The organism is Streptococcus sanguinis, assembly GCF_900635155.1.
Taxonomy (GTDB): Bacteria; Bacillota; Bacilli; order Lactobacillales; family Streptococcaceae; genus Streptococcus; species Streptococcus sanguinis_G.
Genome location: NZ_LR134002.1, coordinates 2,230,001 through 2,286,326, shown reverse-complemented (window position 1 = coordinate 2,286,326; position 56,326 = coordinate 2,230,001). Strand labels below are relative to the sequence as shown.

The 56,326-nt window shown below is 42.3% G+C and carries 64 protein-coding genes, 1 tRNA gene, 1 rRNA gene and 2 pseudogenes (1 of these 68 only partly in view); 62 read left to right on the top strand and 6 right to left on the bottom strand.

Annotated elements, in window-relative coordinates; translation table 11 throughout:
- The 15 genes from ELZ47_RS11465 to ELZ47_RS11395 form a co-directional block, all read left to right on the top strand.
- A protein-coding gene (locus ELZ47_RS11465; RefSeq protein WP_049547787.1) for a type II secretion system protein crosses the window boundary here: on the top strand, positions 1 to 1,056 show its 3' portion. 432 nt of this gene lie to the left of the window's left edge; 1,056 of the gene's 1,488 nt are visible here — the last part of the coding sequence; its start codon lies off the left edge, out of view; its stop codon occupies positions 1,054 to 1,056.
- 44 nt (positions 1,057 to 1,100) lie between these two features.
- Entirely contained in the window at positions 1,101 to 2,513 is a 1,413-nt protein-coding gene (pilM, locus tag ELZ47_RS11460) for a pilus assembly protein PilM (RefSeq protein ID WP_048773764.1), read from the top strand.
- Positions 2,513 to 3,094 carry a PilN domain-containing protein gene (locus tag ELZ47_RS11455; protein WP_002899352.1) on the top strand — a complete coding sequence of 194 codons (582 nt, stop codon included), beginning with the start codon at positions 2,513 to 2,515 and terminating at the stop codon, positions 3,092 to 3,094. Before pilM ends, ELZ47_RS11455 begins: the two co-directional genes overlap by 1 nt.
- Positions 3,078 to 4,664 carry a hypothetical protein gene (locus ELZ47_RS11450; protein WP_126436062.1) on the top strand — a complete coding sequence of 529 codons (1,587 nt, stop codon included), beginning with the start codon at positions 3,078 to 3,080 and terminating at the stop codon, positions 4,662 to 4,664. The genes ELZ47_RS11455 and ELZ47_RS11450 overlap by 17 nt, the downstream gene beginning before the upstream one ends.
- A 288-nt stretch (positions 4,665 to 4,952) precedes the next feature.
- Positions 4,953 to 6,668, top strand: a complete 1,716-nt coding sequence (locus ELZ47_RS11445; protein ID WP_420031186.1) for an SSA_2305 family type IV pilus system protein — start codon at positions 4,953 to 4,955, stop codon at positions 6,666 to 6,668.
- Between the two features lie 55 nt (positions 6,669 to 6,723).
- A complete protein-coding gene (locus tag ELZ47_RS11440; protein WP_126436060.1) occupies positions 6,724 to 7,812 on the top strand; it encodes a hypothetical protein in 1,089 nt (362 codons plus the stop codon).
- Between the two features lie 7 nt (positions 7,813 to 7,819).
- Positions 7,820 to 8,884 carry a VanW family protein gene (locus ELZ47_RS11435; RefSeq protein ID WP_124765700.1) on the top strand — a complete coding sequence of 355 codons (1,065 nt, stop codon included), beginning with the start codon at positions 7,820 to 7,822 and terminating at the stop codon, positions 8,882 to 8,884.
- Complete coding sequence (locus ELZ47_RS11430) at positions 8,881 to 9,693, top strand: prepilin peptidase (RefSeq protein WP_164549617.1); 813 nt, start codon at positions 8,881 to 8,883, stop codon at positions 9,691 to 9,693. Before ELZ47_RS11435 ends, ELZ47_RS11430 begins: the two co-directional genes overlap by 4 nt.
- Before the next feature lie 34 nt (positions 9,694 to 9,727).
- Positions 9,728 to 10,327: a glucosaminidase domain-containing protein gene (locus tag ELZ47_RS11425; RefSeq protein WP_126436058.1), complete on the top strand. Its 600-nt coding sequence runs from the start codon at positions 9,728 to 9,730 to the stop codon at positions 10,325 to 10,327.
- A gap of 167 nt (positions 10,328 to 10,494) precedes the next feature.
- A complete protein-coding gene (locus ELZ47_RS11420; RefSeq protein ID WP_126436057.1) occupies positions 10,495 to 11,409 on the top strand; it encodes a hypothetical protein in 915 nt (304 codons plus the stop codon).
- 48 nt (positions 11,410 to 11,457) lie between these two features.
- Complete coding sequence (locus ELZ47_RS11415) at positions 11,458 to 12,348, top strand: hypothetical protein (RefSeq protein WP_126436056.1); 891 nt, start codon at positions 11,458 to 11,460, stop codon at positions 12,346 to 12,348.
- Positions 12,349 to 12,398: 50 nt separating this feature from the next.
- Entirely contained in the window at positions 12,399 to 13,433 is a 1,035-nt protein-coding gene (locus tag ELZ47_RS11410; protein WP_126436055.1) for a SepM family pheromone-processing serine protease, read from the top strand.
- A 197-nt stretch (positions 13,434 to 13,630) separates the two neighbouring features.
- The gene (locus ELZ47_RS11405; RefSeq protein WP_125434479.1) at positions 13,631 to 14,227 is read left to right on the top strand and encodes a DUF3796 domain-containing protein; all 597 of its coding nucleotides are present in this window, start codon (positions 13,631 to 13,633) and stop codon (positions 14,225 to 14,227) included.
- 2 nt (positions 14,228 to 14,229) lie between these two features.
- Positions 14,230 to 14,454 (top strand): helix-turn-helix transcriptional regulator, encoded by a 225-nt coding sequence (locus ELZ47_RS11400; protein WP_002894155.1) that lies wholly within the window; start codon positions 14,230 to 14,232, stop codon positions 14,452 to 14,454.
- 149 nt (positions 14,455 to 14,603) lie between these two features.
- Entirely contained in the window at positions 14,604 to 15,122 is a 519-nt protein-coding gene (locus ELZ47_RS11395) for an AAA family ATPase (protein WP_173306647.1), read from the top strand.
- Between the two features lie 311 nt (positions 15,123 to 15,433).
- Here the strand turns inward: ELZ47_RS11395 and cadX are convergent, their stop codons facing one another.
- Positions 15,434 to 15,772: a Cd(II)/Zn(II)-sensing metalloregulatory transcriptional regulator CadX gene (cadX, locus tag ELZ47_RS11390; RefSeq protein WP_032916123.1), complete on the bottom strand. Its 339-nt coding sequence runs from the start codon at positions 15,770 to 15,772 to the stop codon at positions 15,434 to 15,436.
- 11 nt (positions 15,773 to 15,783) lie between these two features.
- The gene (locus ELZ47_RS11385) at positions 15,784 to 16,398 is read right to left on the bottom strand and encodes a CadD family cadmium resistance transporter (protein WP_331852792.1); all 615 of its coding nucleotides are present in this window, start codon (positions 16,396 to 16,398) and stop codon (positions 15,784 to 15,786) included.
- A gap of 28 nt (positions 16,399 to 16,426) precedes the next feature.
- Here ELZ47_RS11385 and ELZ47_RS12035 point away from each other — a divergent pair, with 28 nt between their 5' ends.
- Positions 16,427 to 16,600, top strand: a complete 174-nt coding sequence (locus ELZ47_RS12035) for a hypothetical protein (RefSeq protein ID WP_002894150.1) — start codon at positions 16,427 to 16,429, stop codon at positions 16,598 to 16,600.
- A gap of 90 nt (positions 16,601 to 16,690) precedes the next feature.
- Here the strand turns inward: ELZ47_RS12035 and rpmG are convergent, their stop codons facing one another.
- Positions 16,691 to 16,840: a 50S ribosomal protein L33 gene (gene rpmG / locus ELZ47_RS11375; RefSeq protein ID WP_001265622.1), complete on the bottom strand. Its 150-nt coding sequence runs from the start codon at positions 16,838 to 16,840 to the stop codon at positions 16,691 to 16,693.
- A 15-nt stretch (positions 16,841 to 16,855) separates the two neighbouring features.
- Complete coding sequence (gene rpmF, locus ELZ47_RS11370) at positions 16,856 to 17,038, bottom strand: 50S ribosomal protein L32 (protein WP_002894148.1); 183 nt, start codon at positions 17,036 to 17,038, stop codon at positions 16,856 to 16,858.
- A 289-nt stretch (positions 17,039 to 17,327) separates the two neighbouring features.
- On the opposite strand from rpmF, the gene ilvD reads away from it, so the two are divergent.
- Entirely contained in the window at positions 17,328 to 19,031 is a 1,704-nt protein-coding gene (gene ilvD / locus ELZ47_RS11365; RefSeq protein WP_126436053.1) for a dihydroxy-acid dehydratase, read from the top strand.
- An 82-nt stretch (positions 19,032 to 19,113) separates the two neighbouring features.
- Here ilvD and ELZ47_RS11360 read toward each other — a convergent pair whose 3' ends face one another.
- Entirely contained in the window at positions 19,114 to 19,455 is a 342-nt protein-coding gene (locus ELZ47_RS11360; protein ID WP_002899327.1) for a metal-sulfur cluster assembly factor, read from the bottom strand.
- Positions 19,456 to 19,635: 180 nt separating this feature from the next.
- On the opposite strand from ELZ47_RS11360, the pseudogene hisS reads away from it, so the two are divergent.
- The 11 genes and pseudogenes from hisS to ELZ47_RS11305 all read left to right on the top strand — a co-directional run bounded on the left by hisS (position 19,636) and on the right by ELZ47_RS11305 (position 34,995).
- Positions 19,636 to 20,917 (top strand): annotated as a pseudogene (hisS, locus tag ELZ47_RS11355) (histidine--tRNA ligase).
- A gap of 125 nt (positions 20,918 to 21,042) precedes the next feature.
- Positions 21,043 to 21,912, top strand: coding sequence for a hypothetical protein (locus tag ELZ47_RS11350; RefSeq protein ID WP_125332151.1), 870 nt, complete (start codon positions 21,043 to 21,045; stop codon positions 21,910 to 21,912).
- Between the two features lie 345 nt (positions 21,913 to 22,257).
- Positions 22,258 to 22,470, top strand: a complete 213-nt coding sequence (locus tag ELZ47_RS11345) for a hypothetical protein (protein WP_125332153.1) — start codon at positions 22,258 to 22,260, stop codon at positions 22,468 to 22,470.
- A 169-nt stretch (positions 22,471 to 22,639) separates the two neighbouring features.
- Positions 22,640 to 24,394, top strand: a complete 1,755-nt coding sequence (gene aspS, locus ELZ47_RS11340) for an aspartate--tRNA ligase (RefSeq protein WP_126436051.1) — start codon at positions 22,640 to 22,642, stop codon at positions 24,392 to 24,394.
- The gene (locus ELZ47_RS11335) at positions 24,381 to 25,316 is read left to right on the top strand and encodes a YitT family protein (protein ID WP_126436050.1); all 936 of its coding nucleotides are present in this window, start codon (positions 24,381 to 24,383) and stop codon (positions 25,314 to 25,316) included. Before aspS ends, ELZ47_RS11335 begins: the two co-directional genes overlap by 14 nt.
- Positions 25,317 to 25,498: 182 nt before the next feature.
- Entirely contained in the window at positions 25,499 to 26,776 is a 1,278-nt protein-coding gene (locus ELZ47_RS11330; protein ID WP_126436049.1) for an MATE family efflux transporter, read from the top strand.
- The gene (locus tag ELZ47_RS11325) at positions 26,773 to 27,387 is read left to right on the top strand and encodes an HAD-IA family hydrolase (RefSeq protein ID WP_125332162.1); all 615 of its coding nucleotides are present in this window, start codon (positions 26,773 to 26,775) and stop codon (positions 27,385 to 27,387) included. Before ELZ47_RS11330 ends, ELZ47_RS11325 begins: the two co-directional genes overlap by 4 nt.
- 228 nt (positions 27,388 to 27,615) lie before the next feature.
- A pseudogene (locus tag ELZ47_RS11320) lies at positions 27,616 to 31,190 on the top strand (ATP-binding protein).
- Positions 31,191 to 31,251: 61 nt separating this feature from the next.
- Positions 31,252 to 33,894 carry a DNA polymerase I gene (gene polA / locus ELZ47_RS11315; RefSeq protein WP_125332167.1) on the top strand — a complete coding sequence of 881 codons (2,643 nt, stop codon included), beginning with the start codon at positions 31,252 to 31,254 and terminating at the stop codon, positions 33,892 to 33,894.
- A 164-nt stretch (positions 33,895 to 34,058) separates the two neighbouring features.
- Positions 34,059 to 34,496, top strand: a complete 438-nt coding sequence (locus tag ELZ47_RS11310; protein WP_032916117.1) for a CoA-binding protein — start codon at positions 34,059 to 34,061, stop codon at positions 34,494 to 34,496.
- Between the two features lies 1 nt (position 34,497).
- On the top strand, positions 34,498 to 34,995 hold the full coding sequence (locus ELZ47_RS11305; protein ID WP_126436048.1) for a kinase: 498 nt from the start codon (positions 34,498 to 34,500) through the stop codon (positions 34,993 to 34,995).
- A gap of 31 nt (positions 34,996 to 35,026) precedes the next feature.
- Here the strand turns inward: ELZ47_RS11305 and ELZ47_RS11300 are convergent, their stop codons facing one another.
- Positions 35,027 to 35,902, bottom strand: coding sequence for a DUF975 family protein (locus tag ELZ47_RS11300; RefSeq protein WP_126436047.1), 876 nt, complete (start codon positions 35,900 to 35,902; stop codon positions 35,027 to 35,029).
- Positions 35,903 to 36,054: 152 nt separating this feature from the next.
- On the opposite strand from ELZ47_RS11300, the gene tgt reads away from it, so the two are divergent.
- The 34 genes from tgt to ELZ47_RS11130 all read left to right on the top strand — a co-directional run bounded on the left by tgt (position 36,055) and on the right by ELZ47_RS11130 (position 56,266).
- The gene (gene tgt / locus ELZ47_RS11295) at positions 36,055 to 37,197 is read left to right on the top strand and encodes a tRNA guanosine(34) transglycosylase Tgt (RefSeq protein WP_002898736.1); all 1,143 of its coding nucleotides are present in this window, start codon (positions 36,055 to 36,057) and stop codon (positions 37,195 to 37,197) included.
- Positions 37,198 to 37,222: 25 nt separating this feature from the next.
- On the top strand, positions 37,223 to 37,861 hold the full coding sequence (locus ELZ47_RS11290) for a uridine kinase family protein (RefSeq protein ID WP_126436046.1): 639 nt from the start codon (positions 37,223 to 37,225) through the stop codon (positions 37,859 to 37,861).
- Between the two features lie 373 nt (positions 37,862 to 38,234).
- The gene (gene rpsJ, locus ELZ47_RS11285; protein WP_002894478.1) at positions 38,235 to 38,543 is read left to right on the top strand and encodes a 30S ribosomal protein S10; all 309 of its coding nucleotides are present in this window, start codon (positions 38,235 to 38,237) and stop codon (positions 38,541 to 38,543) included.
- Between the two features lie 83 nt (positions 38,544 to 38,626).
- Positions 38,627 to 39,253: a 50S ribosomal protein L3 gene (gene rplC / locus ELZ47_RS11280; RefSeq protein ID WP_002894479.1), complete on the top strand. Its 627-nt coding sequence runs from the start codon at positions 38,627 to 38,629 to the stop codon at positions 39,251 to 39,253.
- Positions 39,254 to 39,277: 24 nt separating this feature from the next.
- The gene (rplD, locus tag ELZ47_RS11275) at positions 39,278 to 39,901 is read left to right on the top strand and encodes a 50S ribosomal protein L4 (protein WP_002894480.1); all 624 of its coding nucleotides are present in this window, start codon (positions 39,278 to 39,280) and stop codon (positions 39,899 to 39,901) included.
- Positions 39,901 to 40,197 carry a 50S ribosomal protein L23 gene (locus ELZ47_RS11270; RefSeq protein ID WP_126436045.1) on the top strand — a complete coding sequence of 99 codons (297 nt, stop codon included), beginning with the start codon at positions 39,901 to 39,903 and terminating at the stop codon, positions 40,195 to 40,197. Before rplD ends, ELZ47_RS11270 begins: the two co-directional genes overlap by 1 nt.
- A 17-nt stretch (positions 40,198 to 40,214) precedes the next feature.
- Positions 40,215 to 41,048: a 50S ribosomal protein L2 gene (gene rplB, locus ELZ47_RS11265; RefSeq protein ID WP_126436044.1), complete on the top strand. Its 834-nt coding sequence runs from the start codon at positions 40,215 to 40,217 to the stop codon at positions 41,046 to 41,048.
- Between the two features lie 85 nt (positions 41,049 to 41,133).
- Positions 41,134 to 41,415, top strand: coding sequence for a 30S ribosomal protein S19 (rpsS, locus tag ELZ47_RS11260; protein ID WP_000533766.1), 282 nt, complete (start codon positions 41,134 to 41,136; stop codon positions 41,413 to 41,415).
- An 11-nt stretch (positions 41,416 to 41,426) separates the two neighbouring features.
- On the top strand, positions 41,427 to 41,771 hold the full coding sequence (gene rplV / locus ELZ47_RS11255; RefSeq protein WP_002894484.1) for a 50S ribosomal protein L22: 345 nt from the start codon (positions 41,427 to 41,429) through the stop codon (positions 41,769 to 41,771).
- Positions 41,772 to 41,783: 12 nt separating this feature from the next.
- Positions 41,784 to 42,437 carry a 30S ribosomal protein S3 gene (gene rpsC / locus ELZ47_RS11250; RefSeq protein ID WP_002894486.1) on the top strand — a complete coding sequence of 218 codons (654 nt, stop codon included), beginning with the start codon at positions 41,784 to 41,786 and terminating at the stop codon, positions 42,435 to 42,437.
- Between the two features lie 3 nt (positions 42,438 to 42,440).
- Complete coding sequence (rplP, locus tag ELZ47_RS11245; protein ID WP_000960948.1) at positions 42,441 to 42,854, top strand: 50S ribosomal protein L16; 414 nt, start codon at positions 42,441 to 42,443, stop codon at positions 42,852 to 42,854.
- Between the two features lie 9 nt (positions 42,855 to 42,863).
- The gene (gene rpmC, locus ELZ47_RS11240; protein ID WP_002894488.1) at positions 42,864 to 43,070 is read left to right on the top strand and encodes a 50S ribosomal protein L29; all 207 of its coding nucleotides are present in this window, start codon (positions 42,864 to 42,866) and stop codon (positions 43,068 to 43,070) included.
- 23 nt (positions 43,071 to 43,093) lie between these two features.
- Positions 43,094 to 43,354: a 30S ribosomal protein S17 gene (gene rpsQ, locus ELZ47_RS11235; RefSeq protein ID WP_000440801.1), complete on the top strand. Its 261-nt coding sequence runs from the start codon at positions 43,094 to 43,096 to the stop codon at positions 43,352 to 43,354.
- A 25-nt stretch (positions 43,355 to 43,379) separates the two neighbouring features.
- Positions 43,380 to 43,748, top strand: a complete 369-nt coding sequence (gene rplN, locus ELZ47_RS11230) for a 50S ribosomal protein L14 (protein WP_002894494.1) — start codon at positions 43,380 to 43,382, stop codon at positions 43,746 to 43,748.
- 74 nt (positions 43,749 to 43,822) lie between these two features.
- Entirely contained in the window at positions 43,823 to 44,128 is a 306-nt protein-coding gene (gene rplX / locus ELZ47_RS11225; protein ID WP_002894497.1) for a 50S ribosomal protein L24, read from the top strand.
- A 23-nt stretch (positions 44,129 to 44,151) separates the two neighbouring features.
- Positions 44,152 to 44,694, top strand: coding sequence for a 50S ribosomal protein L5 (gene rplE / locus ELZ47_RS11220; protein WP_002894499.1), 543 nt, complete (start codon positions 44,152 to 44,154; stop codon positions 44,692 to 44,694).
- Positions 44,695 to 44,711: 17 nt separating this feature from the next.
- Positions 44,712 to 44,981 (top strand): 30S ribosomal protein S14, encoded by a 270-nt coding sequence (gene rpsN, locus ELZ47_RS11215; RefSeq protein ID WP_072073237.1) that lies wholly within the window; start codon positions 44,712 to 44,714, stop codon positions 44,979 to 44,981.
- A gap of 213 nt (positions 44,982 to 45,194) precedes the next feature.
- On the top strand, positions 45,195 to 45,593 hold the full coding sequence (rpsH, locus tag ELZ47_RS11210; protein ID WP_002899666.1) for a 30S ribosomal protein S8: 399 nt from the start codon (positions 45,195 to 45,197) through the stop codon (positions 45,591 to 45,593).
- Positions 45,594 to 45,782: 189 nt separating this feature from the next.
- Entirely contained in the window at positions 45,783 to 46,319 is a 537-nt protein-coding gene (rplF, locus tag ELZ47_RS11205; RefSeq protein WP_004189537.1) for a 50S ribosomal protein L6, read from the top strand.
- Positions 46,320 to 46,405: 86 nt separating this feature from the next.
- Positions 46,406 to 46,762, top strand: coding sequence for a 50S ribosomal protein L18 (rplR, locus tag ELZ47_RS11200; protein ID WP_009659213.1), 357 nt, complete (start codon positions 46,406 to 46,408; stop codon positions 46,760 to 46,762).
- A gap of 17 nt (positions 46,763 to 46,779) precedes the next feature.
- Complete coding sequence (gene rpsE, locus ELZ47_RS11195) at positions 46,780 to 47,274, top strand: 30S ribosomal protein S5 (protein WP_002894506.1); 495 nt, start codon at positions 46,780 to 46,782, stop codon at positions 47,272 to 47,274.
- 13 nt (positions 47,275 to 47,287) lie between these two features.
- Complete coding sequence (rpmD, locus tag ELZ47_RS11190) at positions 47,288 to 47,470, top strand: 50S ribosomal protein L30 (protein WP_002894509.1); 183 nt, start codon at positions 47,288 to 47,290, stop codon at positions 47,468 to 47,470.
- A 155-nt stretch (positions 47,471 to 47,625) separates the two neighbouring features.
- The gene (gene rplO, locus ELZ47_RS11185; RefSeq protein ID WP_002901833.1) at positions 47,626 to 48,066 is read left to right on the top strand and encodes a 50S ribosomal protein L15; all 441 of its coding nucleotides are present in this window, start codon (positions 47,626 to 47,628) and stop codon (positions 48,064 to 48,066) included.
- 12 nt (positions 48,067 to 48,078) lie between these two features.
- Complete coding sequence (gene secY, locus ELZ47_RS11180; RefSeq protein WP_002908227.1) at positions 48,079 to 49,386, top strand: preprotein translocase subunit SecY; 1,308 nt, start codon at positions 48,079 to 48,081, stop codon at positions 49,384 to 49,386.
- A gap of 173 nt (positions 49,387 to 49,559) precedes the next feature.
- Positions 49,560 to 50,198: an adenylate kinase gene (locus ELZ47_RS11175; protein ID WP_002908226.1), complete on the top strand. Its 639-nt coding sequence runs from the start codon at positions 49,560 to 49,562 to the stop codon at positions 50,196 to 50,198.
- A gap of 117 nt (positions 50,199 to 50,315) precedes the next feature.
- Positions 50,316 to 50,534 carry a translation initiation factor IF-1 gene (gene infA, locus ELZ47_RS11170; protein ID WP_001029883.1) on the top strand — a complete coding sequence of 73 codons (219 nt, stop codon included), beginning with the start codon at positions 50,316 to 50,318 and terminating at the stop codon, positions 50,532 to 50,534.
- Positions 50,535 to 50,556: 22 nt separating this feature from the next.
- Positions 50,557 to 50,673, top strand: coding sequence for a 50S ribosomal protein L36 (gene rpmJ / locus ELZ47_RS11165; protein WP_001808836.1), 117 nt, complete (start codon positions 50,557 to 50,559; stop codon positions 50,671 to 50,673).
- 17 nt (positions 50,674 to 50,690) lie between these two features.
- A complete protein-coding gene (rpsM, locus tag ELZ47_RS11160; protein WP_002894516.1) occupies positions 50,691 to 51,056 on the top strand; it encodes a 30S ribosomal protein S13 in 366 nt (121 codons plus the stop codon).
- Between the two features lie 19 nt (positions 51,057 to 51,075).
- Complete coding sequence (rpsK, locus tag ELZ47_RS11155) at positions 51,076 to 51,459, top strand: 30S ribosomal protein S11 (RefSeq protein ID WP_001118385.1); 384 nt, start codon at positions 51,076 to 51,078, stop codon at positions 51,457 to 51,459.
- A 45-nt stretch (positions 51,460 to 51,504) separates the two neighbouring features.
- Positions 51,505 to 52,443, top strand: coding sequence for a DNA-directed RNA polymerase subunit alpha (locus ELZ47_RS11150; protein ID WP_002894519.1), 939 nt, complete (start codon positions 51,505 to 51,507; stop codon positions 52,441 to 52,443).
- Positions 52,444 to 52,454: 11 nt separating this feature from the next.
- Complete coding sequence (rplQ, locus tag ELZ47_RS11145) at positions 52,455 to 52,841, top strand: 50S ribosomal protein L17 (protein ID WP_002894521.1); 387 nt, start codon at positions 52,455 to 52,457, stop codon at positions 52,839 to 52,841.
- Between the two features lie 247 nt (positions 52,842 to 53,088).
- A complete protein-coding gene (locus ELZ47_RS11140) occupies positions 53,089 to 54,348 on the top strand; it encodes a glutamate-cysteine ligase family protein (RefSeq protein ID WP_126436043.1) in 1,260 nt (419 codons plus the stop codon).
- 233 nt (positions 54,349 to 54,581) lie between these two features.
- Positions 54,582 to 56,129: ribosomal RNA gene (locus ELZ47_RS11135) — 16S ribosomal RNA — on the top strand.
- Between the two features lie 64 nt (positions 56,130 to 56,193).
- A tRNA-Ala gene (locus tag ELZ47_RS11130) sits at positions 56,194 to 56,266 on the top strand.
- The last annotated feature ends 60 nt before the right edge of the window (positions 56,267 to 56,326 follow it).

Here is a 56,326-nt window from a genome sequence, read left to right as displayed (position 1 = left end):
ACAGGTCAAGCAGGCTTCAAAGATAACAAACAGTCTACAAAGGCCAAGATTCATACCAGTTCTGCTTGGTTTCTCAGCGAGTCCAGTATTAATTATAATAATAGTAAGATTGTTCCGGTAGGAACGTTGGGGCCTAATATAGAGAATACTGGTTTTGGTATAGTATTACCTAAGCTACCAGATGATTTTCAACAAATAAGCAGTAACGAGAAACCAATCGCTATCACGGATGAGATGCGCGGACGTTATCTAACCTTTGCAGCACGGGGAATTAACTCATTTGGACGTGTTGGAAAATACCAAGAAGGTCCACAGCGAATTTGGGTTATGGGTCTTCCTAATCGTGGGATGAGACCTAATCTATTAATTCATACGGATGCTGATTTAGCCCTGATGAGGAACTCTGATAAAACAATTTCAGCGATACCAGCTGATGGGGTAGCGCACACTAATACTGTTGTGGCAAACTATGCGGAGACTAAAAAGAATGGAGTCTATGGAGTTGTTATTCCTGTTATCAACTATAAGGAACCAGCTATCAATCAGACCAGACAGCTAATCGCTCTTAACGACTCCAAAATTCAGTTTAGTAATCACGATTTCAATAAGGGTTATACGACCTCGATTTTAATTGGGAATCGTCAGCAGACAGGCTCGCTGTTAACTTATAAGTTAGATAATTCCTTAAACTGGACAGTTAGCTTGGAAGCTAATGGTAAAATTGCTATCGAGACAGTTGATAACACTAATGCTAATAATGGTGGTCGACAATATGCAAATGTTGTACTAGATTATACAAAGGATAATTCCATTCAGGTTCGCGCCTCTGTGACAAACAAGATTTTAAAACTTGAAGTCTTCGTCAATGGTGCTTTAGCCCACACACACGAACTCTTCATGGAGCGTAATGGTGTGACTCATGATATTAGGAGAAGTCAGATTATATTTGGCGGAAAAACTTTTATAAATGAGTTTGCTGTCTATAACAAGAAGTTGACAGACAGCGAGATTAATATTCTTGCTGAGTATTTCAGCGACAAATACAGAGCGAAATAATTAGGGAAATAGTTTTTAGGAAAAATAAGGGAGATTAGGAGATTATGGCAAAAAATATGTTTTCGTCCAAGGGGCGCAGAAGAGCTCTGGACGAAGAAGATAATGAGAAAAAAGGCTCATTTTTAGGAAAATTAAATAAACCGCTCTTCTCATCAAAAGGGAAACATAAAGAACACTTATCTATTCAAGGAGTTCAAATCAAGTCAGATCGTCAAGAAGACTTTGACGATGAGGAAAAGTCAACAGCAAAAGGGAGCTTCTTAACCAAGCTCAACAAGCCGCTCTTTTCTAAGAATAGTGGCAGTGATGACATGCCTGCTAAGTCTGGCAATCGTTCACTCTTTGCTAAGAAAGGCAGTGGTGCGGCGAGCCAGCCGGTCACTAGAATGCATGCACCTTACACTATGTTTGGTAAACCAATCAAGGGTAATCTGATGGCCATTGACTTCACTGACGAATCAGTCTATCTGGTTGTTGCTAGACAGAAGCGCAATGAGCTGGAGATTATCAAAATGGCATCTGCCAATCTGCCAGAAGGTGTTGTACTGAATAGTGAGATTATCGACCCGATTACTCTCAAAAACATTATCAGTGACCTGATGGAGCAGCATGCTATCACTGCTAAGTATGCATTCTTTGCTCTGGGCAATACCAATATCATCGCTCGTTCGGTTGATGTGGCAGCTAGTGTGCAGAATGATGAGGATATTGAGGGCTTGGTATCTTACGAGCTCCAGCAATATCTGGATATTGATCCGACTTCCTATGTTATTCAATTCCAAGAGCAAGAGTCTAATTCAGCTTTTCCGCTTGATGAAGATACCCGCTCACTCATGGTCTATGCTGTGCCAAAAGGCGTGGTAGAGCAATATCTGGGCTTGGCTGAGAATTTGAAGCTGACACCTTATGTCTTTGACCTTCAGTCTAATACCTTTGAAAAATGGCTGGAACGCGTTCAGGCGGTTAACAATCGCGCTAAGAAGCTGACCAAGGAAAATGTCGGCATGGTACATCTGAGCAAGAGCTTCATTGGTGTCTATCTCTACTCAGAAGGAAAGTTTGTGACTAGTAACTATCTCAACCGTGGCTACAAGGACATCCTAAGCTATGCAGACGACGCTAGTCTGCTGCAGAAGCTTCCAGCAGTGGCTTCAGATGATCTGGATACAGGTCTTTTGAAGAGGGCCTTGGATGAGTGGGTGGCTGATGCTAAGAACCACATTCTCAATACTGAAAACTTCTTCAGCGGATCAACCGGTCTCAACATTGACAGTTTCTATGTCTTTGGGGACCAGGACATCTGTTGGCAGTTGGCATCTATTTTGAAGCAGAACATGAATCGGGAATTCATCTCAATTGATAATGTAGATTATGAGAATGTACTGTGGGAAGGTTCTGCGGAGTTTAATGCGGAGTTCATTCCGGCTACAGCCATGTTGATTAGGAGAGCAAACTAATGCGGAGAGATTTAAACTACTTTTCAAAATATCATGTGGCACCGGCTAAAACCAGTCCACTGAAACTTGCTGCTATTTCCGCTTTTGCTGGGATTGCAGCGATTATGATTGTGCTGATTGGCTTCTTCCAGTTTAGCGCTATGCACCTCCAAGGTGAGATTGACCGAGCGGAGCAGACGCTCAAGAGCCCAGAGATGGCTCAAGAGCTGAAGGCAGTTTCTGAGACTGAAGATAAGATTGTTACGGTCAAGAATGACGAACTTCTCTTTACCAGCCTGGAAGGCGACTTCCGCCGCTTGCACCGAGTAAACAAAGCCTTTATGGACTTCCTCAATAAAAACGTGACACGGAACCTGGTTTTTGACGATATCAAGATTAATAACGACAATGTAGAAATCAATGGTTCGTCTCAAGAGCATCTTTCCATCGCTAAGTTTGAGGAAGAGCTTCGTAAGTCAGAGAAGTTTAACCATATTTTTGTGGATAACATTACTCGCGAGGAAAAGGATAACAATACAGTGTACAAGTTTAACATTAAAATTTTGACGAAGGATGTAGATTTCAATGAAGAGCAAAAATGAGAAAGAAAAGAAAAAAATCCTGAGTAATTTAAATGAGCGTGACAAGAAATTGTTGGCCTGTGTCGGAGGAGTAGCGGTCCTTGCTGGTGGAGGGTATCTGGTAACAAATTCTTATACACGGATGGCGCAGTTAGCTGAAGAGCATGCAACTATCTCGACAGAGTTGGAAGGTAAGAATGCCAAGATTAGTCAGAGGAAGTCTCTTACCAAGCAGCTCCAAACTTTGAATGCTAAGACTCTGGATCAGGCTAAGAAATACTATGGTACGACCAATCAAGGGGAGTTCATCTTCTTGATTGACAAGTTGGTCAACGAAAGCGGTATTAAATTCAAGTCTGTCAACTACACTGAGAGCACAGAGTTGGAACTCCAGCAGGAGGGATTGGCTGCGACTTCGTCCAAGGGGCAAAACTCCAACTCTTCTGGTACGACTGGCAGTTCAAGCTCGAGTGAGACGTCTTCTTCATCCAGTACGACCTCTAGCTCGTCTGGTACATCGTCCTCATCGTCAACAAGCAGCAGCTCTTCATCAGATGCGAATACTGCAACAACAACTGCAGCTAACACAGCGACACCAGGGAACGGAACGACCAATAATACGAACATCACGCAGATGACAGCGGACATTGAGTTCGAAGGAACTTATACACAGGTTCTGAAATTGTTGGAATTGATTGATGGCAATCAACAAAAAATCGTTTCCAGCGAGCTGGAATTGGGCGGAAAGAAAAGCCTGTCTAGCACGGAGGAAAACAAAAACCCTGATCTGACCAGCGGTAAAATCAAGCTGCGTTTCTATCAGGTTAAAGACGTTGAGCGCTATGTGACTCTGGAGAGCAATGTCGATAAGACACCGATTCAGTTTGCTAACTGGCAGTCTCCATTTGCCATTCCGACTTGGCAGGCAGGCTCTATATCTGTAACGACAGCAGGTGGCGGCACAGATGCAACTGGCAATAAGGGCAGTTTGGGGGCTGCAACGACCAATACAACTAGCAGCGCAAATGCTAACAGCAGTACCAATCTGGCTCCGTCTTATCTGGAGCAGCTTAGCACTCAGTCTAGTCGGAATGATGGTCTGTCAGCTTATTACAATTCATCAACTATCTACCGCTTCGAATCACCTCTGAAGCTGATTCAGTCAGGCGGCAGCAATCAGTATGATGTGACAGTTGACAATACGGACTTCCTAGAGGGTTCAGGTTCCAATGTGGTTAAGATTCCAGCAACAAAATCATCTACTATGTATGAAATGGAATTTGCAGCACCGTATGTATCCTTGAACAATAAGCCGGATGCTATCAGCTTCTCTCTATCTTTGTCTAATCAATGGCAGGGCAAGATTGGCTTGATTGTCAAGAATGCCAGCGGTCAGAAGATTTATCTTCACGTCATTCGTCCTAACAGCTGGACTGGTTGGCGCGAAGTTAGCTTCGATCCTGAAAACATTCCAGGATTCAGCTATCCAATGACTATTGTGGGCTACTACTTCGAAACTCCTAGCGAAGGAAGCCCTGAGACGACTATGAAGCTGGATAACCTATCTGTGAATAACTTGGTAGTTAGCTAAAACACTTTGAAAAAATACCAAATAAGTCTATGGTTTAAAATTTCAAGAGCATGAGTAAATTTTTCTTAAAAAAATGCTAAAAACCAAGTTATTAGACTAGTATTCACGGTGCATTTATAGTAAACTAAAACATAGAGATATTTGAAGTATAATACAAGCAAACTCAGAATAGACGCCCGAGTCTATTTTGGGTTTTAATGGAGTTTATGGAAAAACAAAATCAAGACTGGTTTTGCATTGAAAAAGTTTAATATCATTTAGAAAGTGGGGGGTGTCGAAAATATTCAAATGGCATATTTTTTACCTTTTGGAGCAGGGCTTATAGCGCTGCATACGATTAGCATTTTATTTGTTTCTAGGATTTCTTTAATAAAGCGCCTTTTTCTCGTAGTATGGGTCATGCTATTTGCGATTGGTGCTCCATTCCTCTTTCAACAAGTTCCCGGCATAGCCTTTGTTGGACTCTGTGCCTTGGCCTTGGCTGTCTATATGGTGCTGCTCTTTTCACAGGAGCTAGCTCCGGTCAAGAAAAAAGCAACTGCTTCTACGCGAAGCAGAAGCCAGAAGCATGCTAAGAGCTCGCGGAAGAAAGTGGAAGCTAAGGAAGCAAGCTTGTCAACCGCTAGAGATTTGAACTTTTCCAATGCTTCAACCGGTGGGATGAGAAAGGAAAGTAAAGAAAGGGTTCAGGCTGAGGAAAGCCCGGTAAGGCAGAGAGTATCTGCTTCTGGTCGCACCCTAGCAGACCGTTCTATCAAAAAGGATATGACAAGATTTGAGAAAGTAAAGCCTCTCTACCCTGTTGATAACTTGGCTACAGCTCCTGCCTTTGGAGAATACGAGCCAAACAGTCAGCTAGCGGCAGCTGAGGTCGGCATGGTGGGTATGGACCACAGCTCACAAAAGGCCAATGATGAATTTTTGCAGTCCCTGCTTCATCACCGCAAGGGTTCTACCAAGATTAAGGTGGCAAACTCTCTGATTCAGCCTACTGAAGCAAATGCAGCCGGCAATCAAGGCTATACAGATATAGATGATCCAGCCTTTGAGACAGCTGTTCTGTCTAAGATTAGACCGATGTCCTATACGGAGTCTAGCTATGGCAACTTCAGACCGCAAGCAGTTGAGGTAACAGGTGTTGTTTCTCCGGATGAGGAAGAATTCTTCACTAATCAGGAACAAGCTCAGCAGCCAGTGGCAGAAGAAGTAGGAGGCAGCAGCCTGGAAGATGTTTTTGCTGCTACGGGAGATATCAAGCCAGTTAGAGCAGAAGAGTCAAAAGCAGCTAACAGCTTAGAATCTCTCTTCTTTGCTGAGGAGAAAGCTGGGCCAGAGGCTCAGATGGACTCAGTCTTCAGTCAAGCTGCTTCAGAGCCAGAGTTTTCTGCTGCAGAAGAGTCCATGGTTAGTCGTGATCGCGCTGATATTCAGGGCTATCAAGACATTCTCAGCCAGATTCAGCATGATTTGCTTGGGTCTGAAGAGGAAGATTTGACTGCTGAAGTGGCAGAGACTTGGGAGGAAGAAAGCAACTTCGAACCTGCAGCAGAAACGTTTGAATTTGAAGAAATTGCTGAACCAGCAGTTGTTCAATCAGTCTCTGAAGACGCTGTTTGGACACAGGCTGGGCCTGTTCAAGAAGAAGTTGCAGATGAAACAGAAGAAGATTTGCTCAAGGGAATTGCTGACATCCTCAAAGCTGAGGAGGCACAAGTCAAGGCTGCTTCAGTCGCTCCAGCTGCAGATGAGACCGAAGAAGATTTGCTTCAGAAAATCACTGACATCCTCAAAGCTGAGGAAGCAGCAGAAGCACAACCAGCTGCAACAACTGCGGGAGATAAAGAAGTCTATTTCCAATTCCTCCTACTGGAAAGTCAGGAATTATTGGCTTCTAATGCAGTTCAAGAAGCTGAGAGCTACCTGAAAGAGATTGTCCAAGGAAGCTCAGATCAGAATCTTCGTCAAGAAGCGTTCAACTTGCTGGACAAAATCGGGAAAAATTAATACTATATAAACATACAATTGATAGTAATCAATTAGAAGGGTTTTAGGGGAAATTATGAAAAGTTGTAAAACAATCACAGGGACCGTTGTCATTGAGATTGAAAAAGGGATGGGACTGGGTGAAGTCCATGAAGTCTTTGTTGACGAGGGGGTCAATCTGACTTTTGTCATTAAGTCAAAGCAGTCTGAACAGCCTTTTGCCTTGCTTTCTAGCAAGAACATCCAAGGTATCGGTGACTTTGCGGTCATGGTAGAAAACAGCTCTGTCTTTCAAGAGCTGCAAGAATCTGATCTGAAGGTCTTGAACGACAAACAGGGCAGTATCTTTGACGAAATCGTCATCACAATTGATGGAAACAAGGTGGGAACCGTTGTTGACTATCATATTGATGAAAAGAATGAAATTGGCTACTTGGTGGTTAATTCTGAAGATGCCAGCGAGGAAATTCAAATTCCTAAATCACGCATCTTGATGATTGGTAAAGAGTATATCATCCTCAATGATGAAAAAAAGACAGCTCCTCATCTTGAAGCAGATGTAGAGATGGGCCGTCTGGCTGCAGCAGATCTGCTCCATGAGACTGAAGCTGCAAAACCTACTGAAAAAATTGATGAAGTAGTTGCTGAAGCACCTGTATTCGAGCTAGTTGTAGATGAAAAAGTAGATGTAAAAGAAGAAGCAGCGACAGATTTGACAGAGGCCTTGGCTGCTGTAGGTCTGGGAGCTGCTGCTTCTGACTTGGAGTTTTCTGAAGCGGTCGTAGAGACAGCAGAAGAACCAGAAGTCCAAGATTTGGTACAAGAAATGACATCTCCAGCTGAAGAAGAAGTTGAAGAAACAGATGCAGCACTGAGTCTGGATGCTGCTTTGGAAGAAGTATTGGCAGCCCCTGCTGAGGAAGTAGAAACAACTATCAGCACAGCGCCAGTTGCTGAGGAAGACTCTGCAGCAAAGAAAGCTGTTAACGACTTTATCGATCAGCAAAAACGTCTTCTGGTAGGCAAAACACTGCAAAAAGATCTTGTTAATGCAGATGGAGGAGTTATCCTGAATGCCGGAGATACTGTTTCTGATGACATCATTGATTTTCTTCGCCGTATCGACCGTAAATTCCTTATCCGCTTAGCTGAATGCGTAGTATAAGGTTGGGATGAGATTCATGTCAAGAAGAAAAAGAAAGGTTTCATCAAAATATCAAAAACTACTTCCAGCAGCGACACTTGCTGCCTTTCTGCTGGGTAGTTTATTTTATGTCATTTTTGTCTTTAATCCAACGATTGACCTGAGTATCAATGGCCGTCCCTCTATGAAGGTTCGCTCTCGGAGCGAAGCTGAGATTGAAGTTTACAGAGAACTGCCCTATAAGGCGACATTTCAGTTGTCTACGGGGCAACACTTCTCTGTAGATATGCGCTTTTTAGGACTGAGCTATTTCACAGAAGAAGAGCTCAAGCGGCTGGATAATATTTCAGCCAAGACAGTCTGGGATAAGTTTACACCGTTTTTCGATACCAAGGAAAATCTACAGATTTCCATCTATCCTAACCGTCTTTTTTGGCTTAGACCTTTAAACGATGTCTTAGCTGCCCACCCTGATGTTCTCAGTCAGCTTCCAACGACCAATCATCTGGTCATGGACGGCGAGTCTAATGTAAAGGTGGGAGACAAGTCTAATGGCTATAAGATTGACCCTGCTGCTTTTATCCAGGCATCTGAGGAGATTGCCAAGACTGGTAAATTTGATGATGTCAAGGTTGAGAGCACGCCTGTCGAAGCAGAAGATCAGAGTGAACTTCTGAGCCAATATACGCACTTTATAGAGCGTAAGGAAGTACCACTGCCGACCAACGCTGCCCAAGCTCAAAACATGAAAACAGCCTTTTACAAGCTGCAGAATGTTTACTTGGCTCCTGGTGAGACCAAGTCTATCTCAGAATTGTTAGGCGCTTTGAATGCAGAGTCTGGCTATCTGCCAGTCAAGGGCAAGGATAATAAAGAAGTTTACGGTCAGGGTGCTGAGCAGATTATAGATGCCATTCAGCAGCTCGCCTTTTCACGGACCAATGTTATTTCCTATCGAGGACAGTATTTCAACGTCGGAACGCCGGCTGAAGGTTTGACCGAATTGACCATTCAAAACAATACAGAAACAGATATGGTGTTTTCATTAAGTTTGGAGGAGGGGCAAGTATCCATCATTTTGGCATCTAAGTGATACTCAAGGAAAGTCGAAGTTTGACATTGTCACCTGAGATTTTCAAAGAGTATAAAAAGGGAAAAATTATGATTGCAAGTTTAGTATTTATATTAGGTGTCGTATTTGGGAGCTTTTTCAATGTCGTCATCTACCGTGTGCCACTGGAAAAGAGCATTGCCAAAGGTCGGTCTATGTGCCCGTCCTGCGGCCATGTCTTGACTTCGGTGGAGCTGATTCCGGTTGTGTCGATTATCATGCAGGGCTTTAAATGCAAGCACTGCAAGGAGCCGATTTCACCGCGCTATCTCATTGTGGAGCTCCTGACGGGTCTGCTCTGGCTGGCCTCTTATCTGATCTTTCAAGATCAGGGGCCGTGGATGGTTGTTTCAGCCTGTCTCTTGGTGTCACTTTGTCTCATTATCGGTTATATCGATTTTGATACTCAGTACATCTCGGACTCGGTTCTGCTGGTTTTCTGGCTGGGCCGCATGTCTGTTACGTTTTTTACCAATGAGTTTAATTGGGAACTGCTCCTTTCACTGCTAGTCGGCGCTGGTCTCTACTCTCTCATTTATTTTGGGGCCAAGGCTTATTACAAGAAAGAGGCTTTCGGGATGGGAGACATCCTTTACTTAGCTGCCCTGAGCAGTTGGTTTAGCCCTTTGAATACGCTGATTTTGGGATATGGTTCTTTCTTTGTGGCTGGAGCTATTCTCTTAATCGCAACCATCTTTAAGAAATTCAAATTTAAGCTGAAAGAAGAAGTCCCTTTTGGTCCTGCTATGAGTATCATGGCGGTCATCCTATATTTCTGGGGAGGAATCTAGGAAACCAAAAGCGACATAGAAATGGATAGAAAAAATGTTTAGGAAGAAAAAAGTTATTATAGCATTAGCGACAGCTACTGTCTTTTCAGGCAGTGTGTTGTCTGTCAGCCGTCTAGCGGCAAATGAAAAGGCCAGTCTGGATCCGTCTTTAGTGCAGGTATCAGATCAGTTTCAGGCCAAGAAAACAGGAGCAGTCGTCTTTTCAGAAGATGTAACAGTGCCAAGCACAGTGTCAGCCGATTTCATTGATAGTCGTTTGGCTGGCACGCCGATGGCTGGATTGGGAAAAGCTTTCAAAAAAGCAGAGAAAGATCATGGAGTTAATGCAATTTTTCTCGTAGGGCTGGCTATTCACGAATCGGATTACGGCCGCAGTCAGATTGCTCAGGCCAAGCACAACCTGTTTGGTTTCATGGCTTATGACTCCAGTCCTTTTTCCAGTGCAGGAAATTTCGCAACATTTGACGATGGTATAGATACCGTTGCCCGCTATCTTAGCGAGCACTATCTCAAGCCTGGCGGTCAGTTCTACAATGGTAAGAGCATGGCTGCTATCAATGTAAGATACGCATCTGACAAAACTTGGTCAAGCAAGATTATGATTCGTATTCGAAATTTTTTGAAAAAAGGTTAAGGCGGCTGGGACAATCATGTCTCAGCTTGCTTTATTATAGAAAGAATTTCTTTTGGTGAGGTGATTGACGGAGTTTTTGCTGCTCTCTGGGACTCTAAAAATTCCTAATCATCCTCTTGGGACTAAAAAATAAAAAACTTGCTTCTGCGACATCTACATCGTCTTTTATGGCGAAAAATGACTTAATTAGGGGATTTATGAAAAGAAAGATTGACGTAAGCGATGTGTTAAAGGAAGCCTGGGGACTGACTGTTGACTACTTTTTTGTATGGACAGCAGGGCTTGCTATCATTCAACTGCCATTTTTTATTCTGGGGCTGTTAATTCTATTTTTTTCTCCATGGACTTCTACATTTCTTCCAAGTATGATTTTCTTTGGATTTCTGTGCTCTTTTATGATTGCTTATATCCATAAGTTTTCCTTGACCATGGTTCGTAATCCGCAGATGGTGCGAAGAAACTTCTGGAGAGCTGTTGGCTACAGTATTTCTGATGGCTTTTTTGGGCGTTTGCTTTCTATGTCTATTTACGTCTTCATCTTTTTCTTGGCTATGTTACTTCTTTTAGTATACTCCTATAATGTCTTGATGTCAGATGCAAATTTTCAAGAAATTATAGGAACTTGGCTTATTTGGGTTGCAAATAATCAAGAGAAGATGGCTAGTATGCTCTTCCTGGTTTTTTTGATAGCACCAATGTTTAACTTGGTATTCCATTTGTTTTACAGCTATTTTATCGTCTCTCACTTCTTCTTATTGCCCTATATTATTCAAGATACCAACTCCTCTGATAACCTATTGCGTCCTCTGTCAGCCTTTGGTAGCTTGGGCAAGTCTTTTTCTCGTATGAATGGTCAGAGGGGGCGTTACTTACTGGTAGAGCTTGTCTTAAAGCTTATTCCTGTAGTATTGGGTCTAATAGAAGTTTTGAGTTTACTTTTTGGCGATGGCGTGTCTAATGTTGTGGGAATGATTGTTAGTATGATAAATGGCTTTTTGCTGATTTATGCCTTGGCAGCCCGTTCGGTTATGGCCGACATCCTGATGTCTTATGATCGGGAAATAGTTAATTTTGGAGATTAATATTTATGAAAAAATTAGAAAGGGTTTTAGGATTTAGGATAATGAACGATGAATGATGTAAAAGTAACAAGGGTTTTCAGAGAAGCTTGGGTTTTTGTTACAGAATATTATTTTGTTTGGCTGAAAGGCCTTTTGCTGGTCGGAATCCCGCTTGCAACACTGGCTTGGTTTCTTTTTCCGCTGGTGTCGAGTTGGTCTTACCGGTCCATTTTAGTCTTGACCTGTTTGGCTTTTATAATTGCCTTCGGTTTTGCTTACGTCAATAAATTTGCCTTGACAGTGATACGAAATCCGCATATGGTCAAGCTCTATTTTGGCTATGCAGTTTGGTACAGTATCTCAGATGGCTTGCTTACTCGCCTCTTTTATTCCTTCATTGTCAGTGCCGTCCAGGTTCTGATTCTATACATGGGTTGGTCGGCAATTGGCATCAATCTTGGGGTGGCTAGTCTCTTTGCCTTTTATCGGAGGGCAGTAAGTCCAGAGGCCATTGTGATTTTCCAGTTTCTTTTTCCTTTCTTGTTCATGGTTTTTTACCTGCTCTTCACTTATCTGGTTGATTCGCACTTCTTTTTGCTGTCTTATATCATTCAGGATACTAGCTCCAGGGACAATCTGGCCAAGCCGCTTTCTTTTTATGGTTGTCTGAGAAAGTCAGTCCTGCTGATGAAGGAGCGCAGGGGTCGTTATGTTCTGCTCAGCTTTTTTCTAGCTTCTTTTGGTGGGCTGATTGGGCTGGGCACTCATCTCCTGATGGATCTGATAAGGCAGTATATTGGTCCCTTGCTGGGGGAACTGGATGATTTACTTGGCCTGATTCAGATGATTCCTGTCCTAGTTTTCAGTAGCTTTTACTGTGTATTTGTTCTGGTTGTTCGGACAGTTTTTGCCGATACTCTGATGGAAAATGATACAGAAGTGGTGGATTTTGGTGATTAAGTCAAAGTCGCAAGTCCAGACAATAACTTTATAGAAACAAGAGGAAGGATATGAAATCAGTAACAAGAATTTTAATAACAGCTTTGGTGTTAACTGGGATTGGCTTTATCCCCCTACCTTATCAAGTGGAGACCTTGAGACCGGCTTTGAATGCCAAAGACTTTGTCCAAGTTCAAGGAGGAACTAATCAAGGAAAAGGTCAAATCTATGTCATGGCTGTCGGCGTTTCCGATGCTCGGGTGTTCAGTCTCTTTTTGACTTTGCTGCCTAATTACAGGCTGGAAACAGAGTATGTCTCTGTACCTGAAAACTATTTTGATAAGGAGAAGGGACGGGAAGAGCGAGAGAACAGCACTATGGGATCTTCCCATCTCAATGCCTTACAGGTAGCTTATCAAGCATCCGGTCATACTGTTGAGATTAGACATAAAGAGATTTTTGTGGATGCTGTCAGCCAAGAGACGCCGTTAGCTCAGGAGCTGCAGAAAGGCGATGTGATTTTAAAGATTGACAATCAGACTTACACTAGTCCATATGATATTGTCGATCAGATGGAACAGCGGACAGTCGGCGATGTGGTATCAATTGAGTACAGCCGTAATGGTGTAATCGGTTTGGCTAGCGGTCCTGTGATTGTGGATGAGACAACTGGTAAGCCTGGTTTGGGGATTGCATTGGGTTCTAAAGCCAGTGTTGCCATGAATCCTCTGACAAAGTTTAAGAGCAACGGTGTGGCAGGCCCCTCTGGTGGACTCATGTTCAGTTTGGAGCTGTACAATCAGCTCGTGTCTGAAGACATTACCAAAGGAAAAGCTATTGCTGGTACTGGAACGATTGACCACAAGGGAAATGTTGGCCGGATTGGCGGGATAGAGATGAAGGTCATGGCTGCAGATAAGGCAGGCGCTGAGATTTTCTTTGTTCCTGATGATACCATTGACGCTGATATTGCCCAGTACAATCCCAAGCTGCGCTCTAACTACCATGAGGCACTTCGCGCTTCTATCAAAATCAAGAGTAAAATGAAAATCGTCCCTGTCAAAACCTTCAACGAAGCTTTGAACTATCTCAGAGAGATGGAATAAGAGACTTTACTACTCTATAAATAGTCAATAGAAACACAAGCTCTTGCTGGTTATTTATCTGGCCAGGGCTTTTATTATAGAATTTTTTCAAATAATTGCCACCTTGGCACATAAATTCTTGCTTTCCAAATTGAAGTGTGATATATTTATAACATAAAGAGTGTTAAATATTTCTAACATAAGGAAAGGAGTCTATCATGAAAAAAAGTCAAAAAACGGGTGGCCTCATTACAATGATTGCCGCAGCTCTCTTTATTGATTTTACTGTTTTATTTGGTTCCAATCTTAGTTGGGGACCCAAGTTGATTATTCTCGGTATTTCAGTGTTAGGTCAGATTGTAGCTATTTGGGGCTGGCTGCACATGAAACCATGGCCTCATAAGAGTCAGAAAGGTAAGGGAAAGACTATTTTTGACTTGTCTGCTAAGCTATACACGATGCTTTTGTTTGCAGCAACCATTTTTTATACAGTAGGAATTTGGGTTGCAACCCCAAGCGAAGGATCCAGTATTAAGGAATGGATTTTGGGAGTTGGCCTCGTTATTGAAGCGATTGTATTTGGTTTTTTCTCTTTGAAAAATGTCAAGGAAACTCCAGACGAACGCTTTTATGCTAATCTAGCTAAGGCAGCTAGCTTGATGTTTGTTTTTATACTAGGCGCACTGATAATCCTAGCAGTTATCATTGGGTACATGGGTTCTCTCACTCTTTACATGGGTCAGTTCTTTATTAGCATAGCTGCCTTGATTTGCATCTTTGCGGTTGTCTATCTTATTTTGGAACGGAGAGGATAACCATGGCCAAAGAAAGCAAGATTATCACTAATCTCAAATCTGTTCGTGAGTCCATGGGCATGACCCAGCAGGAGCTAGCCGACCGCATCGGCATGCGGCGCGAGACAATTCTGCACTTGGAAAATAACCGCTACAACCCTTCGCTGGAAATGGCTCTCAAAATTGCTCAAGTTTTTAACCTTAAAGTGGAAGATCTCTTTGAACTCAGACAGAAAGAGGAGGCATAATTCTTTTCGAGACCTGCTAGTGACATAAACCAGAATACTCTAGGCAGTTTGCTGCTTAGAGTATTCAATTTGTATATGAATCATCGTTTTTATCTTTTTCCAAAAAATGCTATAATATGAGCAAGTATGTAGAGTATAGAGGTATTAGGTTGGAAAATTGTGTTTATATCATTTCGGGTCCTCCAGGTGTTGGAAAAAGCAGTGTCAGTAAAGAATTAGCCTATTCTTTTGACAAGAGTGCTGTGATAGAAGGCGACATGATTTATTTAATGGTTAAAAGCGGCTTAGTAGCACCTTGGGAAGACGATGGCTACTACATGGATTTATTCTGGGACAATATCATTAGTCTTACCAGCAATTTACTTAATAGAAGCATGACTATCATCATAGACTATGTCATATTCGAGGAACAAATCAAAAAAATTACAGATTTTTTAAAGGCCAGACAAACAAGATTAAAATACTGTGTATTGCTGGCAGAAGAAGAAAAGCTTAAAGAAAGGGACCTATCCAGAAATGAAATAGAAAGAACGGGTGACTTATCAATCAAATCTAGAAAAGAGTTTCTAGCTAAAAATATTACTCAGGAGCATTTCCTTTATACGGATCAGTTAGATATCAGAGAAACTGTGAATCTCATAAAAACAGAAGATCGATTTTTTGTTTAAGAACGAATAAAAGAAAAAAAGCCTTTGAAATACTGATTTCAAAGGCTTTTCTTTATCTCAATTATTTCACTTCTATCTACAGTTTCTAAATCTCTAAATATAATAGAGCTGAAGCAGTGGTAAAACAAATCATCAACAAACTTGGTAATATCTTAGAAAATAATTTCTTTATAGTCCAAGTCGGTTTGCTTTAAATTATACTTTTTTCTTAAACATTTGCTACGAGTAGGTCTTTCTTGTGAGTAATTTTCATCAAAAAATTTCATAGATAAGTCCTATATATAATCATGGAAAAGTAGTAAAAATAGTTGTTATCCTAGTTGATTAAAAAAATCTCTGATTTCCTCATCTTTTATAAAATAATATATAATTTTCCCCTCTCTTCTAGTATCCAAGATGTTTTGATTGGCTAGTTTACGAAGATGGTGGGAGGCAGATGCCATACTGAGATTTAATAAACAGGCTATATCGCAGACACAGAGTTCTTCGACGGCAAGGAGATAAAAGATGATATTTATCTGTTTATTATCGGTAAATTTTGATAAAATGCGAAGTGATTTTTGGACTTTTTCCTTTTCAAGGTAGTTCGATGCGGTTGTAACATTTTGTTGATTTATAACATCCACTTGACAGATACTATCTTTTTTCATAATTTTTTCTCCTAGCCTAACACAGCCCATAGCATGTCAAAGCTGTTGTTTTCAATCAGGATATACATCCCCAATCCTAAATAGACAACGGCAATAAACCATCTGCTATATTTTTCCAAAGTTTCTCCAACAGAAGGGACTTGTGCCAATTTTTGGGCAGAAAAAACCAAGAGATAAATCATGACTAGAAAGGTAAGTAAAGCCACTATCAAATTCGCTAAATTTAAGGTAATAAAATATGGGACAAAAACACCAATATTGTCAGCACCACAACTTGCAAAAGTAATCATAGCGACTAGAAAAATCAGGTTTTTATTATCTTTGCGCAAACCATCTTTTGCAATAGCTTCTCCATCAGAATCTCCTAAAAGCAAAACTTTGAGTCCTAGGAAAATTGGAATCAAACCGAGTAAACCTAAAATCTCTTTACTAGGAATATAATTTAAGACAAATGCAAAAAGCAAACTTAGGAATATTAGACTAACAGAGCCTAGAAATTGTCCTAAATAGATGTTAATGATGTCCTTTCTGCTTTTTCTTTTGGCAAAAAATAACATTAGGATAATAAGTAAGTCTACGGCTGTCCCAGAATACAGGATTATCGAAGTAACAATATTTTGAACCATAAAACACCTCATTCAAATATATTTTTGAATGTATTTTAACATTAAACTTTGTAGATGTCAACTTCAGCTCCATCAAAATATAGATAAGAAGGTAGTGTACCAAATATTAAAAAGCCCTGCCATCGAAATTATAGCAGGGCTTAACTTCAATATCCAGATGATATATTTATCTAAAAAAGGTAGAGAAAAAGGTAGAGTTTGAATTGAAATACAGTACAATATATCGCATTTGGCAAAAAGAAAAAACGCTTGAAATCAGCGTTTTTCTTCTGTATTGATTCGTATTGAATGCTTACTTCACTTCTGTAAACACAACGTGCTTGCGAAGTTTTGGTGAGTATTTCTTCAATTGAAGACGGTCTGGTGTGTTGCGTTTGTTTTTAGAAGTAAGGTACAAGCGTTCACCAGATTCTTTGTGTTCAAGTGTAATATTTACGCGCATGGTAGCTCCCTTCTATTATTCTGCTGCAGCAGCTTTGGCGATCTTACGGCCCTTGTAGTATCCTTTAAGGGATACACGGTGAGAGCGTGAGTAGTCACCAGTAGTTTCGTCAAAAGTTACAGTTGGAGCTGTCACTTTGTAGTGAGTGCGGCGTTTGTTTTTCTTCGCTTTGGAAGTGCGACGTGCAGGTACTGCCATTGTTTGTTTCTCCTTTTAGTTTGTGAATTCGATTCAATTTGATTATTTTCATCAACTTTAACAGTATAACAAAACTTTTTTGTAAAGTAAAGTTACTTGACAGATTTTTTTCTTCTTTTTGAAAAACCCCTGAGCTTCTAGTTGTCTTCTTTTTGCTTGATAGGAAAAAGTTTCAAATCCGCCTCTATATTTTCCCAATCTTCTGAAAATTTAAAAATTTTCCTCTGTAAAATGCAGCCTAAGTGTGGTATAATAAAGCACAAAGATTACAGCAATGAAAGGGAAAGATATGACAGATAAGGACATTCGTCACAGAAGTAAGATTTATGACAGTATGGTTAAATCTCCTAACCGTGCCATGCTTCGCGCGACGGGGATGACTGATAAAGATTTTGAAACGCCTATTGTTGGGGTGATTTCCACTTGGGCGGAAAATACACCTTGTAACATCCATTTGCATGATTTGGGCAAGCTAGCCAAGGAAGGTATCAAAGCAGAGGGCGCTTGGCCTGTTCAGTACGGGACTATTACGGTTGCGGACGGAATTGCCATGGGAACGCCAGGTATGCGCTTCTCTCTGACCTCACGCGACATCATCGCAGACTCCATCGAGGCTGCAATGGGTGGGCATAATGTGGATGCCTTTGTAGCTATCGGGGGCTGTGATAAAAATATGCCTGGCTCCATGATTGCCATTGCTAATATGGATATTCCTGCTGTCTTTGCCTACGGCGGAACGATTGCGCCGGGGAATCTGGACGGCAAGGATATTGACTTGGTTTCTGTCTTTGAAGGAATTGGGAAATGGAACCATGGTGACTTGACAGCTGAGGAAGTGCGCCGCATTGAGTGTAATGCATGCCCTGGTCCTGGTGGCTGTGGCGGTATGTATACGGCCAACACTATGGCGACGGCTATTGAAGTTCTGGGCATGAGCTTGCCAGGCTCTTCTTCTCACCCAGCTGAGTCCAAGGATAAGCAAGAGGATATCGAAGCAGCTGGTCGTGCTGTTGTGAAAATGCTGAAAATGGGGCTGAAGCCGTCTGACATCTTGACACGCGAAGCCTTTGAAGATGCAATCACAGTGACCATGGCTCTGGGTGGTTCTACAAATGCTACTCTGCACTTGCTGGCCATGGCGCATGCGGCCAATGTTGAGCTGACTCTTGATGACTTTAATGTCATTCAAGAGAAGGTACCACATTTGGCTGACTTGAAACCATCCGGTCAGTATGTCTTCCAAGACCTTTATGAGGTTGGGGGAGTGCCGGCTGTGATGAAATATCTCTTGGCGAACGGCTTCCTGCATGGCGACCGCATTACTTGTACAGGTAAAACGGTGGCAGAGAATCTGGCAGAATTTGCTGATCTGACACCAGGTCAAAAGGTTATTATGCCGCTTGAAAATCCAAAACGTGCAGACGGTCCGCTTATCATCTTGCATGGGAATCTGGCTCCAGATGGTGCTGTTGCTAAGGTTTCTGGTGTTAAAGTACGCCGTCACGTCGGACCAGCCAAGGTCTTTGACTCAGAAGAAGCAGCTATTGATGCTGTACTGGCTGATGAAGTGGTCGATGGCGATGTGGTCGTGGTTCGCTATGTTGGACCAAAGGGTGGCCCTGGTATGCCAGAAATGCTGTCACTTTCTTCTATCATCGTAGGGAAAGGTCAAGGGGACAAGGTGGCACTTCTAACTGACGGCCGCTTCTCAGGCGGTACTTACGGCTTGGTTGTCGGACACATTGCTCCGGAAGCTCAGGATGGTGGCCCGATTGCCTATCTTCGTACAGGCGATATGGTCACGGTTGACCAAGACACCAAGGAAATTTCTATGGCGATCTCTGACGAAGAGCTGGCGAAACGTAAGGCAGAAACGACTATTCCACCGCTTTATAGCCGCGGGGTATTGGGTAAATATGCCCACATGGTATCTTCTGCTGCTAAAGGTGCTGTTACTGACTTCTGGAAACCAGAAGAAACCGGCAAGAAATAGCCTATATATGACAAAAGAACCCGCTAGTTTTTCTAGCGGGTTTGATATTTTTATTTTAAATACTGATAAGTTAATTATTTTCTTATCTAGGACTGATTCCCAAAGCAATGCGGCCGAAGCGACTGATACGAGTGATTTTCCAAGCAGGAGACCAAGTAACCTCAACAGAGGCACTTTCAATCTCATCAATTTTCTTAAGAGAGTCCATAATGGCGATGGGCAGACTCTCAGCACAGTCGCAGGCTGTATCAGTAAAGGTCATAACAACCTTGCAGTGGCCGTTTTCGTCTAAGTTAATTTCATAAATCAACCCTAAGTTATAAACATCCAACTCTACATCCGGATCGTAAATACGCTCGAGCTTCTCCACCAATTTATCCTGAATGGCAGCTGCTCGGTCATTGATTTTGATATCGTCTCTCATTGCTATCCCCTTCTATCTCAGTTGAATTGTTTTTATTTTCTCACAATTCAGACTTTTTTTCAAGCTATTTTGGAACATGAAAACGGATTTAGTTCTTCCAAACGAAAAATCCCTTTCGGGCTCCTCAAAATGGCGGACTTATGATAGAATATAAGTACTAAAGAAGGCGGAGGTCAGAAGATGAAATTACAAAAACCTAAAGGAACTCAGGACATTCTTCCTCAGGAATCAGCCAAGTGGCAGTATGTAGAAGACTTTGCCCGCAAGACATTTAAAAAATATAATTACGGCGAAATCCGCACGCCGATTTTTGAGCACTATGAAGTCATCAGCCGCTCGGTCGGGGATACGACAGACATCGTGACCAAGGAAATGTATGACTTCTATGACAAGGGCGACCGCCATATCACGCTGCGTCCAGAGGGGACAGCGCCTGTGGTGCGTTCTTATGTAGAGAACAAGCTTTTTGCTCCTGAAGTGCAAAAGCCTGTCAAAGTCTACTATATGGGCTCTATGTTCCGCTATGAGCGACCTCAGGCTGGCCGTCTGCGCGAGTTTCACCAGATTGGAGCAGAGTGTTTTGGATCCAGTAATCCTGCTACAGATGTAGAAATGATTGCCATGGCGGCTCAATTTTTCAAGGATATTGGCATTACCAATGTCAGCTTGGAGCTTAACTCGCTAGGGAATCCTGAGAGCAGAGCTGCTTATCGTCAGGCCTTGATTGATTATCTGACTCCACTGAAGGCTAGCCTCTCAGCCGATAGCCAACGTCGCTTGGAGGAGAATCCGCTGCGCGTGCTGGATTCTAAAGAGCCCGAGGACAAGGCGGCTGTAGAAGGCGCTCCGTCTATTCTGGACTATCTGGATGAGAAGAGCAGTACCTACTTTGCGGCTGTTCGTTCCATGCTGAAGACCCTGCGAATCCCTTATGTCATCAATACCAATATGGTTCGTGGACTAGACTACTATAATCACACAATTTTCGAGTTTACGACAGAGGTAGCTGGCAGTCAACTGACCATTTGTGCTGGCGGCCGTTATGATGGACTGGTGGCTTACTTTGGTGGTCCGGAGACGCCAGGTGTTGGCTTTGGTATGGGCTTAGAACGTCTACTTCTCGTACTTAAAAAGCAAGGAGTAGATCTGCCGATTGAAACCGCTCTGGATGTTTATGTAGCTGTTTTAGGACCTGGTGCCAATGACAGAGCATTGAAGTTAGTGCAGGCTCTCCGCGCACAGGGATTTGCGGCAGAAAGGGATTATCTAGACCGCAAGCTCAAGGCTCAGTTTAAGTCGGCTGACATCTTTAAAGCCAAAACTCTTATCACCTTGGGGGAAAGCGAAGTGGAGAGCGGTCAGGTGACTGTTAAGAACAATCATAATCGTGAGGAGATTACTGTTAGCCTAGACAAAATCCAAAAAAAACTATCAGCTTATTTTTGAGAAGTTGGGGTTTTAAGCAAAGTGCACAATTCCTATTCCATAAAAAATACTACAGTTTTGTTACAAGAATATGATATAAACCAACAAGTGGATGATATTTTGGTATAATGGTCATATTCTATTAATTTAAAAGGAGAAACGATGAAAAAAATCCTTAAATTTGGTGTATTGCCTGCCTGTGTTCTTTTGCTTGGAGCTTGCTCAATGCTACCAAGAACGGAGAAGAAAAAATCAGAAGATGTGAAGACAGAGCAATCATCTTCATCCTCATCTGAGAAAGAAACGAATGAAAAGCGAATTGAGAAAGATGCCGATATTATTCTGCGAGCAGTCTTTACAGATCATTCTTCAGGTTTTACAACCTTGATGGGGACTTCTGTTGACAAATGGAAGAAAGGAATTTCTCAAGCCTACGTAGATGAAAACATATCCAAATATACGCCAGAAGAAGATTATACTATCGATTTAAAGACTGAATCGTTTACTCCATCAAAAACTTTAGAGTTGTTTGATCAGGCTCGTTTTAAAGTTTTGGCAACTATTGGGGATGATTTTGAGATTACTGGTGTTGAGGATGATGAAGATACTGCAACAGTAACGTTTAAGTCTCGTGCTATTGCAACCCGTGATTTGGCGAATGTGATTAATCTTGCTAAAGCGAGTCTCTTTGAAAATGGAATTGAAGATGTAAAAGAGTTGGAAGATTCGACTGATCCGGATCTTGAAAAACGTTTAGCTCTGCTTAATAACTTCCTTTTCTACTATGCTTTTGATCGTATGAATGAGGACTTTGGTTACATTGAACCACGTGAGTTTACAATGGAGTTAACTAAAACCAAGGAAGGTCGCTACATTCTTACTGATGAGAGCTTCCTTGAATTACGGAAATCTATTTTTGTGAATGAGTATTCGTCTAATGATGCTGAAACACGTAAAGGAAACAAAACAACAGATTCTGGATCAAAATCTGACTCAAGTTCATCTTCATCATCTGATAAATCAAAAGTGTAACAACTTTGATTAAAATAATTTTAATTTTTAATCATTTATTGATAAGCGATAAAAATTAACTAAGAGAGATAAATTCTCTCTTTTTTGATGTTTAAATCGAAGAACCTCCTCTTTTTGAAGTTAGGAAAAACTATATCTTAGGTATTTTATTTTTGGATATTCTTGATAAGTGAGTTAATTGTTAAAGCCTTAAGTTTATAAAATTTGGAGTATTGTATTTGAAATTATGTACTAAATCAATTATGATTTAGCTATTTATTATAATATCGTTTTAAATTGTTGTAGAGGAAGTATCAGTTGATACACTGCATATTATGCTATAATAGTCTATAGAAAGTCGAGGGAATGATGAAGAAAATATTATTGGTGGTTGTGGTGCAGGGTTTGGCTATCTTTGTGATTACTGGTCTGCTTTGTTATTTTATGCGGGGTGATTTTTTCTTCCGTGCCTTGGCGCCGATTTTTGGTCTGGCAGCGGGAGTTTTTCGCTTCGTGACGGCCATGGTGACAAAAGCATTTGCGCCTAGTCTCTATGAGGATCGCAAGAAAAAGGAATAATCTATAGAGTAGACAGTGGGTCTGGGGTCTTTGCCTCAGGCCTTTTGTCATAACTGTCAGCATTAGAAATAATGTGCTTTAATATTTTTCAGAAAAAGAACGGACAGAAGGGCTTTCTTAGGCTCTTTGTGGTAAAATAGTAACAGAATTAAAAATTTGGAGAGTAAAGATGAAACGTTCTATGTATGCTGGGCGTGTTCGCAAGGAGCATGTTGGTCAGGAAGTCACTTTGAAGGGCTGGGTTGCCCGCCGTCGGGATTTGGGCGGTCTGATTTTCATTGATTTGCGCGACCGCGAGGGCATTATGCAGCTGGTCATCAATCCTGAGACAGTGTCTGCAGAGGTCATGGCAACCGCAGAAAGCCTGCGCAGTGAGTTTGTGCTGGAGGTGACAGGCAAGGTGGCTGCGCGTGAGCAGGCTAATGACAAGCTGGCAACAGGAAGCGTGGAGCTGCATGTGGAAAGCCTGACTGTCTTAAATACAGCCAAGACAACTCCTTTTGAAATCAAAGACGGCATCGAGGTGAATGACGATACGCGCTTGCGCTACCGTTATCTGGACTTGCGCCGGCCAGAGATGCTGGAGAACTTCAAGCTCCGTGCCAAGGTGACTCACTCTATCCGCAACTATCTAGATGAGCTGGAGTTTCTTGATGTGGAAACACCTTTCCTATCTAAGTCAACGCCAGAAGGAGCGCGTGATTACTTGGTGCCTAGCCGAGTTCATCAGGGGCATTTTTACGCTCTGCCACAGAGTCCGCAGATTACCAAACAGCTCTTGATGAATGCTGGTTTCGACCGTTATTACCAGATTGTAAAATGTTTCCGAGACGAGGACTTGCGTGGTGATCGTCAGCCAGAGTTTACTCAGGTGGACTTGGAGACTTCTTTCTTGTCTGGTCAGGAGATTCAGGACATTACAGAAGGCTTGATTGCTCGTGTTATGAAGGAAACTAAGGGCATTGACGTTGAGCTGCCTTTCCCCCGCATGAAGTATGATGATGCTATGGCTCTTTATGGGGTTGATAAGCCAGATACACGCTTTGAGATGTTGCTGCAGGACTTGACAGAGCTTGTCAAGGGAGTTGACTTCAAGGTCTTTTCAGAGGCTCCAGCTGTCAAGGCTATCGTCGTGAAAAATGCTGCAGATAAATACTCTCGCAAAGATATTGACAAACTGACAGAGCAAGCAAAACAGCATGGTGCTAAGGGGCTTGCTTGGGTGAAAGTGGCTGATGGTGAGCTGGCTGGTCCAGTTGCTAAGTTCTTAACAGACTTGACAAATCCGTTGACAGAAGCTTTACAGCTTGAAAATAATGACCTGGTGCTCTTTGTGGCTGATACTTTGGAAGTGGCAAATGCAGCTTTGGGAGCTCTTCGGGTGCGTTTGGCCAAGGAGTTAGACTTGATAGACCCAGATTCATTTAACTACCTTTGGGTGGTGGACTGGCCAATGTTTGAATGGTCAGAAGAAGAGGGTCGCTACATGAGCGCCCACCATCCTTTCACCTTACCGCAGAAAGATTCTGAGCAAGAACTAGAAGGAGACCTGAGCAAGGTACGGGCTGTGGCCTATGATATCGTCCTCAATGGCTATGAGCTGGGTGGCGGAAGTCTTCGGATCAACCAGAAAGACTTGCAGGAGCGGATGTTCAAGGCGCTTGGATTCTCAAATCAAGAAGCTACTGAGCAGTTTGGCTTCCTTCTGGAGGCTATGGACTATGGTTTTCCACCGCATGGCGGCTTGGCTTTGGGCTTGGACCGCTTTGTGATGCTCTTGGCTGGTGAAGAAAATATTCGTGAAGTCATTGCCTTTCCAAAGAATAACAAGGCTTCTGATCCAATGACACAGGCACCTAGTCCAGTATCGGTCGCTCAATTAGAGGAATTAAGTTTACAAGTGGAAGCACATGAAGAAGACTAATTTTTATAAACTCTTTCGCTATTATGTCCGCAGGTTTGCTTATAATTTTAAGATTTTGCGGTCTTTAAAGAGTATCTCGCGTGAGAAGTACGATGAGAAGATTTCTGCCTCGCTTGTCTATGGCTTTTTGTCGGCTGTCGCAGTCAATTTCTTCTTTCAGCCGGGGCATGTTTATTCCAGCGGGGCGACTGGTCTGGCGCAGGTCATTACTGCCCTCAGTACTCGTTTCTTAGGTTTCACCATTCCGGTTTCTGTGACTTTTTACGCCATCAATATTCCGCTCATGATCCTGGCCTGGTACCAGATTGGGCATAAGTTTACCATTTTTACCTTTATCACGGTTACGATGAGCTCGCTCTTTATCCAGTTTGTGCCGGAAGTGACCTTGACTGATAATCCTATTATCAACGCCCTTTTCGGCGGTGTGGTCATGGGGGCGGGGATTGGCTTTGCCCTTAAGTCCAGTATTTCCAGCGGTGGGACGGATATTGTCAGTCTGACTGTTCGCAAGAAAACAGGTAGGAATGTCGGCCATATTTCCTTTATTGTCAATGGGATTATTATGCTGATTGCGGGTCTGACCTTTGGATGGGAATATGCGCTGTACTCCATGATTACCATTTTTGTATCTAGCCGGGTGACGGATGCTGTCTTTACCAAGCAGAAGCGCATGCAGGCTATGATTATCACCAGCCATCCGGACAGGGTGATTGATAAGATTCACAACAAGCTGCATCGCGGGGCGACAGTGATCCATGGCGCCGAGGGAACTTACAATCATGAGCAAAAAGCCGTTCTGGTGACGGTTATTACCCGAGCTGAGTTTAATGAATTCAAGCAAATCATGAAAAATACGGATCCAACTGCCTTTGTCTCCGTAGCGGACAATGTCCATATCTTAGGACTCTTTGTGGAGGAGTGAAGATATTCGTTGAGTTTGGGAAAGCAAAGCAGTATAGTGTGGGAGTTTGTGCTTAAAATGAGCTTTTATGATAGGAGATTCATATGCGGTAGGACAATAGTCCCACCGCTTTCTATTCTCTATGATGGAGGGTGGAAATCTTAAGTAAGAAAGGATATACAAACGCAGGAGATTTTCAGACAATGACGACTTATAAAAAAATCATGAATATCGCCTTACCGGCTATGGCGGAGAACTTTTTGCAGATGCTCATGGGAATGGTCGACAGCTATTTGGTGGCCAGTCTTGGGCTGATTGCGATCTCTGGTGTCTCGGTGGCCGGCAACATCATTACTATTTATCAGGCAATCTTTATCGCGCTGGGAGCTGCTATTTCCAGTATCATCTCCAAGACTCTGGCTCAAGGAGACAAGGAGCGTTTGGCCTATCATACAGCTGAGGCTATCAAGCTGACGTTGCTTCTGAGCCTTCTGTTGGGGCTGATTTCCCTGCTCTTTGGCAGGCAGATGCTGGATCTTCTGGGGACGGAAAAAGCGGTGGCTGAAGCAGGCGGTCTTTATCTGGCTCTGGTTGGAGGGACTATTGTTCTGCTAGGCTTGATGACTTCTTTTGGGGCTCTGGTGCGGGTTACGCGCAATCCTAGATTCCCCATGTATGTCAGTCTTCTGACCAATGTCCTCAATGCCCTCTTTTCCGGTCTGGGGATTTACGTCTTTCGGCTTGGTATTATTGGTGTAGCGCTGGGAACGGTGCTGGCTCGTTTGGTTGGTGTACTGATTCTATGGCGGGAGCTGGATTTATCCACAATCCGCTGGAGCTGGGGCTTAGATGGAGAGCTATTGCGCCTGTGTCTGCCGGCTGCTGGAGAGCGGCTCATGATGCGGGCCGGTGATGTAGTTATTATTGCCATTGTGGTCGTCTTTGGGACGGACGCAGTAGCGGGGAATGCCATCGGTGAAGTCCTGACTCAGTTTAATTATATGCCTGCCTTTGGGGTTGCGACAGCAACAGTCATGCTAGTCGCCCAAGCGGTTGGTGAGGGAGATATGCAAGAGGTCGGTCTGATTCGTCAGCGGACCTTCTGGTTGTCTTTTGCTTGCATGTTGCCTGTGGCTTTAGGGATTTTCGCCTTTGGACGGCCGCTGACCTTGCTCTATACGGATAATAGCGGAGCTATCACAGCCAGTCTTCTAGTCATCCTCTTTTCCCTATTGGGAACTCCCATGGCAGTGGGAACCGTGATTTACACAGCTGTCTGGCAGGGGCTGGGCAATGCTAGACTGCCCTTTTATGCCACGGCTATTGGTATATGGCTGATTCGCATCGTTACAGGTTATTTGCTGGGTGTGACCTTTGGCTTGGGTCTGCCGGGGGTCTGGGCTGGGACGCTCTTGGACAATGGCTTCCGCTGGTTATTTTTAAAGGTTTTATTTGACAGAAAAATGAGGAAAATCACATGACAAAAGCGTTTATTTGGGATTTGGACGGCACCTTGTTGGACTCCTACGATGCTATTTTGGCGGGGATTGAGGAAACCTATGCTCACTATGGTTTGGACTTCGACAGAACCCGTATCCACAGCTATATCCTAAAGCACTCTGTCCAAAAGCTCTTGGAGGAAGTGGCATCTGAGAAAGGCCTGGATGCTGCCGAGATGAATGCCTTCCGTGGAGCAAGCCTAAAGGAGAAAAATGCTCAGGTCCATTTGATGGAAGGGGCTGCGGAGATTCTGGCCTGGGCTGAGGAGCAGGGCATTGCCCAGTTTGTCTATACCCACAAGGGGCTCAATGCTCATAAAATCTTAAAAGACTTGGGAATTCATGATTATTTTATAGAAATCATCACAACAGCCAACGGCTTTGAGCGCAAGCCCCACCCAGAAGGTGTCGACTATCTGCTCGAGAAATATGGCCTGAACAAGAAGGAAACCTACTATATCGGCGACCGGACCCTGGATGTAGATGTCGCCGTCAACAGTGGTATCCAGAGCATTAACTTCTGTGACTACCGACCAGAAATCAATCAGAAAATAGAGAAGCTGGTGGATATAAAGCAATTATTTACAAGATAAAAAGCAGACCAGAACTGATCTACTGTCAGTCTAGCCTGCTTTTTCTTTTAGAGAAGGCGAGTGATTTTTTAAAGATAGGAAAGTTGGAGATTTTCCCCAACAAAACATTCTTTATGTGAACAAAATATGTGTAGTAAGTATTGAATAAAAAGGTAATTGATAAGTTTATTGTTAGGTCAAGAGATGATATAATCTAATTAATTATAAATATTTAAAAGAGGTAAGACTATGACCTTAATTAATAAACTTGAAAATGCTATAAAAGAGTTAGAAGGAGGAAGATTTCAAAAACTATGTGATTCGTATTTAAGAAAAAAATATGATTTTAAAATTGTTTCGTTAGGTTCGCAAGAAGGAACAGATAAGACAACTAAAGGGATTCCAGATTCTTACGCAGAGGAAGACGATAAATATGTTTATATCATGTATGGTACCCATAAGCCTGTAATACCTAAATTGAAAGAAGACATTCGGTCAGTTAAGAAAAAAATTTTAGAAGAAAGTATTGCTGAAGATAAAGTTGGGAGACTTATTTGTTGTCATACTTCTTCAAATATAACAATTGAACAAAAAGAAGAACTAGAAAAAATATTTGAGCCTTATAGATTAGAATTGATTGGAATTAATGAGTTGGCTTATGACCTGACAAAGTTGAATTTTCAATATTTGGCAAAAGAGTATCTATCAATCAGTGAATCCACAGAGCAAGTTTGGGCTCTTGATGATTTTATAAGAATTCATGATATGAGCAAAACTAATGCACCTATATCAAATGATTATATTGGAGATGTGAAAAAGTATATTAATAACATGGAATCAAGTGAAAACCGGATTTTATTAATATCTTCTAAATCTGGAACAGGAAAAACTAGATTAGCAATTGAAATTTGTTCTTTGCTAGATAGAAATAAATATAACATTCTGTGTGTTAAGAGCAACAATCAAGACATTTATCAAGATGTCAAACGTTATTTAAGCTTAGATAAAGAAAATATTATTTTTATCGATGATGTTAATACTACGCAAAATTATATTTCGACACTTGGGCTATTGAATACGAATAGTAATATTAGGTTTATTCTTACCGTACGAGATTATGCTAAAAAAGATATAATCAATAACATTAAAGATTATGGTTACGATAATTTTGTTCCAACTCTTTTAAAAGATGATAATTTTAAGCATTACTCAATCAATTCTCTAAAAAGAATTTTACCAATAAAGAAATTGAACATATCGAAACGATATCTAAAAGCAATCCACGTATTGCAGTCATTGCAGCGAAGTTATCTAGTTCACAGGATTTGACTAATTTTAATAATGAGATAGATATTTTAAACGATTACTATGAAGAAATTTTAGACAAGAACAATATTATTTATTCAGAGCAACAGAGCTTATTTATCTTATCTTACCTGAAAAAAATTAGATTGGATAATTTAGAAAGCAATCAGGAATTCAATAAATTATTGAAAATAATTGATATAACAAATACTGATTTTAAGAGTGGGGTAGAGAGGCTTCATGAGCGAGAGTTGTGTAACATTTATAACGACAAAATTGTAAAGATAGCGGATCAATCATTAGATGATTATATAGTTATTAAGTTTTTAATAAAAAAGAAAATATCAATCTTAGAAATTTTACATGAGTTATATCCGGTAAGCGATCAAAGAGTTGTTCAAATATTAAATCAATGTTCCAATTTTATTAGGTCAAAGGATGATCTGGAAAGCATTTCAGATGCAGTTAGAACTTATTATGCTGAAAGTAATTTTGAAAATGACGAACTTAAAGAAAAATTTTTAATACAATTTGGAGTATTACTTCCTTTAGAAGCAATTTCACATGTTAAAAATAAAATTGATAATATAGAGTCTGAGGCTTATACAAAGACTAATTTTATTAACCAGAAGGATAAAAAGGAATCTATTGAGGATTCGGTTTTAAATATTATATTTGTAATTACACGGACAAGATATTGTAGTCAAATTCTCCAATTATTATTAAAGTACTTTGATAAAAATCCTAATATGATTTCGGAGGTTTATAGTATTCTTGAAGCAAACTACGGTTTGGTTACAGAAAGAGCATATGATTATGTCTTAGCTGGAAATGTCATTTCTGAACTTACTAATCTTGATTTGACGAAAAATTATAACCAAGAATTAATTGTAACAATTTTGAAACAGTATCTTAAAATTATAGTTGATAGAACAGAATCTAATGAGAAGACATTTACATTTAGCCATTATGTTATTCCTGACAGTGAAAATTTAAGCCAGTATCATAGAAGCATACTAAAACTTTTGGCAAGTCTATATAAAATAGGAGCCTCTGAAATTAGACTTTATATTGATAAAATCCTGTATGATTACAGTAGAACAATTTTGAATCATTCCGAAAGTCACGGCGAGACCATCCTTGGAGATTTGAAAAGCATTAGAGAATTTTTTTTTAGTGATATTAAAAACTTATCTATGGTTGGAGAAAAAATAGTTTATGCTTTACATAAAGCTGAAGTGAAAGAAAACTTACCGAGTTTTTTTGACGATTATATAATTTCTGAAAGACAAGAGATATATAATAATTTAACCAATCCTAACCATGCGTGTTTTTATAAGGATGATGTGAAAATTAAACTACAACAAATTGCAGATAGCTATTCAAGCAATTGGCAAAATATTTTCAAATTTGCAAATCAATTTAAAAATAACTTGTTTATGAATGATATCAATATTGAACTGGTGCTATTTAATATGTTTTTGCTATTAAAAAACGATAACAAGATAAAATTTTTAAATTCTATGTTTAAATCAAACTATCATTTTGGAAACAGGACTCCGATTAGTTTTTTAGAAAATATCGAGAAAAGTTCAATGCAGTCTGTTATTGCTTCCTCTCCGGAATTAGAAAAATATGAATGGCAACTTGCTTATTTAACTCAACTTGAAAACGTAAAAAATAGAGATTTACAGACATTAAAGGGTCTTCTAAAAGCTAATTCTTTACCAGATTATCTTACGATTCTAAATTTTGAGAGATTGATTTTGAAAGATCCAAGTTTGAAAGAGTTATTAATACAAAAAGCAGGGAATGCTAATTTTGTTATTTTTGATTTTATACGAGAAGAGGATGTGAGAAAATTAATAAATCTAATTGGAGAAAACGATTTAAAATCCCAGTATTTAATCGATTTAGGAAACAGAATTGATCACACCTGTAGTCTTTTTCAAAAATTAGGGGAAAATGATGTTAATTTTTCAGTAGAAGTATTGAAGAAAATTGATGAGCTGAAAATGGGAAGCACAAATTTAGGATACATGATATTACATACTATAAATGGATTTAGTGATAAGAATGAAATTTATAAAAAATTTATACACTTTGCAATAAATAAGTCATATTACTACTATAATAGTATGCTCGGTGATATTATAAAAAAGGATAGTCAAATTATAATAGAAATGTTGGAAGAAACAGGTAATGAACAATTTGCAATTAGATTAGTTAATCTAGGTGTAGAAGTTATAGAAGATGGTAATCAAAGATTACTATTATTTAAACTGCTCAAATCAAAAGAATTTGGCAAGAAGTCTTTTCAAGAAATACATTTTAGTCCGTATTCGTATTTTTTTACGGGGAGTCATGTTCCAGTGTTGGAATTAGAAAAAGAACACTTAGAAAATATTAAAGAGATATTTAAAACTGATTTAGATTACATTGATTTACTTCTTCACTTAGATAAACTAATAGATGGCAAGCGTAAGGAGATTGAAAGAGAATTGGAAAAAGAGTTTTAAGTAGATTATTTTCCACGCCGCCTTTTCTGTCTTTGTCCGCCTTTCGTGTTATAATAAACCTATGGAAAATAAGAATAAGTTATTATTAATCGACGGTTCGTCCGTTGCTTTTCGCGCTTTTTTTGCGCTTTATAATCAAATCGACCGTTTCAAGAGTCCATCTGGTCTGCATACCAATGCTATTTATGGCTTCCACCTCATGCTCAATCATCTCTTGGAGCGCGTGCAGCCGACTCATGTCCTAGTAGCTTTTGATGCTGGCAAGACGACCTTCCGGACCGAGATGTACGCTGACTATAAGGCAGGTCGGGCCAAGACACCAGATGAATTTCGTGAGCAACTGCCCTTTATCCGAGAAATGCTGAAGCACCTAGGCATTCACTACTACGACTTGGCTCAGTACGAGGCGGATGACATCATCGGGACCTTGGATAAGATGGCTGAAAAGACGGCTGTGCCTTACGATGTGACCATTATCAGCGGCGATAAAGATTTGATTCAGCTGACGGATGATAATACCGTGGTGGAGATTTCCAAGAAAGGCGTAGCCGAGTTCGAGGAATTTACACCAGCCTACCTCATGGAAAAGATGGGTATCACGCCTAAGCAGTTCATTGATCTTAAGGCGCTGATGGGCGATCAGTCGGATAATATCCCCGGTGTGACCAAGATAGGTGAGAAGACTGGTCTCAAGCTCCTCTTGGAGTATGGTTCTTTGGAAAATCTCTATGAAAATATTGACCAGCTCAAAGCTTCCAAGATGAAGGAAAATCTGATCAATGACAAGGACAAGGCCTTCTTATCTAAAACCCTAGCCACTATCAATACTCAGGCTCCGATTGAAATCGGACTGGATGATTTGGTTTATAAGGGTCCGCAGGTAGAGGCTCTGAGCAAATTCTATGACGAGATGGGCTTCAAGCAGCTCAAGGCTCAGCTAGGAATGGCTCAGGATCCTGTAGAAGTCAAACCAATTGAATTTACCAAAGTGACCGAGGTGACAGCAGATATGCTGGCACCAGAGCAATTTTTCTATTTTGAAATCTTGGGTGACAACTACCACAAGGAAGAGATTGTTGGTCTTGCCTGGGGCGATAGCCGTCAGATTTATGTCGGCACCAGCGATTTACTGCAACAGCCTCTCTTTCAGGAATTTTTGACAAAAACAGCTCTGAAAACCTACGACCTCAAGCGGACCAAGGTACTGCTCAGTCATTATGGTATCGAATTGCCAGCAGCTTCCTTTGATGCGCGTCTAGCCAAGTATCTGCTTTCGACGGTCGAGGACAATGAGCTGGCGACCATTGCTCGCCTCTACGGCCAAACAATTCTGCCGACTGATGACGAGGTGTATGGCAAGGGAGCTAAGCGCGCTCTGCCGGACCAAGCGCAGTTCTTTGAGCATCTGGCTCGAAAAGTCCAAGTATTGTTGGAAACAGAAGAGCCGATGCAAGAGCAGCTTCGTTCCCACGATCAGCTGGATTTGTTGCTTGAAATGGAGCAGCCCCTGGCCTTTGTCTTAGCCAAGATGGAGATTGCGGGGATTAAGGTTGAGCGGGAAACCCTACAGGGCATGCAGGCAGAAAACGAAAAGACGCTGGAAAGTCTAACGCAGGAGATTTATGACCTGGCTGGTCAGGAGTTCAATATCAACTCACCGAAACAGCTGGGAACCATTCTCTTTGAGGATATGGGGCTGCCGCTGGAGTACACCAAAAAGACCAAGACAGGCTACTCTACAGCAGTGGATGTTCTGGAACGTTTAGCACCGATAGCACCGATTGTGTCTAAGATTCTGGAATATCGTCAAATCAGCAAGCTCCAGTCCACTTACATTATTGGATTGCAGGAGGCCATTGCGGCTGACGGTAAGATTCACACTCGCTATGTTCAGGATTTGACTCAGACGGGCCGCCTGTCCTCGGTTGACCCCAACCTGCAGAATATCCCCGTTCGTTTGGAGCAGGGGCGCCTTATTCGCAAGGCTTTTGTGCCAGAGTGGGCAGACAGCGTACTACTCAGCTCGGATTATTCCCAGATTGAGCTGCGGGTGCTGGCTCACATTTCGCAGGACGAGCATCTGATTGCTGCCTTTCAGCATGGAGAAGACATTCACACGGCTACCGCCATGCGGGTCTTTGGTATTGAAAAGGCAGAGGATGTGACGCCTAATGACCGCCGCAATGCCAAGGCTGTCAACTTCGGAGTAGTCTATGGCATTTCCGACTTCGGACTGGCTAATAATCTGGGAATTTCCCGCAAGGCAGCTAAAGACTATATTCAGACTTATTTTGAGCGTTTCCCTGGTATCAAGAATTATATGGAAACCATCGTCCGCGAAGCGCGTGATAAGGGCTATGTAGAGACTATTTACCATCGCCGCCGCTCCTTGCCGGATATCAATTCTCGCAACTTTAACATCCGAAATTTTGCGGAGCGCACAGCTATTAACAGCCCGATCCAAGGCTCCGCCGCAGACATTCTCAAAGTTGCTATGATTAATCTGGATCGAGCTCTGACAGAGAAGAATTTCAAGTCTCGCATGCTCTTGCAGGTGCACGATGAAATCGTGCTGGAAGTGCCAAATGACGAGCTAATTGCCGTCCGCCAGCTGGTCAAAGAAACCATGGAAGCTGCGATTGAGCTAGCCGTTCCGCTAGTAGCTGATGAAAATGCCGGCCAAACTTGGTACGAGGCGAAATAAAACAAGATACAAAGAGCGTCAAAACCGACTGAAAATTAGGAGTCCGGACGAAGGAGCCATGCTCCTAGAACGGATTATCTATTTTCTAAGGTTTTAGCCCAGATTCAGTTAAGACGTAAATACTGCAAAACTATCTAGCTTTATTATGAATGAGGAGGAAGCCTATGACTTATCATTTTCAAAATCCCAGTGATGCCATCGTCAAGCATTATCTGAACAACAGCAAGGTGATTGCTGTTGTTGGCTTGTCTGACCGCGAAGAAACGACCAGCAACCGTGTGTCCAAAGAGATGCAGGAGCGAGGCTATCGCATTATTCCGGTCAATCCGCGGGCAGCGGGCAGTCAAATTTTTGGTGAGACTGTTTATGCTAGTCTCAAAGATATTCCTTTTCCAGTGGATATTGTCGATGTATACCGCCGCAGTGAGTTTTTGCCGGATGTGGCACTGGATTTTCTGCAGTCGGATGCCAAGATTTTCTGGGCTCAGTTGGGCTTGGAGAGTGAGGAAGCTGAGCAGATTTTGCGGACAGCCGGTCGGGATGACATTGTCATGGACCGCTGCATTAAACGCGAGCATACCCGCTTGATTCTGGGCGAATAAGATGGCCAAGTTAGTCATCATTCGTGGCAATTCCGGCTCTGGCAAGTCTAGCCTAGCCAGGAAACTGCAGACTCACTACGGCCGAGGGACTATCCTGATATCGCAGGATACGGTTAGACGGGACATGCTCAAGGAAAAAGTCGAGCCAGGAAATTTATCTATTGACCTGACGGAAACATTGGCACGCTTCGGTTACGAACATGATTTGCTAGTTCTGGTAGAAGGGTTTTATGAGACGGGCATTTACGGACAGATGCTAGAGCGGTTGAAAAAACTCTTCGCTCCGCAGGTCTTTGCCTACTACTATGACCTGTCCTTTGAGGAGACGGTTTGGCGCCATCGTACCAGAGCCAAACAGGCGGAGTTTGCTCCGTATGACATGAAGCGCTGGTGGAAAGACCGGGATTTCTTAGGCTGGGAAGAGGAATCCTTCTTCACAGATGAGGATTCACTAGAGGCAGCCTTTGATAAAATCTGCTCTGCCCTAGACAAGACATAATATAATAGTAAATAAAAAACAACTCACAAGCTTAGGACAAGGAGTTCCGTGCCTGTGGGTTGTTTTCTTTTGAGCTTGCTTTTTCTTTTTTCAATTCCTCGTAAAAGAGAATGTAAGCAGTCGCAGTATAAGGGAGAACCATAATATTCAATATCCCATACGTCATTTTAGCCAATAAATTCCAGCCGATGAAGCTCAGATCCAGCAAAAATAGCTTTCCTTTATAGCCTTTCATTAACTTCCGGCTTTGACGGATAGCAGAGAAAGCTCCCTGGTAGGTGTCAGCCTCAAGCTGGTCGTAGAGGATGAGCTCTGCTTGAGAATATGCGTAGTACTGAGGAACAGTGATGCCTAGACCAACCAATATCAAGAGGCTTCCCAGTAACATACCAGGGGTGTATTGAAGAATCTGCTGTCCTGCCTCGCTTTGAGCAGTCAGCACAGTATGGGCAGGAAGTTTTTCCGAAATATTGAGAATCTTATAAGCATTGAAGACGGACAGAAGACTCCCGCAAAATATAGGAAGATTCCAAAGGAAAAGCAATAGCTGCTTGAGCAAAACGGTTTTGAAAACAGGTGTGAAGTTCTTGCTCGTAAAAAGATGCCCAATATCTGAAAAGCGAACCTCATCCTTTTTCTTGCGGATGACGGTTATCATGGTGTAGCTGGCAGAAAGCAGCAGGAGAGACGTGATAAACTGAATGGTCGTCGGAAAAAGAGTTCGGCTAATCAGAAAATATATGAACTGGCTGAAGGTCAGGTCGGAAACGGAGTCTCTTAGATTCCCAATAAGGGAAAGCAAGATGTTTAGGATACCGGCAAGAGTCGGGGCCGCAAACAAAAGAAAAATCCCCCTCGTTTGACTGCGGACGGTACGAGCCTGAGCTCTGATGTTACTTAGATTCATAATTCCTCCATTTGGATTTGTCTGTTACATTATATCATACCCCGTGACAGATAGAAGTTTTTTTGGTAAAATCATACGGTATCTTGTGAGCCCTTGCTGCTCATTATATAGAAGAAAAATCGCTGGGACTGTTTTTCCCAGCAGGAGGAAACATGTCAACATCACCGATTCAGTATCGTTTGATCAAAAAAGAAAAGCACACAGGTGCTCGCTTGGGAGAGATTATTACGCCTCACGGGACCTTTCCGACGCCTATGTTTATGCCAGTCGGGACTCAAGCGACGGTCAAGACCCAGTCGCCAGAAGAACTCAAGCAAATGGGGTCAGGTATCATCTTGTCTAATACCTATCACCTCTGGCTGCGGCCGGGCGATGAGCTGATTGCCCGCGCAGGAGGCTTGCACAAGTTCATGAACTGGGACCAGCCTATTCTGACCGATAGCGGCGGTTTCCAGGTTTATTCTCTAGCTGACAGCCGCAACATCACAGAAGAAGGAGTAACTTTCAAGAACCACCTCAATGGTTCCAAGATGTTCCTATCGCCAGAAAAGGCCATCTCTATCCAGAACAATCTAGGCAGCGACATCATGATGTCCTTTGATGAGTGTCCACAGTTCTACCAACCTTATGACTATGTCAAGAAGTCCATTGAGCGGACCAGCCGTTGGGCAGAGCGTGGCCTCAAGGCCCACAGCCGTCCGCACGACCAAGGTCTCTTTGGGATTGTTCAGGGTGCTGGCTTTGAAGATTTGCGTCGCCAGTCTGCTCAAGACTTGGTCAGCATGGATTTTCCAGGCTACTCTATTGGAGGACTGGCTGTTGGTGAGTCCCACGAAGAGATGAATGCAGTGCTGGACTTCACAACGCCTATGCTGCCTGAAAACAAGCCCCGCTATCTCATGGGAGTTGGAGCACCAGATAGCTTGATTGATGGGGTTATCCGTGGTGTGGATATGTTTGACTGCGTCCTGCCGACTCGGATTGCCCGAAACGGTACCTGTATGACCAGCGAAGGACGTCTGGTTGTAAAAAATGCCCAGTTTGAGGAAGATTTCACGCCGCTGGACCATGACTGTGACTGCTACACATGTAGCAACTACACGCGGGCTTATATCCGCCACTTGCTTAAAGCGGACGAAACCTTCGGCATCCGCCTGACCAGCTATCATAATCTCTACTTCTTGGTAAATCTTATGAAGAAGGTTCGCCAAGCTATCATGGATGACAACCTGCTGGAATTCCGTGAAGACTTTATTGAGCGCTACGGCTACAATAAATCCAGCCGAAATTTCTAAGAAGCTCCATTTGAAAGGGGAAGCCATGTCTGATGAAGAGAAATTGCTGAAAAGATTGTCAGCTTATCTGTCAGATGACCAAAAACATACTATACGTATATACGGTCATGGTGCTTCGGGCAAGTCAACTTTTGCTCGAAAACTCCAACTAATATTGGGTGAGGAACGAGCCAATCTGCTAGCAACAGATCCTTATGTAATTACTGGGGAGTATCGAGATTTGCTCAGTTCCAAAGATTTTCTTCATCAAAAAGTAACAGCCTGCCTCCCAGCTGTTCATGAACTAAGCAGTCTGGAGCGAGATATTTGTGCCTTGCAGTCTGGTCTGGATATTCTGACCATTGGCACAGCTTGGTCGCCTAGCTTGCGTTTATCAGCCCGAAAGCCGATTTTAATAGTAGAAGGCATGTCGGCTGCCTTTTTGCCTGAAAGTTTGTTTGATTTGTCGATTTGCTTTTACACGGATGATCAGACCGAGTTAGAACGCCGCTTGGCTCGGGACGTGGCTGTACGAGAGCGCAGATCAGATTGGATAAAGCAGACACATCTAGCTCGGCGAGAGCAATATAGGCACTTCTATCAGCCCTATCTAGCGGCTGCAGACCTTGTCATCTGCCAGTCGGACAACAGCTTTCGCATCGAAAAGGACAGTCCCTTACTATAAAATAAAGTAGCCAAGGGTAAATTTTCATTTTTGATCTCACTGATGTGCGTCAGTGAGATTTTGTATTTTCTGAATACAAAATCGAATAAATAGTTGAAAAAGTCTAAATTTTCTTCTAGATAGTGACTTACAAGACTTATAAATTGTTTAGAAAACACTTTCATAAAAAATTATCCTAAAAATCTTTAAAAAATTACTCAAATCCCTTGCAATGACTGGTTCTTTGTGTTAAGATACTATGGTGCTGTAAAAATACAGTGTGTAGCTTTGATGCAAGAGGTTGCGACACGCTCGGTTGCATTGCCACGCAATCACCTGTCGGTTTTCTTGTGGAGCTAGCCTATTATCTTAAATAGACGAAAAGGAGAAAAAGATGGCAAACAAAAAAATCCGCATCCGTTTGAAAGCTTACGAACATCGTACACTTGATACAGCGGCTGCAAAAATCGTAGAAACTGCTACTCGTACTGGTGCTGAAGTTGCGGGTCCAATCCCACTTCCAACTGAGCGCAGCCTCTACACAATCATTCGTGCGACTCACAAATACAAAGACTCTCGCGAACAATTTGAAATGCGTACTCACAAACGCTTGATTGACATCATCAACCCAACTCAAAAAACAGTTGACGCTTTGATGAAATTAGATCTTCCAAGTGGTGTGAACGTAGAGATTAAACTTTAATCTAAAGCTTGATCTAAACCAGAGCATAAAAAACGCTCGTTAAAAACTTTTTGAAAAAATTATAGAAAAGGAAACATTTTCTCATGACAAAAGGAATCTTAGGGAAAAAAGTGGGAATGACTCAAATCTTCACTGAAGCTGGCGAATTAATCCCTGTAACTGTTGTTGAAGCAGCTCCAAACGTTGTTCTTCAAGTTAAAACAGTTGAAACAGATGGTTACAACGCAGTTCAAGTTGGTTTTGATGACCTTCGTGACGTGTTGAGCAACAAACCTGCCAAAGGCCATGTAGCGAAAGCTAACACAGCTCCTAAGCGCTTCATTCGTGAATTCAAAAACATTGAAGGCTTGGAAGTTGGAGCAGAAATCACTGTCGATACATTCGAAGCTGGTGATGTTGTTGATGTAACAGGAACTTCAAAAGGTAAAGGTTTCCAAGGTGTTATCAAGCGCCATGGCCAATCTCGTGGTCCAATGGCTCACGGTTCACGTTACCACCGTCGTCCTGGTTCAATGGGACCAGTTGCGCCAAACCGCGTGTTCAAAAACAAACGCTTGGCTGGACGTATGGGTGGCAACCGTGTAACGATTCAAAACCTTGAAATCGTACAGGTTGTTCCAGAGAAGAACGTTATCCTGATTAAAGGTAACGTACCAGGTGCTAAGAAATCTCTTATCACTATCAAGTCAGCAGTTAAAGCTGGTAAATAATAAAGAAAGGGGAAATCAGTCACAATGGCAAACGTAAAATTATTTGACCAAACTGGTAAAGAAGCTGGTGAAGTAGTTCTGAACGATGCGGTCTTTGGTATTGAGCCAAATGAATCAGTTGTCTTTGATGTTATCATCAGCCAACGCGCTAGCCTTCGTCAAGGAACTCACGCTGTTAAAAACCGTTCTGCAGTATCAGGCGGCGGACGCAAACCATGGCGTCAAAAAGGAACTGGACGTGCTCGTCAAGGTTCTATCCGCTCTCCACAATGGCGTGGTGGTGGTATCGTATTCGGTCCAACTCCTCGTTCATATGCTTACAAACTTCCACGTAAAGTTCGTAGATTGGCATTGAAATCAGTTTATTCTGAAAAAGTTGCTGAAAACAAATTCGTAGCTGTAGACAGCCTTTCATTTACAGCTCCAAAAACTGCTGAGTTTGCAAAAGTGCTTGCTGCACTGAGCATTGATACGAAAGTTCTTGTTATTCTTGAAGAAGGAAACGAATTCGCTGCACTTTCAGCTCGCAACCTTCCAAATGTGAAAGTTGCAACTGCAACAACTGCAAGCGTTCTGGACATCGTAAACAGCGATAAACTTCTGGTTACTCAGGCAGCTATCTCTAAAATTGAGGAGGTTCTTGCATAATGAATTTGTACGACGTAATCAAAAAACCTGTTATCACTGAAGGCTCAATGGCTCAGTACGAAGCAGGCAAATACGTATTTGAAGTGGACACTCGCGCTCACAAGCTCTTGATCAAGCAAGCGGTTGAAGCTGCTTTTGAAGGAGTTAAAGTTGCTAGCGTTAACACTATCAATGTAAAACCAAAAGCAAAACGCGTTGGACGCTACACTGGTTTTACAAACAAAACTAAAAAAGCTATCATAACACTGACAGCTGATTCAAAAGCAATCGAGTTGTTCGGTGCAGAAGAAGAATAATCTAAGGAGGAAATATCGTGGGAATTCGTGTTTATAAACCAACAACAAACGGTCGCCGTAATATGACTTCTTTGGATTTCGCTGAAATCACTACCAGCACTCCAGAAAAATCTTTGCTTGTTTCTTTAAAGAGCAAGGCTGGTCGTAACAACAACGGTCGTATCACTGTTCGTCACCAAGGTGGCGGCCACAAGCGTCACTACCGTTTGATTGACTTCAAGCGTAACAAAGACGCTGTTGAAGCAGTTGTAAAAACAATCGAGTATGATCCAAATCGTTCAGCAAACATCGCTTTGGTTCATTACACTGACGGTGTGAAAGCTTATATCATCGCTCCTAAAGGTCTTGAAGTTGGTCAACGCATTGTTTCAGGTCCTGAGGCAGATATCAAAGTCGGAAACGCTCTTCCGCTTGCTAACATCCCGGTTGGTACTTTGGTGCACAACATTGAATTGAAGCCAGGCCGCGGTGGAGAATTAGTTCGTGCTGCTGGAGCTTCTGCTCAAGTATTGGGTCAAGAAGGCAAGTACACTCTTATTCGTCTTCAATCAGGCGAAGTTCGTATGATTCTTGGTACTTGCCGCGCTACAGTTGGTGTTGTCGGAAACGAACAACATGGACTTGTAAACCTTGGTAAAGCAGGACGTAGCCGTTGGAAAGGTATCCGCCCAACAGTTCGCGGTTCTGTAATGAACCCTAACGATCACCCACACGGTGGTGGTGAAGGTAAAGCACCAGTTGGTCGTAAAGCGCCATCTACTCCATGGGGCAAACCTGCTCTTGGACTTAAAACTCGTAACAAAAAAGCGAAATCTGACAAACTTATCGTTCGTCGTCGCAACGAGAAATAATGTAAAACAATCTATCCGCCAGCTCGGTAGCGCTGCATAGTCAGCGCAGGCCGCTGTGGTACTTATTTAAAGGAGAAAATATAAAATGGGACGCAGTCTTAAAAAAGGACCTTTCGTCGATGAGCATCTGATGAAGAAAGTTGAAGCTCAAGCTAACGACGAAAAGAAAAAAGTCATCAAAACTTGGTCACGTCGTTCAACGATCTTCCCAAGTTTCATTGGTTACACAATCGCAGTTTATGACGGACGTAAACACGTACCTGTTTACATCCAGGAAGACATGGTAGGTCACAAGCTTGGTGAATTTGCGCCAACTCGTACTTACAAGGGTCACGCTGCAGACGACAAGAAAACACGTAGAAAATAAGGAGAACATAAATGGCAGAAATTACTTCAGCTAAAGCAATGGCTCGTACAGTGCGTGTTTCACCTCGTAAATCTCGTCTGGTTCTTGACAATATTCGTGGTAAAAACGTCGCTGACGCAATCGCAATCTTGAAATTCACTCCAAACAAAGCTGCTGGCATTATCGAAAAAGTGTTGAACTCTGCAATCGCTAATGCTGAAAACAACTTTGGTTTGGAAAAAGCAAACTTGGTAGTATCTGAAGCTTTCGCAAACGAAGGACCAACTATGAAACGTTTCCGTCCGCGCGCTAAAGGTTCAGCTTCACCAATCAACAAACGCACAAGCCACATCACTGTGGTCGTTGCAGAAAAATAAGGAGGTAACATCGTGGGTCAAAAAGTACATCCAATTGGTATGCGTGTCGGCATCATCCGTGATTGGGATGCCAAATGGTATGCTGAAAAAGAATACGCGGATTACCTTCATGAAGATCTTGCAATCCGTAAATTCGTTCAAAAAGAATTGGCTGACGCAGCGATTTCAACTATTGAAATTGAACGCGCAGTAAACAAAGTAAACGTTTCTCTTCACACTGCTAAGCCAGGTATGGTTATCGGTAAAGGTGGAGCAAATGTTGATGCACTCCGTGCAAAACTCAACAAATTGACTGGAAAACAAGTCCACATCAACATCATCGAAATCAAGCGTCCTGACTTGGATGCGCATCTGGTTGGTGAAGGAATTGCTCGCCAGCTTGAGCAGCGTGTTGCTTTCCGTCGTGCTCAAAAACAAGCTATCCAACGTACAATGCGTGCAGGAGCTAAAGGAATCAAAACTCAAGTATCAGGTCGTTTGAACGGTGCAGATATTGCCCGCAGCGAAGGTTACTCTGAGGGAACTGTTCCGCTTCACACTCTTCGTGCGGATATCGATTACGCTTGGGAAGAAGCTGATACTACTTACGGTAAACTGGGTGTTAAAGTCTGGATCTACCGTGGAGAAGTCCTTCCAGCTCGTAAAAACACTAAAGGAGGTAAATAACCAATGTTAGTACCTAAACGTGTTAAACACCGTCGCGAATTCCGTGGAAAAATGCGCGGTGAAGCTAAAGGCGGAAAAGAAGTAGCATTTGGAGAATACGGTCTTCAAGCAACTACTAGCCACTGGATCACTAACCGCCAAATCGAAGCTGCCCGTATCGCTATGACTCGTTACATGAAGCGTGGTGGTAAAGTTTGGATTAAAATCTTCCCACACAAATCATACACTGCAAAAGCTATCGGTGTACGGATGGGATCTGGTAAAGGTGCTCCAGAAGGTTGGGTTGCACCAGTTAAGCGTGGCAAAGTAATGTTTGAAGTTGCTGGCGTTTCAGAAGAAATCGCTCGCGAAGCGCTTCGCCTTGCAAGCCACAAACTTCCAGTTAAATGTAAATTCGTAAAACGTGAAGCAGAATAAGGAGAAGGCATGAAACTTAATGAAGTAAAAGAATTTGTTAAAGAACTTCGTGGTCTTTCTCAAGAAGAACTCGCGAAGCGTGAAAATGAATTGAAGAAAGAATTGTTTGATCTTCGTTTCCAAGCAGCTGCTGGCCAATTGGAGCAGACAGCTCGCCTGAAAGAAGTGAAAAAACAAATCGCTCGTATCAAAACTGTTCAATCAGAAGTTAAATAATAGACTAGGGAAGGAGAATTTCAATGGAACGCAATAATCGTAAAGTTCTTGTCGGACGCGTTGTTTCTGACAAAATGGACAAAACAATCACAGTTGTAGTTGAAACTAAACGTAACCACCCAGTCTATGGTAAACGTATTAACTACTCTAAGAAGTACAAAGCACATGACGAAAACAATGTTGCCAAAGAAGGCGATATCGTTCGTATCATGGAAACTCGTCCGCTTTCAGCTACAAAACGCTTCCGTCTTGTAGAAGTCGTTGAAGAAGCGGTTATCATCTAATCAAACCAGAAAGGAGAAAACTTAAATGATTCAAACAGAAACTCGTTTGAAAGTTGCCGACAACAGCGGCGCTCGCGAAATCTTGACAATCAAAGTTCTTGGTGGCTCAGGACGTAAGTTCGCTAACATCGGTGATGTAATCGTTGCGTCTGTAAAACAAGCTACTCCTGGTGGTGCGGTTAAGAAAGGTGACGTTGTAAAAGCTGTTATCGTTCGTACTAAATCAGGTGCTCGTCGTAAAGATGGTTCATACATCAAATTTGACGAAAACGCTGCAGTCATCATCCGTGAAGACAAAACTCCTCGCGGAACTCGTATCTTCGGCCCAGTTGCTCGTGAATTGCGTGACGGCGGCTTCATGAAGATCGTATCATTGGCTCCAGAAGTACTTTAATCAAAATTAACAAACACAGTCCCCTGACAAAAGTCAGGGTGCCCTATGGGCGTAAGAATTAAGAGGAGAAATAAATGTTTGTAAAAAAAGGCGACAAAGTTCGCGTAATTGCTGGTAAAGACAAGGGTGTTGAAGCACTTGTTGTTACAGCTCTTCCAAAAGTAAACAAAGTTGTTGTTGAAGGTGTAAACATCGTTAAGAAACACCAAAAGCCAAATAACGAAAACCCTCAAGGTGCTATCGTGGAAAAAGAAGCGCCAATCCATGTGTCAAACGTTCAAGTACTTGACAAGAATGGTGTTGCAGGACGTGTTGGCTACAAGTTTGTAGACGGCAAAAAAGTTCGTTACAATAAAAAATCAGGCGAAGTGCTTGACTAATCACGAAGGAAAGGAGAAGTATAATGGCAAATCGTTTAAAAGAAAAATATCTTAAAGAAGTAGTTCCTGCTTTGACTGAAAAGTTCAACTACTCATCTGTTATGGCTGTGCCAAAAGTGGATAAAATCGTTTTGAACATGGGTGTCGGTGACGCTGTATCAAACGCTAAAAACCTTGAAAAAGCTGCTGAAGAATTGGCTCTTATCTCAGGTCAAAAACCACTTATCACTAAAGCTAAAAAATCAATCGCCGGCTTCCGTCTTCGTGAAGGTGTAGCGATCGGTGCTAAAGTAACCCTTCGTGGCGAACGTATGTATGAATTCTTGGATAAATTAGTTTCAGTTTCTCTTCCACGTGTTCGTGACTTCCACGGTGTTCCAACAAAATCATTTGATGGACGCGGAAACTACACACTTGGTGTGAAAGAACAATTGATCTTCCCAGAAATCAACTTTGATGACGTTGATAAGACTCGTGGTCTTGACATCGTTATCGTAACAACTGCTAACACTGACGAAGAGTCACGCGAATTGCTTACAGGCCTTGGAATGCCGTTTGCAAAATAATATAGGAGGTAAATCTAATGGCTAAAAAATCAATGGTAGCTAGAGAGGCTAAACGCCAAAAAATTGTTGACCGTTATGCTGAAAAACGTGCTGCATTAAAGGCGGCAGGGGACTATGAAGGTTTATCTAAATTACCTCGCAACGCTTCACCGACTCGTTTACATAATCGTTGTAAAGTTACTGGGCGCCCCCATTCAGTTTACCGCAAATTTGGCCTGAGTCGTATCGCTTTTCGCGAACTTGCTCATAAAGGTCAAATCCCTGGTGTAACAAAAGCATCTTGGTAATATCATGATACAAAGAGCGTAACAACCACAGCAAAAATAGGAGATTTGGTATAGGAGCGATGCTCCAAAACAAATCTATCTTTTTTGCCAAGGTTGTAGCTCGTGTTCAAATAAGAATTATCTTATTTGAATGTATCAATACTATCTGAGCATAGCTCAATCATTAACTAGCAAGTGCAGCTTGCAAACTACTAGTAAGAGGAGAAATATAAAATGGTTATGACTGACCCAATTGCAGACTTTCTGACACGTATCCGTAATGCTAACCAAGCAAATCACGAAGTGCTTGAAGTGCCGGCATCAAACATCAAAAAAGGGATTGCTGAAATCCTGAAGCGTGAAGGTTTTGTAAAAAACGTTGAAATCATCGAAGATGACAAACAAGGCATCATCCGTGTATTCCTTAAATACGGACAAAATGGTGAAAAAGTTATCACTGGTTTGAAACGCGTTTCAAAACCAGGTCTGCGTGTTTACAAGAAACGCGAAGATCTTCCAAAAGTTCTGAACGGACTTGGAATTGCTATCCTTTCAACATCTGAAGGCTTGCTGACTGATAAAGAAGCACGCCAAAAGAATGTTGGTGGTGAGGTTATCGCTTACGTTTGGTAATATTTAGCTCCCAATTTCTTTGTGACTCTTCGTTATCGTCTCTTGCCTAACTCAGAGTTGTGCCCGCGAGACGATGCCTTGATTCACTTTGAAATTGAGACCTAAATTTTCCTTTAAATTGAGAAATCGATTTAACCCCCGTGAAAACTGGTCGCTTGCGGCCTGACAATCTAACAGGAGAATATATACATGTCACGTATTGGTAATAAAGTTATTGTGTTGCCTGCTGGTGTTGAACTTAGCAACAAAGACAACGTTGTAACTGTAAAAGGACCTAAAGGAGAACTGACTCGTGAGTTCTCAAAAGATATTGAAATCCGTGTGGAAGGGACTGAAGTTACTCTTCACCGTCCAAACGATTCAAAAGAAATGAAAACAATCCACGGAACTACTCGTGCCCTTTTGAACAACATGGTTGTTGGTGTATCAGAAGGATTCAAGAAAGAACTTGAAATGCGTGGGGTTGGTTACCGTGCTCAACTTCAAGGCAAAAAGCTTGTACTTTCAGTTGGTAAATCTCATCCAGACGAAGTAGAAGCACCAGAAGGCATCACTTTTGAACTTCCAAACCCAACGACCATCGTTATCAGCGGAATTTCAAAAGAAGTAGTTGGACAAACAGCAGCTTACGTACGTAGCCTGCGTGCTCCAGAGCCATACAAAGGTAAAGGTATCCGCTACGTTGGTGAATTCGTTCGCCGTAAAGAAGGTAAAACTGGTAAATAATCTTGTCTGGCTGATTTTTTTCAGCCAAACAAGCTGTTTCCCAACGTTGTGCATAAGCACAAGATTAAAATTAAGAGGTGAAAATTGTGATTACGAAACCAGATAAAAATAAAATCCGCCAAAAACGCCACCGTCGCGTTCGCGGAAAACTCTCTGGAACTGCTGATCGCCCACGTTTGAACGTATTCCGTTCTAATACAGGCATCTACGCTCAAGTGATTGATGACGTAGCGGGTGTAACGCTCGCAAGCGCTTCAACTCTTGACAAAGAAGTTTCAAAAGGAACTAAAACAGAACAAGCCGTTGTTGTTGGTAAGCTCGTTGCTGAACGTGCAGTTGCTAAAGGTATTTCTGAAGTCGTCTTCGACCGCGGTGGATATCTCTATCACGGACGTGTAAAAGCTTTGGCTGATGCAGCTCGTGAAAACGGATTGAAATTCTAAGAGGAGGACACTAGAAAATGGCATTTAAAGACAACGCAGTTGAACTTGAAGAACGTTTAGTTGCCATCAACCGTGTTACAAAAGTTGTTAAAGGTGGACGTCGTCTTCGCTTTGCAGCTCTTGTAGTTGTTGGTGATCGCAATGGTCGTGTTGGCTTCGGTACTGGTAAAGCTCAAGAAGTACCAGAAGCAATCCGCAAGGCAGTTGAAGATGCGAAGAAGAATTTGATTGAAGTACCAATGGTTGGCACAACAATTCCTCACGAAGTTCTTTCAGAATTTGGCGGAGCGAAAGTATTGCTTAAGCCAGCTGTTGAGGGTTCTGGAGTTGCTGCTGGTGGTGCGGTTCGTGCCGTCATCGAGTTGGCAGGTGTAGCAGATGTTACATCTAAATCTCTTGGCTCTAACACTCCAATCAACATCGTTCGCGCAACTGTTGAAGGTTTGAAACAATTAAAACGCGCTGAAGAAGTTGCTGCCCTTCGTGGTATTTCAGTTTCTGACTTGGCATAAGAAAGGGGATAACATGGCTCAAATTAAAATTACTTTGACTAAGTCTCCAATCGGACGCATCCCGTCACAACGTAAAACTGTTGTAGCACTTGGACTTGGCAAATTGAACAGCTCAGTTATCAAAGAAGATAATCCAGCAGTACGCGGTATGATTACTGCAGTATCACACTTGGTAACTGTTGAAGAAGTTAAATAAGCTTTGCTGGCTTAACAACTTTAAATTCAAAATAAATTAGGGGATGGGATTTTCTCAGCCCCTAAAACTAAATATATGTATAGGCGAGTTTATATAGGAGACACCTTTTCTCCTATATGAGCGCTAGCATTTTACAAAAGAGGAGAAATAATATAATGAAACTTCATGAATTACAACCTGCTGCAGGTTCTCGTAAAGTCCGCAATCGTGTTGGTCGTGGTACATCATCTGGTAATGGTAAAACATCTGGCCGTGGTCAAAAAGGTCAAAAAGCTCGTAGCGGTGGCGGCGTTCGCCTTGGTTTTGAAGGTGGACAAACTCCGTTGTTCCGTCGTCTTCCAAAACGTGGTTTCCTGAACATCAACCGCAAAGAATATGCGATTGTTAACCTTGACCAACTGAACGCCTTTGAAGATGGCGCTGAAGTAACACCAGTTGTTCTCATCGAAGCAGGTATTGTAAAAGCTGAAAAATCAGGAATCAAGATTCTTGGTAACGGAGAATTGACAAAGAAATTGACTGTTAAGGCAGCTAAATTCTCTAAATCAGCTGAAGAAGCTATCACTGCTAAAGGTGGTTCAGTGGAAGTCATCTAAGCGAGGTGACCTATGTTTTTCAAACTATTAAAAGACGCATTTAAAATCAAACAGGTACGGTCTAAGATTCTATTCACGATTTTTATCATCTTAGTTTTCCGTATCGGTACAACCATAACGGTTCCAGGGATTAATGCCAAAGCTTTGAGCAACTTGAATGATTTGCCATTCTTGAATATGCTGAGCTTGGTTTCTGGTAACGCCATGCGCAACTTCTCAGTCTTTGCTCTGGGAGTCAGTCCATACATCACAGCATCTATCGTTGTTCAGTTGCTGCAAATGGACTTGCTTCCAAAGTTTGTAGAGTGGGGAAAGCAAGGTGAGGTAGGACGCAGAAAGCTGAATCAAGCGACTCGTTATATCGCCCTGGTTTTGGCCTTTGTGCAGGCAATTGGGATTACCGCTGGTTTTGGTGCTCTCTCAAGAGTAAATCTTATAACAAACCCGAATGTGCAGACCTATGTTTTGATTTACATTTTTCTAGCAACTGGTTCTATGATTGTGACTTGGCTGGGAGAGCAGATTACGGATAAGGGTTACGGTAACGGTGTTTCCATGATTATCTTTGCCGGTATCGTCTCAGCTATCCCTGATATGATTAAAGGTATCTATGAAGATTACTTTGTCAATATCCCTAGTGATCGTTTGACTTCATCCTTCATTTTTGTAGGGATTCTGATTGTGGCAGTCCTGCTTATCATTTACTTTACAACCTTTGTACAGCAGGCTGAATATAAAATTCCAATTCAGTATACGAAAGTAGCTAAGGGTGCACCTTCTAGCTCCTATCTTCCGCTGAAAGTCAATCCAGCTGGAGTTATTCCTGTAATCTTCGCTAGCTCTATTACAGCTGCACCGGCAGCGATTTTCCAAGTTGCCAGTGCCATGGGTTATGATGCAGATTGGATTAAGACAGCTCAGTCACTTTTGGCAACAACGACCATTAGTGGTATGTTCATGTACGCCTTCCTGATTGTCCTCTTTACATTCTTCTATACTTTTGTACAGATTAATCCAGAGAAGACAGCAGAGAATCTGCAAAAGAGCGGAGCTTACATCCCAGGTGTTCGTCCTGGTAAAGGAACAGAAGACTACATGTCTAAACTGCTGCGCCGTTTGGCAACAGTTGGCGCTCTCTTCCTAGGTGTCATTTCCATTCTGCCTATTGTAGCTAAAGATGTATTTGGATTGACAGATGCCGTTGCTCTTGGAGGAACCAGTCTCTTGATCATCATTTCAACTGGTATTGAGGGGATGAAGCAGCTAGAGGGCTACCTGCTGAAGAGAAAGTATGTCGGCTTTATGGATACTTCAGAGTAAGGGAATTTTTGAATTGCTTTTCTAATGAGAAGCCTGTTCAGATAACCTTTCTTGAACCGAAAATAAACAAAATAAAAGGGGACAGAGTAGACTCACCCCCTTCTATTTTGTTTTTAAACGAGTTTATTAATCGGTTTAATAGATTGCTTTAAAAACAAAAAAGGAGACCAATCATGAATCTTTTGATTATGGGCTTACCAGGTGCTGGTAAAGGAACTCAAGCTGCTAAAATCGTTGAGCGCTTCAATGTTGCACATATTTCAACTGGAGATATGTTCCGTGCGGCGATTGCTAACCAAACAGAGATGGGCGTCTTAGCCAAGTCCTATATTGACAAGGGCGAGTTGGTGCCAGACCAAGTGACAAACGGTATTGTCAAAGAGCGTTTGAGTCAAGACGATATTAAGCAAACAGGCTTCCTCTTGGATGGCTATCCACGCACGATTGAGCAAGCAAATGCCTTGGACAAAACATTGGCTGAACTTGGTATCGAACTTGAAGGTGTAATCAATATCGAAGTGAACCCAGACTGTCTCTTGGAGCGTTTGAGCGGTCGGATTATCCATCGTCAAACAGGCGAAACCTTCCACAAGGTCTTCAATCCGCCAGCAGACTATAAGGAAGAGGATTATTACCAGCGCGAAGATGACAAGCCTGAGACGGTTAAACGTCGTTTGGATGTCAATATCGCTCAGGGTCAGCCAATCATTGATCACTATCGCAGCAAAGGTTTGGTCCATGATATTCAAGGAAATCAAGATATTGATGATGTCTTCTCAGACATTGAAAAAGTGCTGACAAATTTGAAATAAAAGCGTTTTTCCTGCTTGCAATATTTGACAAGTAGTGATACAATGAATTAGTCTGACTTATAATTGTTACCTCTGTGCTCAGAGGGATCAAATCGAAATTTATGGAGGTACTTTTGCGTGGCAAAAGACGATGTGATTGAGGTTGAAGGCAAGGTAGTTGATACAATGCCTAATGCAATGTTTACGGTTGAACTTGAAAATGGACATCAGATTTTAGCAACAGTTTCTGGTAAAATTCGTAAAAACTATATTCGTATTTTAGCGGGAGACCGTGTGACTGTAGAAATGAGTCCTTATGATTTGACACGTGGACGGATCACATACCGCTTTAAATAATCGAAAAACTTGGAGGGAAAAAATGAAAGTAAGACCATCGGTCAAACCAATTTGCGAATACTGCAAAGTTATTCGTCGTAATGGTCGTGTTATGGTAATTTGCCCAGCAAATCCAAAACACAAACAACGTCAAGGATAAGATAGAAAGGAGAAAAAATGGCTCGTATTGCTGGAGTTGACATTCCAAATGACAAACGTGTAGTCGTTTCACTGACATATGTGTACGGTATCGGACTTCCAACTTCTAAGAAAATCTTGGCAGCTGCTGGAGTTTCAGAAGATATTCGTGTAAAAGATCTTACAATCGAACAAGAAGACGCTATCCGTCGTGAAGTAGATGCGATTAAAGTTGAAGGTGACCTTCGTCGTGAAGTAAACTTGAACATCAAACGTTTGATGGAAATCGGTTCATACCGTGGAATCCGTCACCGTCGTGGACTTCCTGTCCGTGGACAAAACACTAAAAATAACGCCCGCACTCGTAAAGGTAAAGCTGTTGCGATTGCAGGTAAGAAAAAATAATATAAGGAGGTAAAAAGTCTTGGCTAAACCAACACGTAAACGTCGTGTGAAGAAAAATATCGAATCCGGTATTGCTCATATTCACGCTACATTTAATAACACTATTGTTATGATTACTGATGTGCATGGTAACGCGATTGCTTGGTCATCTGCTGGAGCTCTTGGATTTAAAGGTTCTCGTAAATCTACACCATTTGCTGCCCAAATGGCATCTGAAGCAGCTGCTAAATCTGCACAGGAACACGGTCTGAAATCAGTTGAAGTTACTGTAAAAGGTCCAGGTTCTGGTCGTGAGTCTGCTATTCGTGCTCTTGCTGCCGCTGGTCTTGAAGTAACAGCTATTCGTGATGTGACTCCTGTACCACACAATGGTGCTCGTCCTCCAAAACGTCGCCGTGTATAATCACTAACCGTTACACTGCTTTTCGTTTAAGAGGGAGTATAGCAAATGATTGAGTTTGAAAAACCAAATATAACAAAAATTGATGAAAATAAAGATTATGGCAAGTTTGTAGTAGAGCCGCTTGAGCGTGGCTATGGTACAACACTGGGAAATTCTCTTCGCCGTGTGCTTTTGGCTTCACTTCCAGGTGCTGCTGTTACTTCAATCAATATTGAAGGTGTTTTGCACGAGTTTGATACAATTTCCGGTGTCCGTGAAGACGTGATGCAAATTATTCTGAACGTCAAAGGAATTGCTGTAAAATCTTACGTCCAAGACGAAAAGATTATTGAACTGGATGTTGAAGGACCAGCAGAAGTGACTGCCGGAGACATTTTGACAGACAGTGACATTGAAATTATAAACCCTGATCATTATCTCTTTACAATCGGAGAAGGTGCAAGCTTTAAGGCAACGATGACTGTCAACAGCGGTCGTGGTTATGTGCCTGCAGATGAAAATAAGAAAGATGATGCACCAGTGGGAACACTTGCGGTAGATTCTATCTATACGCCAGTGACAAAGGTTAATTACCAGGTTGAGCCAGCTCGTGTTGGTAGCAACGATGGTTTTGACAAACTAACCCTTGAAATTTTAACGAATGGAACAATTATTCCAGAAGATGCTTTGGGACTTTCAGCCCGCATCCTTACGGAACATTTGAATCTCTTCACTAACCTGACAGAAGTAGCTATCGCTGCAGACGTTATGAAGGAAGCAGAAAAGACTTCTGATGACCGCATTTTAGAGCGGACCATCGAAGAATTAGATTTGTCAGTTCGCTCATACAACTGTTTGAAACGTGCAGGTATCAATACTGTATTTGATTTGACAGAAAAATCTGAGCCAGAAATGATGAAAGTTCGTAACTTGGGACGCAAGAGTCTGGAGGAAGTAAAAGTTAAACTTGCTGATCTCGGTCTGGGGTTAAAAAACGATAAATAAAGGAGGAATACATGGCTTACCGTAAACTAGGACGCACTAGCTCACAACGTAAAGCAATGCTTCGCGATTTGACTACTGATTTGCTAATCAACGAATCAATCGTGACAACTGAAGCTCGTGCTAAAGAAATCCGTAAAACAGTTGAAAAAATGATTACATTGGGCAAACGTGGAGACTTGCACGCTCGTCGTCAAGCAGCAGCTTTTGTACGCAATGAAATCGCATCAGAAAACTATGATGAAGCAACAGAAAAGTATACTACAACTACTGCTCTTCAAAAATTGTTCTCTGAGATTGCACCACGCTATGCGGAGCGCAACGGTGGATATACTCGTATCCTGAAAACTGAACCGCGCCGCGGAGATGCTGCGCCAATGGCAATCATCGAATTAGTATAAGATCATCAATCTTTGTTGAGTGTTATGATGATGGAATAGAGGCTCTATTCTTAGTCTAGCTCTGGTCTACCGCTAGGATTTTTTCCTAGCGGGAACACTCATCATATAGTTGATAATAGGTAGACGCTTGTTTACGAAATTGCTTTTAAGACAAAAACAATTTCGTAAGCAGGCGTTTTTGCTTGAAACTAGGAAAAAACCTGAAATTTTGTTATAATACTCTAACACTATCAAAAATTTATAGGAAATGGAAATGATTGATTCAATCCAAATTTTAAAAGAACGCTATTTAAAGAATATTAAAGAAAATCCAACTGTCTACATTGGCATTGAATTAGAATTTCCTATTGTCAATAGCCAGGGCGGAGCGACTGATACGACCGTTGCCAAGAATCTATTAAAACGTTTACTTGATGAACATGATTTTGAAGCGGAGAGATTTGATAGAGATGGAAATCCTATCCAACTAAAATCCACTAAAAATGAAGACAGAATTCTTTTTGAGGTCTCTTACAATACTTTGGAATTTGCTTTTGCCAAGGCTAGCAGAATTCAAGAAGTTGAAGAGCGTTTTAAGAACTATCTGAACATTATTCAGCTAATTCTGCGTGAAGAACATCATGAAATTCAAGGAGAAGGTATTCATCCTTTCTGGGCTGAAAATGATAATAGTCCAGTTAAATATCCAAGATATGAAATGCTGATGCAGTATTTAGCTATGGGAAAGAACATGGAAGGTTTGCACAATTATCCAGAATATGGTGCTTTTATTTGTGGGAGTCAAGTTCAGCTGGATGTCTCAAGAGAAAATTATTTAAGCGTCATCAATGTCTTCAATCAAATTGAAGCTGCTAAGGCATACCTTTTTGCCAATTCAGAGTTTTCGGATTCTTCTTGGGATACAAAAATAGCTCGGGACATTTTCTGGGAGCAATCGATGCATGGCATTTTACAGGAAAATGCGGGTGTGAATTCAAAAGATTTTCAAACTGAAGATGAATTTTTTGCTTATCTTAGTAAATCAGCGCTTTTCACTGCCGAACGAAATGGTCAATCCTACTATTTCTATCCGATATCTGCTAATGAATACTTGAGCCAGAAAACTATTGAAGCTTATAGCCTTTCAGGTGAAAAAGCAAATTTGACTCCAAGGGGAGCAGACTTCAAGAATCATAGAAGTTATCAGTATCAAGATTTGACGACGCGGGGGACAGTAGAGTTTCGGAGCGTCTGCACTCAGCCTTTTGATAGAACCTTTTCTTCTGCTGCTTTTCATCTTGGTATTTTAGAAAATTTGGAGAATGTAAAAGCCTATTTACAAGACGCTCCCTTCTTTCAAGAGGAAGGTCGGGATTACAAAGCTTTAAGAAGAAAGTTTTCTAAAAAAGAGTTGTCTGCAAGTGAAAGAGAGCATATTTATGAATTCACAAAGACTTTGCTTCAGTTGGCAAGAGCTGGTTTATTAGCTCGTCAATTAGGGGAAGAAGCATATCTTCCCGCACTCTAATAGACGGAAAGACTTTAATGCATAAAAAACTTCAAAAAAATGTAAAAAAAAATTAGAAAAGGTATTGACAAGAGGTGTGGTTGGGTGATATACTAATATAGTTGTCGCGAAAGACAAAGCCCTTTGAAAACTGAACAAGACGAACCAAGTGCAGGGTGACATAGAGATATGTAACCTGTCAAAAAACGAAAATAAATCTGTCAGTGGACAGTAATGAGTGCGAACTCAAACTTTTTAATGAGAGTTTGATCCTGGCTCAGGACGAACGCTGGCGGCGTGCCTAATACATGCAAGTAGAACGCTGAAGAGAGGAGCTTGCTCTTCTTGGATGAGTTGCGAACGGGTGAGTAACGCGTAGGTAACCTGCCTGGTAGCGGGGGATAACTATTGGAAACGATAGCTAATACCGCATGAAATTGAATATCGCATGATACTTAATTGAAAGATGCAACTGCATCACTACCAGATGGACCTGCGTTGTATTAGCTAGTTGGTGAGGTAACGGCTCACCAAGGCGACGATACATAGCCGACCTGAGAGGGTGATCGGCCACACTGGGACTGAGACACGGCCCAGACTCCTACGGGAGGCAGCAGTAGGGAATCTTCGGCAATGGGGGGAACCCTGACCGAGCAACGCCGCGTGAGTGAAGAAGGTTTTCGGATCGTAAAGCTCTGTTGTAAGAGAAGAACGGGTGTGAGAGTGGAAAGTTCACACTGTGACGGTATCTTACCAGAAAGGGACGGCTAACTACGTGCCAGCAGCCGCGGTAATACGTAGGTCCCGAGCGTTGTCCGGATTTATTGGGCGTAAAGCGAGCGCAGGCGGTTAGATAAGTCTGAAGTTAAAGGCTGTGGCTTAACCATAGTATGCTTTGGAAACTGTTTAACTTGAGTGCAGAAGGGGAGAGTGGAATTCCATGTGTAGCGGTGAAATGCGTAGATATATGGAGGAACACCGGTGGCGAAAGCGGCTCTCTGGTCTGTAACTGACGCTGAGGCTCGAAAGCGTGGGGAGCAAACAGGATTAGATACCCTGGTAGTCCACGCCGTAAACGATGAGTGCTAGGTGTTAGGCCCTTTCCGGGGCTTAGTGCCGCAGCTAACGCATTAAGCACTCCGCCTGGGGAGTACGACCGCAAGGTTGAAACTCAAAGGAATTGACGGGGGCCCGCACAAGCGGTGGAGCATGTGGTTTAATTCGAAGCAACGCGAAGAACCTTACCAGGTCTTGACATCCCTCTGACCACTCTAGAGATAGAGTTTTCCTTCGGGACAGAGGTGACAGGTGGTGCATGGTTGTCGTCAGCTCGTGTCGTGAGATGTTGGGTTAAGTCCCGCAACGAGCGCAACCCCTATTGTTAGTTGCCATCATTCAGTTGGGCACTCTAGCGAGACTGCCGGTAATAAACCGGAGGAAGGTGGGGATGACGTCAAATCATCATGCCCCTTATGACCTGGGCTACACACGTGCTACAATGGCTGGTACAACGAGTCGCAAGCCGGTGACGGCAAGCTAATCTCTGAAAGCCAGTCTCAGTTCGGATTGTAGGCTGCAACTCGCCTACATGAAGTCGGAATCGCTAGTAATCGCGGATCAGCACGCCGCGGTGAATACGTTCCCGGGCCTTGTACACACCGCCCGTCACACCACGAGAGTTTGTAACACCCGAAGTCGGTGAGGTAACCGTAAGGAGCCAGCCGCCTAAGGTGGGATAGATGATTGGGGTGAAGTCGTAACAAGGTAGCCGTATCGGAAGGTGCGGCTGGATCACCTCCTTTCTAAGGAGTCCGTAAGGACATACGGAATGCACTTGGGTCTTGTTTAGTTTTGAGAGGGCTATGTGGGGCCTTAGCTCAGCTGGGAGAGCGCCTGCTTTGCACGCAGGAGGTCAGCGGTTCGATCCCGCTAGGCTCCATTAGGATATGGAAGACGTTCCGCTTGCGGGAACTTCTGTAGAAAAATAGAGAACTGACAC

Coding starts and splice junctions, on each gene's coding strand:
- rplQ (WP_002894521.1), top strand. CDS start 52,455: ATGGCTTACCGTAAACTAGGACGCACTAGCTCACAACGTAAAGCAATG.
- rplN (WP_002894494.1), top strand. CDS start 43,380: ATGATTCAAACAGAAACTCGTTTGAAAGTTGCCGACAACAGCGGCGCT.
- rplE (WP_002894499.1), top strand. CDS start 44,152: ATGGCAAATCGTTTAAAAGAAAAATATCTTAAAGAAGTAGTTCCTGCT.
- rpsN (WP_072073237.1), top strand. CDS start 44,712: ATGGCTAAAAAATCAATGGTAGCTAGAGAGGCTAAACGCCAAAAAATT.
- ELZ47_RS11400 (WP_002894155.1), top strand. CDS start 14,230: ATGGCCAAAGAAAGCAAGATTATCACTAATCTCAAATCTGTTCGTGAG.
- rpmG (WP_001265622.1), bottom strand. CDS start 16,840: ATGCGCGTAAATATTACACTTGAACACAAAGAATCTGGTGAACGCTTG.
- ELZ47_RS11360 (WP_002899327.1), bottom strand. CDS start 19,455: ATGAGAGACGATATCAAAATCAATGACCGAGCAGCTGCCATTCAGGAT.
- ELZ47_RS11270 (WP_126436045.1), top strand. CDS start 39,901: ATGAATTTGTACGACGTAATCAAAAAACCTGTTATCACTGAAGGCTCA.
- ELZ47_RS11450 (WP_126436062.1), top strand. CDS start 3,078: ATGAAGAGCAAAAATGAGAAAGAAAAGAAAAAAATCCTGAGTAATTTA.
- ELZ47_RS11420 (WP_126436057.1), top strand. CDS start 10,495: ATGGCGAAAAATGACTTAATTAGGGGATTTATGAAAAGAAAGATTGAC.
- ELZ47_RS11415 (WP_126436056.1), top strand. CDS start 11,458: ATGAATGATGTAAAAGTAACAAGGGTTTTCAGAGAAGCTTGGGTTTTT.
- ELZ47_RS11290 (WP_126436046.1), top strand. CDS start 37,223: ATGTCTGATGAAGAGAAATTGCTGAAAAGATTGTCAGCTTATCTGTCA.
- rplC (WP_002894479.1), top strand. CDS start 38,627: ATGACAAAAGGAATCTTAGGGAAAAAAGTGGGAATGACTCAAATCTTC.
- secY (WP_002908227.1), top strand. CDS start 48,079: ATGTTTTTCAAACTATTAAAAGACGCATTTAAAATCAAACAGGTACGG.
- ELZ47_RS11425 (WP_126436058.1), top strand. CDS start 9,728: ATGTTTAGGAAGAAAAAAGTTATTATAGCATTAGCGACAGCTACTGTC.
- aspS (WP_126436051.1), top strand. CDS start 22,640: ATGAAACGTTCTATGTATGCTGGGCGTGTTCGCAAGGAGCATGTTGGT.
- rpmF (WP_002894148.1), bottom strand. CDS start 17,038: ATGGCAGTACCTGCACGTCGCACTTCCAAAGCGAAGAAAAACAAACGC.
- ELZ47_RS11330 (WP_126436049.1), top strand. CDS start 25,499: ATGACGACTTATAAAAAAATCATGAATATCGCCTTACCGGCTATGGCG.
- polA (WP_125332167.1), top strand. CDS start 31,252: ATGGAAAATAAGAATAAGTTATTATTAATCGACGGTTCGTCCGTTGCT.
- pilM (WP_048773764.1), top strand. CDS start 1,101: ATGGCAAAAAATATGTTTTCGTCCAAGGGGCGCAGAAGAGCTCTGGAC.
- ELZ47_RS11300 (WP_126436047.1), bottom strand. CDS start 35,902: ATGAATCTAAGTAACATCAGAGCTCAGGCTCGTACCGTCCGCAGTCAA.
- rplF (WP_004189537.1), top strand. CDS start 45,783: ATGTCACGTATTGGTAATAAAGTTATTGTGTTGCCTGCTGGTGTTGAA.
- rplO (WP_002901833.1), top strand. CDS start 47,626: ATGAAACTTCATGAATTACAACCTGCTGCAGGTTCTCGTAAAGTCCGC.
- ELZ47_RS11325 (WP_125332162.1), top strand. CDS start 26,773: ATGACAAAAGCGTTTATTTGGGATTTGGACGGCACCTTGTTGGACTCC.
- ELZ47_RS11445 (WP_420031186.1), top strand. CDS start 4,953: ATGGCATATTTTTTACCTTTTGGAGCAGGGCTTATAGCGCTGCATACG.
- rpsJ (WP_002894478.1), top strand. CDS start 38,235: ATGGCAAACAAAAAAATCCGCATCCGTTTGAAAGCTTACGAACATCGT.
- ELZ47_RS11305 (WP_126436048.1), top strand. CDS start 34,498: ATGGCCAAGTTAGTCATCATTCGTGGCAATTCCGGCTCTGGCAAGTCT.
- rpmJ (WP_001808836.1), top strand. CDS start 50,557: ATGAAAGTAAGACCATCGGTCAAACCAATTTGCGAATACTGCAAAGTT.
- ELZ47_RS11175 (WP_002908226.1), top strand. CDS start 49,560: ATGAATCTTTTGATTATGGGCTTACCAGGTGCTGGTAAAGGAACTCAA.
- rpmC (WP_002894488.1), top strand. CDS start 42,864: ATGAAACTTAATGAAGTAAAAGAATTTGTTAAAGAACTTCGTGGTCTT.
- tgt (WP_002898736.1), top strand. CDS start 36,055: ATGTCAACATCACCGATTCAGTATCGTTTGATCAAAAAAGAAAAGCAC.
- ilvD (WP_126436053.1), top strand. CDS start 17,328: ATGACAGATAAGGACATTCGTCACAGAAGTAAGATTTATGACAGTATG.
- ELZ47_RS11455 (WP_002899352.1), top strand. CDS start 2,513: ATGCGGAGAGATTTAAACTACTTTTCAAAATATCATGTGGCACCGGCT.
- ELZ47_RS11410 (WP_126436055.1), top strand. CDS start 12,399: ATGAAATCAGTAACAAGAATTTTAATAACAGCTTTGGTGTTAACTGGG.
- rpsM (WP_002894516.1), top strand. CDS start 50,691: ATGGCTCGTATTGCTGGAGTTGACATTCCAAATGACAAACGTGTAGTC.
- ELZ47_RS11140 (WP_126436043.1), top strand. CDS start 53,089: ATGGAAATGATTGATTCAATCCAAATTTTAAAAGAACGCTATTTAAAG.
- ELZ47_RS11345 (WP_125332153.1), top strand. CDS start 22,258: ATGATGAAGAAAATATTATTGGTGGTTGTGGTGCAGGGTTTGGCTATC.
- rpsH (WP_002899666.1), top strand. CDS start 45,195: ATGGTTATGACTGACCCAATTGCAGACTTTCTGACACGTATCCGTAAT.
- ELZ47_RS11385 (WP_331852792.1), bottom strand. CDS start 16,398: ATGGTTCAAAATATTGTTACTTCGATAATCCTGTATTCTGGGACAGCC.
- rplD (WP_002894480.1), top strand. CDS start 39,278: ATGGCAAACGTAAAATTATTTGACCAAACTGGTAAAGAAGCTGGTGAA.
- ELZ47_RS11150 (WP_002894519.1), top strand. CDS start 51,505: ATGATTGAGTTTGAAAAACCAAATATAACAAAAATTGATGAAAATAAA.
- rpsQ (WP_000440801.1), top strand. CDS start 43,094: ATGGAACGCAATAATCGTAAAGTTCTTGTCGGACGCGTTGTTTCTGAC.
- cadX (WP_032916123.1), bottom strand. CDS start 15,772: ATGAAAAAAGATAGTATCTGTCAAGTGGATGTTATAAATCAACAAAAT.
- rpsS (WP_000533766.1), top strand. CDS start 41,134: ATGGGACGCAGTCTTAAAAAAGGACCTTTCGTCGATGAGCATCTGATG.
- ELZ47_RS11405 (WP_125434479.1), top strand. CDS start 13,631: ATGAAAAAAAGTCAAAAAACGGGTGGCCTCATTACAATGATTGCCGCA.
- ELZ47_RS11435 (WP_124765700.1), top strand. CDS start 7,820: ATGAGATTCATGTCAAGAAGAAAAAGAAAGGTTTCATCAAAATATCAA.
- ELZ47_RS11310 (WP_032916117.1), top strand. CDS start 34,059: ATGACTTATCATTTTCAAAATCCCAGTGATGCCATCGTCAAGCATTAT.
- rplP (WP_000960948.1), top strand. CDS start 42,441: ATGTTAGTACCTAAACGTGTTAAACACCGTCGCGAATTCCGTGGAAAA.
- rpmD (WP_002894509.1), top strand. CDS start 47,288: ATGGCTCAAATTAAAATTACTTTGACTAAGTCTCCAATCGGACGCATC.
- ELZ47_RS11335 (WP_126436050.1), top strand. CDS start 24,381: ATGAAGAAGACTAATTTTTATAAACTCTTTCGCTATTATGTCCGCAGG.
- rplV (WP_002894484.1), top strand. CDS start 41,427: ATGGCAGAAATTACTTCAGCTAAAGCAATGGCTCGTACAGTGCGTGTT.
- ELZ47_RS12035 (WP_002894150.1), top strand. CDS start 16,427: ATGTATTTTAACATTAAACTTTGTAGATGTCAACTTCAGCTCCATCAA.
- ELZ47_RS11350 (WP_125332151.1), top strand. CDS start 21,043: ATGAAAAAAATCCTTAAATTTGGTGTATTGCCTGCCTGTGTTCTTTTG.
- rplX (WP_002894497.1), top strand. CDS start 43,823: ATGTTTGTAAAAAAAGGCGACAAAGTTCGCGTAATTGCTGGTAAAGAC.
- rpsE (WP_002894506.1), top strand. CDS start 46,780: ATGGCATTTAAAGACAACGCAGTTGAACTTGAAGAACGTTTAGTTGCC.
- ELZ47_RS11440 (WP_126436060.1), top strand. CDS start 6,724: ATGAAAAGTTGTAAAACAATCACAGGGACCGTTGTCATTGAGATTGAA.